Source organism: Segetibacter sp. 3557_3, assembly GCF_004354985.1.
GTDB lineage: Bacteria > Bacteroidota > Bacteroidia > Chitinophagales > Chitinophagaceae > Segetibacter.
This window is the reverse complement of sequence record NZ_SMSK01000018.1, coordinates 57,672-115,342: the sequence shown is the minus strand read 5'-3', so window position 1 is coordinate 115,342 and position 57,671 is coordinate 57,672. Positions and strand designations below refer to the sequence as shown.

Sequence of the window (57,671 nt, the reverse complement as noted above, 5' to 3'; positions counted from 1 at the left end):
AGAGATCAAGATAATCTGTTTGCAATCTTTCCAGTGCTTCGTGACAAGCCTCGAAAATGTGCTTTCGACTCAGGCCGGTTTGATTAGGCTTATTTTCTTTACCGCGCCAGCCAAAGAAAACCTTGGATGACAATACGTACGATGTACGATCCCATTGTTTCGCTTGTAAAACACGGCCCATCATTTTCTCGCTTTCCCCAAGTGCATAAGCTTCGGCATTATCGAAAAAATTAATGCCGTTGTCGTAAGCAATGCCCATCAATTCATCGGCACTGTTGTCAGCAATTTGCTTGTGAAAAGTAACCCAGCTCCCAAAACTCAGTACACTCAGTTGTATTCCTGATTTCCCCAAACGACGGTATTCCATATTATTGTCTTTAATCTGTTTTGCAACATATTGTGCTGTGTCAACAGGGTACAATAACCTTTCCACGACAATGTGTGGAAACAGGCCACGCACCCTCTTAATTAAGGGTATTGGTTAAAAGCAGGAGATTAATAACCCAACCAGGTGCTGTCGGGGATAAGAATAAAGCCTGTAGGATCGATGATGGTAAAGCCTTTAAAATCCTGGCGGGCACGCAGGCCCTTGCCATAAAGCTTTTGGGAAGGTTGTAGCAGAATAACGTTTTTATCAGTATAAAACGACTCCTGGCGTTGATCCCAATAAAGTTCTTTGCAGTGTAAGGTGTCGCCAACTTTATTAAAAACCACGACGCTATCGCGTAAAAAAACCTTGTTTTCGTTTTCGAGGTAACGACCGTAATCTGCGCTAAGCTCGCTTTCCACTTTCAAGCTGTCGTTGTAAAAGTTTACATGAAGGCTCTTCGGGAACTCCACTTTTGGGGTATCAAATTGGTAGCGCAACATACTTGGTGCAGTTAGCTTCGCTTTAAGCTTAGCATCCTGGCTCAGGTAACTTTCGATGTTTTTTGCTTCTTCAACGCCGATCTTCTTCTTCGACAATTCCTGTACGGCACTCATATCGTTCTCACACGACAAAACAAAAAAGCAGCCTGTTAATAGGGCTGCCAAAACACGTTTATGCACAATAAACCTGCTAATCATATTTACGCTTAACAAACCAGATATCGCTTAATGAAAACCCAAACGATACCCTGAAATAGTTTTCGGTGATGTTGTTTACCGAGCTGCCTCTTCTGCCATATTCAAAGGCGGCATTTAACATGGTAAACTGGTTATCGAAAGAACGCCACTTACGAACGGGTAAGGCAGCCCCAACGGTTGCACCAAATGTTTTTAATTCATTACGGTCGGCGTTGATGTAATCGCGTCCGAAGTTAACACCTGCACGGTAAGTAATTCTATTGCCATAATTGGTTACGCTGAACGGATCCGGTGTGAACTGCCCACCAATGTGCACTTCATAGCGATTTACCAACTGATCGGGTGCGTCGTAAAACCGGAACTTCGACCATTCAGATGTTTCGTACTCGATACCAAAACTAGCTTTATCTGACCTGTTGCCTAACCTGTCCTGAACGGTTCTGATAAACATGATACCTGCTGTATAAGTAGCAGGGGTAATGATTGTTCCTCTTACTTCTTTTACGTCTGCAACGCTGTCGAGCCTAACGGGATTACCGTTAACATCATAAAAGAAGGTTTCTCTTACCCTGTCCTGGCTTGCTTTAAAGCTTTGCTGAAAGTTGGCATTAACACCGAGGCGCAATGCTGAATTTGTGCCTAGCCGCTGCTCATATTGCATGCCCCCATTCAAAAACACCTTACCGAAAGTGGTAACTGTACCTGCATTGGAGTTAGAGTATGGAATATAACTGGAGCTATCGGTGTTAAAGATAAATACCCGGCTGTTGGTCTCTTTTCTTCCAAAACGATAACCGGTGTTAAAACCTATGCTCAAGCCTTTCCAGCGTTTACCCATACCAACAAACAATTCGTTTAAGCCACCGGTACCTTCATAAAGGTTAGCCGTGCTATCGATGCCTGTGAGTCGCTTTGTTTCCTGGATGGAATAGCTGATTTTAGTGACCGGCCGAAGGCCAAAAGCAAGACCGATATTATGCTTTTTAGAAAACGGAACACCAAAAGCGATGTATGATGGGGTAAAATTTATAGAGGTAAACTTTTGGACCGGCGACTGCTGGCGCAAGGTTTGGTTATCAATTCCAACACCAACGTCGAAAGTCACTACTTTTAGTCCACTATAGCTCGCAGGGTTGTAAAAGTTTATGCTTTGGGCATCCACATAAGGTGCAGAAAGCCCCCCCATACCGCGGCTGATAACGTGTTGACCAGGAAAAATATCGCCCAGACCGTATCTTGAAAAAGGAGAATTTTCTTGAGATGAAGCAGTTAAAGACCCTAATACCAGTATAAATCCAATCTTAATTGTTCTTTTGGTTGTACTCACTAATCGCATAAAGGCCTTTGTAAATTAAATAAGGGTCTGCAAATATCTTGTTTTTGAGGTGTTGTCCAAATAAGGTCGTATCACCCCCGGTTAAATGCACGTTAAAGTTAACATACCGTTGAGCATAACTATTTATTATACCATCTATCTCATTTGCCATACCCAGAATCACTCCACTTAATATATTTGTTTTTGTATCATACCCCACAAGTGGAAAGTTCCACTCTGCTTCCACCATCGGGAGCCTGGCAGTAAAGTGCTTTAGTGCCTTGAAACGCATCTCCATACCCGGGGAAATACTTCCGCCAAGAAACTGGTGGAACTTGTTGACGAAGTTATATGTAATGCAAGAGCCAAGTCCAATCACCAGATTATGTTTCCGGGGAAAAAGATCAACCGCACCAACCGACATGGCAAGCCTGTCGGAGCCGATTGTTTCGGGCTTGCCCACCGGGGTAGAAATAGGAAACTGGCTTTTATAAGAAAGCTTATGAAAACGGGTACGCTCTGCCAGCAGGTTTTCAATGGCCGGATTAGGTTCTATAACTGACGAAAGAATGCTTTTTTTGGCCCCGTGCTCGTCTATCAACCTGCTGATGGCGGCTTCTGAGTCATCTTCCAAAACCAACAACTGCTGCATTTCTTTCCTCTTAAACACTGCACATTTGAGCCGTGTATTACCAAAATCAAAACAAAGTGTGGTGGACATAATATTAAATTCAGAGATCGAGATTGAACCCCTTTAGTTGTTTAAAGTGCCCGTTTAACTGTATGCGTTCTTTTAGCTTTTCCATTTCATTTACCAGCGGGAGCACCTTTACCAAATGGCGCTTCAGGTATTCGAGTCGCTGATCTTCGCGGAATAGCCCCAGCAACTCATATTCCTCTTCCGGTGAAAGTGCCGCATGGTGAGCAAGGTCGTACGATACGAGATCGTCGTCAACCTCCTTAAAATTTTTGCTCACTTTCATAAGATTGTGCAGCTCCCGAAGGCTGTTTACTACCTTACGAAGCAGCTCAGGGTTTTTGCGTTGGTCGTTTGTGGGATAGTTTACAATTGCCCCGCTGTATAATTTGTCGGGTATGCTTCGAATTACTTCAAGAATCCTGAACACCTGTTGTCCTTTAGTTTTGATGTCCATTTTACCGTCTTCGTAAACCTGTACAATCTCGGTTACCATCACCGACGTTCCAATTTCACCGATCCCGTTTTTGAGAACAGTCGGGATACCAAAAGGCTTTGCTTCGGCATAACATTCATTCACGAGTTGCTTGTACCTCGGCTCAAACACGTGTAGGTTAAGGTCCTCACCCGGGTACACGATTATTCCCAGGGGAAATATTGGAATAAAATTCGTCATGCTAACAATCTTGAATGGAAAGATTGGGTTGTAAAAATAGTGCCAGAACAAACAACGTGATCTTATGGTGTTTTCCTGTTGAGTTCGTCTAGTCGTGCATATTTCAACATGGTGTAGTATGCAGTTACCCGGGCAATCAGATAGCCTTCGCGACCATCGAGAAAGCCAAGCTTAAAAAGATAATTACGGTAAAACGAAAATGCGGGTGAAAGATAACGCTTTATCCACCCTGCCCTTTTTCCGCTCTGGTAATAATGTTCACCACTAAGCAGGGCATATTGGGTCATCTTGGTGGTATAATCAGCAAGGTCCTTCATGGAATAATGATGAATAAATCCGTTGAGGGTTTTCCTGCTTGTGCCAGGTGGAAGCACAAGTTGCTCATGCACCGTTGCCTCATTCCACCGGATAGTGCTTCGATTAAAGAACCTTATGTGAGCGTCGGTGCCCCATTCGCCATACCTTACCAGTTTTCTGCCGAGGTAAGTTTTGAACTTTAAATTGTATACGGCATGCGTATCAGATAAGTTTACCTGGTGTAATGAGTCAATCAGGGTTTGGTCTGGTTGTTCATCGGCATCAATGCTTAAAATCCAATTATGGCGCGCAGCTGCTATACCTTTATTTTTAGTGGGGCCAAACCCTTCCCATTCCGAACGAACTAAAGTAGCACCTGCAGCCTCGATCACCGCAATGGTACCATCGGTGCTGCCACTGTCAACAACAACAACATCGTCGGTAAGTGCCTGCACCGAATGGATCGTACGGCCGATAATATCTGCTTCGTTTTTGCAAATGATAACCACAGATACCGGTAGCATGGTACGATTGATTGTTTAAAGGGTTCTAAAAGGCTAAGTTAAGCAGGTAAATTTTAGCGTTCCCGCCGGATCATTTTCGGAATGGGATGCTGCTGCCAAAACTAACTACGTTTGGCTACACGATGCTGGATGCATTCTTTACCTGTTTTTGCCCGTAATGTTTTTGTAACCGATATTCGTTGCACAGAGCATTATGTGGCAAACCCTCCTTTCAAAACTTGTTACCGGCGACATAAAGGCATTAGCGCGTACCATCTCGCTGGTGGAAAATCAATACGAAGGGTATTTTAACATGCTTCAGCAACTGCCCGCATCAAACACTCCAATTACCGGTATTACGGGTCCTCCCGGCGCGGGCAAAAGCACACTGGTCGACGGACTCATTGGTACACTGGTTGACGCGGGTAAAAATGTAGCCGTTGTGTGCGTTGATCCCTCTTCACCCTTTAACCTGGGTGCCCTCTTAGGCGACCGCATCAGGATGAGTGGCTGGTATAATCATCCGAATGTTTACATCCGTTCGCTTGCAACCCGGGGGAGCCTTGGCGGTCTTCACCCCCATATCATCGAGATAACCGACGTTTTAAAAGCTGCTCCATTTGACCAAATCATCGTAGAAACTGTTGGCGTTGGCCAAAGCGAAATTGAGATTGCTGGTCTTGCCGATACAACCGTTGTGGTTTTGGTGCCTGAGGCTGGCGACGAGATCCAAACCATGAAAGCCGGACTGATGGAGATCGGGGACATCTTCGTGGTAAATAAAGCAGACCGCGAAGGCGCCGACCAATTTGTGAAGAATCTGCGCGGCATGCTTGCACCTTTAAACCATGCACAGGAATATCAAATTCCGGTGGTAAAAACAATCGCCGATAAAAGGACAGGAATAGCTGAACTAAGCCAACACCTTTTATTGCACCCCGGGCTGCAACGATCTTCAGAAAAATATTATCATCTGCTCACGCAAAAGGCGCTGTTGCTGATCCAGCAACAGCGGATGAAGGACGTGGACCGCCAGGCTGTCTTCAACGCAATTAAGAACAAGGCAGGCGAACATGCTTTTAATCTCTATAACTTAGTTCAAACTTTCCTTTAGCAAAAATGCACCGTTCAACACCGGCTGATGACCTTGTCTCCGTGGTCATGTGTACATACAACGGCGAGCAGTATCTGTCCGCACAAATGAATTCAATACTCAGCCAGTCGTACCGCAACATTGAAGTGATCGTTTGCGATGATGCATCAACTGACAATACCCCGAACATCCTTGCGGAATACGCGGTGAAAGATCCCAGGATAAAAGTTTCGGTGAATGCTCATACAACCGGCATCAAACAGAATTTCACCAACGCCTTGAAACTTGCCGCCGGTAATTGGATAGCGGTTGCCGACCAGGACGACATATGGATGGAGCACAAATTGAAAACGTTGCTTGATTGTGTTATGCCGGGAGTTTTACTGGTGCACTCTTACAACGCGGAATTCCCTGGCAACGAACCGGAAGCCGCAGTAATCAACCGCTCACGTATCCGATTTAGTGGTAACGATACCAGGAAACTCTTCTTTTACAATACTGTTTATGGGCACACGATCATGGTATCGAAGCTTTTGTTAGAGCATGCACGACCCTTTCCCACAAAAGTTTTTTACGATTGGTGGCTTGGGCTAATCGCGTCTGTTCATGGAAAAGTTGCGCTAAGTAATGAAGTACTGGTAAAGCACCGTATACATGCTTCAAACTCTTCGCGTTACTACATCCGGAATCCCGGTAAAAAAGGACAAAGTGGGTTCTTCCAAGAACTGAATGAGATGTTGGCAGAGTGCTTGTCCATCGATGGACTTGCACCTGGGGATAAACAGCTTTTACAGCAGTACCGAAGGCTTATTGCGAGCGAATGGACAAAGTGGTTTTCGATGCCCATGTTTCTATTTTTGTTGAAACATGCACCCACGACTTTTTATTACCGCCGGAAAAAACCAATGTTTTTCTATTATCTTAAATACAGTTTTAAAAAGGCAACCATGCAAATCAAGCACTGGTCGTAAACGTTGTGTAATTTAACCACCAAACAGATTTCCTCAATTTATATTATGCCAGGTAAGCTTCAGTTGTATTCGGTTTTTCACAAAGCATTTCACCAGCCTCACGCGGCTTATGTATTGCCTATTCACGCCGGCAAGGCGCTGTCACAACTGGAATTAAATATCCTGGGCGATAATACAGGTGACCATATTTCCAGCTTAAACAGTACCTTTTGCGAACTCACTGTACTTTACTGGATATGGAAAAATGCTTCACGGGATACGGACCTGTTTGGACTGTGCCACTACCGAAGGTATTTTGCTGCTAAACCAATGCTTAATGCTTTAAAGCCGGCGCGCATACTGGCGTATGAACCTACACCAGAAAATATCGATGCAGTACTTACCCCGGCGCTTGAAGAATCAATCATCGCCGAACTAAACTCGGCCGATGTGCTGGTGCAACAGCCCATGTTGATCCACAGAAATAAACAAGGCAGTTTTAACCTGGAGCAGCACTACAAAATGGACCATATTGCAAGTGATTGGAACGCCTTAATGGAAACCATTCGTGACCTCTATCCTGATTATGCGAAAACGTTACCCGCGTTTAACCAATCAACAAAAATGAGCTTTTTCAATATGATGGTAGCGCCATGGGGAGTATGGGACGGCTACCTGCAATGGCTGTTTGATATCCTGTTCGAGGTAAAAAACCGGGTGAGCGTATCTGAAAATGCCTACCAGGCAAGGGTTTTTGGTTTTATGAGCGAGCGCCTGATGAACCTGTACATCATGCATAACCAGCTAAAGCCAACATACCTACCCGTGGCCGTGTTCGACAAAGTAAAGTAAGCCATAACCTTTGCGGCAGCCGGCAGTACAAGTTTGAACAAAAATTGCAGACGATCAAAAGGCGAACTATTCAGGGCGGTATTCATGCTTCCACCAACGATAGCCAACGTAGCCCATAACGGCAAAAGGCGCAAACATCAGGTAAATAACACCTGAGTTCATTCCCTGGGCAGGCTGTTCGCCAAGTTGCATGGCGGTTTTAGTGCAAATTGAACATTGTGCCTGAGCCGTTTGAACAGAAAATAGTACCAGGAACATGAGAAGGAAAGCAAGGCTGCACTTTTTCATATAGAACATTTGAGAGTAACAAAGTTAACGCAATCCGGGTACGAAAAACTTAGCAAGGGGTTAATTCATGCGTTTCTGCTGCTGAATAAAACGTTTCGAGGGATTAATTTTCTTTTGGTCTCCAGGCTTTGTTTTTAGCTCAACATCGTGCTACGCACACATACCCGGGTGTGAAAGCAATTTAGCGATCTTTCTGCAGGATACCAGCATTGGTTTCTATAGCATCATCCTTGCGTCGCAATCACTTTATCGGCAACGCAATGATCATCTTTGGTCTTCAACCTTAAGCGTGTCGCAATTTTTCTGGCGTTCAAGTCCCGGAGATTTGTGTATTGCCGTTTTTAACCTGAAACATGGATGTCAAGCAGTTTGCATCTCGTTAGTTTTGCTGCCATAAGTACAACAGACAAACGGAGCGTCGCAACCATCGTCGCATAAAGCGTTGCTGCTGGTAAACAAAAAAAGAGGCGCTTTTCAGCAACCTCTTTTTGTAACACTAAAAACAAATCTATTTAGAGAAGGTCTGTTGCAAGACAGTCTCCTGCACACGTACCACCAGTTTGTACAAACCGGAAGACAGGTTGCCCACTTGTATGAGGCCATTCGCAAGAGATGAGCTCGTCTTTTTATAAATGGCACGGCCATTCATATCCACGATTGAAACTTCCGCTTTTTCGTCGGCGGCAAGGCCTGTAATGGCAAATTTCACCTGAGTGCCAACAACAGGGTTTTGCATGATCGTTAATTCAGGCTGATTCTTCCTGATGTTTAATTTAACCACCGGCGAGTAACTGAACTTGCCGTCTTTATCCACCATCTTCAGCCTGTAAAATACAAACCCGGAGGCTGAAGCAAAAGGAACATCGTTCACCTGGTAACGGGTAGAAGCCGTGCCACCTTTGGCCAATGTCGTACTCTTCGTTAACCAGTCTCCATTTGCAGATTGCTGTTGCAATTCGTATTTCGAAAGATCGACTTCCTGTGCAGATTGCCAAACCAACACTGCCTGATTTTTATCTTTATAGCCATTAAAATAACTGAGCTTAACGGGCAGCACAAGGTCGCCGAGTTGACCCCTGATTTCGCCACCCGTATTTAGCGTTGTATGAATATTGATGTAGGTAAGTCCACGGATCATTGAATCGGCGAAGCTTGCACGGGGAACTGTCGCAGCGCCGGTAACCGTGCCCGACGTAGTACCTCCGAAAAACAGGTTCACGACTACCGGACCTGATGTTCCGGCTGCACCAGCATGGATGTGGGTATTGTTGATATTGCTGGTTAACCCGGTAAAGTTCGCAGTAACATATACCATCAGCGAATTACGGTCGAGCAATACGATTGAACTACCACGGCCGGTAGATGGTACCGGTGGTACAGGGAACGACTGCGCAAATTCCAGTGTATCCATAAAATAGTGAGAGTTGAAAGGAGAAGTTGGCATCAACTGAGCCCGGAGTTCACCATCCGGGTAGGTTGCGGTATGCACATTGGTATACATGTTCCCGGCAAGAAGGTCAGCCTCCTGTGTAGCATTAAGGATCGCCGAACCCATGAGCATACCAGTTGTACCGCCAGTATTTGTAAGCGGGAACAATGGGGCGGGGTTAGCAGTGCCGGGTGGTGCAACGTGGATGTGTGATGCTGTTACTGCAGTGGTGAGGTTTTGATAATCGCCGTTTAGCGTTAGCATTTTTGTTGCGGGATCATATTTTACAATCACCGTTCCTCTTCCTGTAGTTGCTGTTGGAGGAACTTCCTGTGATCCTTGTAAGCTGCCACCCAGGAACCGCTGCTGGCTCAGGCTGGTAAGCTGACCACGGATTTCGCCATCGGGAAAGGTCGGCGTATGTATATTAATGTAAGTATTTCCTGCAAGCATGCTGTCCATGTGGGCCATTGAAACCTGAATGGCGGTATCAAGACTTCCGGTTACCGCAGCTGTAAATCGAACAGGAACAATTACTGGTCCGCTAACGTGGGGAGCACCCCTGTGCACATGGGCGTTGCTTGCCGGTGCAGACAAACCCGTGAACGTTGAGGTGACGTATAGCATGCGTGTACTCTTGTCGATCAATGCCGTTGCAGCGCCGGTGGCTAACACCCCTGTTGGTGGAACCTGCTGCGCACCTTGTAACCTGGCATTCAACAGTTCGGTTTGTCCATCAGTTGCAAGGGTTAACTGTGCACGTATTTCACCGCCACCATACATTACAGAGTGAACATTGGTATACATGTTACCCGCTAAAAGGTCGGCTTCCTGTTGCGCATTCAATACCATTGATCCGTAAAGTCCACCGGCAGTTCCGCCGGTTGGAGACGCTGTTAACGGCACCGTTACAGGACCGTTTACCCCGGGTGCACCGGTATGAATGTGTTGGTTTGTGATGGGTGTTGTGAGTCCCCTGAAGTTTCCATAGTGTTCAAGCAGCTTTGTTACGGTGTTGTATTTAACGATTACCACCCCTCCGCCGGATGATACAACCGTTGGTCCCGACTGACTGGCCTGTAGAACACCTTTCAAATAGCGGATCTGCGCCTGGCTAAAGAAGGTAAATAATAAGAGTAAACAAGAGAGGGTAAACTTTGCTTTCATGTGGAATCGTTTTGAAGATAGATGATCTATAACAATACGGAATTTACAAAGTTTGGTTTACTTTAACATATTTTATTTCCTTTTTATCTGGCAAACGATCGCCTGAACATCAGAGTTTTACCGCTTAAAAGTAGGAGTTTCGGCACAAAAAAACCCGCCTACATGAGGCGGGTCGAAATGATATTCGTTATAGTTAAGCTATGCTTTCCACTTTTGATCCTTTGGAAACTTTCTTGCGATCTTCTTCGTCGAGCAATACTTTACGCATACGGATGTGTTTTGGCGTAACCTCTATACACTCATCCTGCTGGATATACTCCATACACTCCTCAAGCGTGAGCAGGGTTTTCGGAGCTATTCTCGATGCGTCGTCGCTACCGCTTGCACGGTGATTGGTTAGTTTCTTAGGTTCGGTTGCATTAACCACCAGGTCTCCTGGTTTAATGTGTTCAGCTATTATTTGACCCGTGTAAACTTCTTCCCCCGGATCAACAAAAAACTTACCCCGATCCTGTAATTTATCAATAGAATAACCGGTTGTTTTTTCCTGGTTCTTTGAAATCAATACACCGTTATTCCGGCCTGGAATGTGGCCCTTCCATGGTTTGTATTCGTTGAAACGGTGCGCCATTACAGCCTCACCAGCGGTATTTGTAAGCATGTTCGAACGCAGACCGATCAACCCTCTTGATGGAATTTCAAACTCAAGGTGTTGCATTTCTCCTTTGCTTTCCATTACCAGCATTTCGCCTTTACGTTGGGTAACCAGGTCGATTACCTTGCCGCTGAACTCCTGTGGTACATCCACCACCAGGATCTCGTAAGGCTCGTGTTTTTTGCCATCCATGGTTTTTACCAATACCTGCGGATTACCTACGGTAAGCTCATATCCCTCACGGCGCATGGTTTCTACGAGTACACCAAGGTGTAGTATCCCGCGTCCAAATACGAGGAAGCTATCAGCACTATCGGTGTCTTCTACGCGCAACGCAAGGTTTTTCTCTGTTTCTTTCATCAGGCGATCACGAAGGTGACGCGATGTAACAAACTTTCCATCTTTACCAAAAAACGGCGAGTTGTTGATGCTGAACATCATGCTCATGGTAGGCTCATCAACACTGATTACCGGAAGACCTTCAGGATTTTCAAAATCGGCGATGGTGTCGCCAATTGTAAATTCTTCAAGACCAACGACAGCACAAATGTCACCCGCTAAAACTTCAGCTACCTTTCTTTTACCAAGTGATTCAAAAATATAAAGTTCTTTTACCTTCGACTTCTTGATACCGTCAGCAGTTACCAGGCTTATATTTTGTCCTTCTTTGATGTTACCCCGGTTTACCTTTCCTATTGCCACGCGTCCAAGGAAAGCAGAATAATCAAGTGATGAAATCTGCAATTGAAGATTTCCCTCCGGAACCCTTGGTTCAGGAACGTATTCCAGGATACCATCCAGTAGTGGGGTAATATCGTCGCACTGCTCATTTTTTGAATTGAACCACCCATTTTTTCCTGATCCGTAAAAAGTAGGAAAATCAAGTTGTTCTTCTGTAGCGTCAAGGTTGAAGAATAATTCAAAAACTGCATCATGCACCTCATCAGGGCGACAATTGGGTTTATCTACCTTATTAATGATTACAATAGGTTTCAGGTTCAGGTGCAGCGCTTTTTGAAGTACAAATCTTGTTTGAGGCATCGGACCTTCAAATGCATCCACCAACAGGCAGACACCGTCTGCCATTTTAAGTACCCTTTCCACCTCACCACCAAAATCGGCGTGACCCGGAGTATCGATGACATTAATCTTTATGCCTTTATAAACGACAGAAGCGTTTTTGCTAAAGATGGTAATTCCCCTTTCTTTTTCCAGGTCATTGCTGTCCATGATTAAATCCCCGGTTTCCTGGTTAGCACGGAAAACATTTGTCTGGTGCAGTATTCTATCGACCAGCGTAGTTTTACCATGGTCAACGTGTGCAATAATGGCGATGTTTCTGATATTCATAAAACCCCGAACCCTAAACGGTTCATTATTTTTAATGATAAAATGCGTCCGATAAAAAATTCTTCTGAGAAGAAGGAAATAGACGTTTAAGCGGGCAAAGGTAGGTAATTACAGCGTCTTTGAAGCGTGATTAACAAAAGAGTAATAACTCGTGCAGGAGTCATCAATACGCCAGGCAATTGCCCCTCTTTCGGGGAGAATTGCCATCTCTCAGCGTGGCAAATTACTCCAGGATAGCGCAAGAAGGTTCATGGTTACCAGCGAGGCATAAAAGAAGAAGCGAGTCCGGCACTAATGCCAGGCTCGCTTCGATATCGCGATCTATTAATGAATAATTTGAAAACTAATTCTTATAGAACGAAGATCTTAAAGGTTCATTTCCCGCTACCTGAACGGCAATCCAATACTGCCCTGCCGGTAAGTTCTGCACGTTGATACCGGCGCTTTCTACCCGGCCTTTTTTCACGGTGGTACCTGCTGACGAAGTAATGGTGAATGTGCTTCCGTTTGCAACATTGACAAAGAGCACCGACGTTGCGGGATTGGGCTTAACGGTAAGCAATCCCGCGTTCCTCAGGTTCACAGATATCACCGGGGAATATTTCACCTTGCCATCTAAATCGTATTGGGCGAGGCGGTAGCTAGTTTTACCTTCACCAAGATTAGCATCGGTAAAGGAGTAGGTATTCGCGGCGGTCGAATTTCCCCTGCCATCTACCCTTCCTATGGCCGAAAAAGCTAACCCATCACCGCTTTTTTCAATGCTGAAGTAGTCATTATTAAGTTCTGTTGCGGTACTCCATTGTATAACGGCTTTCCTATCCTTTACTGTGGCGGTAAAAGATTTCAGGCTTACCGGAAGGTTTGTGGTGTAGGTAATGGTTAATACCGGGCGTTGTGCAGCCAGGGTACTGTTGCGGGAAATAAACCTTTTAACCGAAGCTGAAAGGTTTTCGTCGGAAGAAACCAGAGCCCAGCCGAAATTGCCTGCCGGGTTGTTAATCCAGCTTTGAACATCTGCAACCACTCCGGCACCCGTAAACGCTACGGCGGTCATCGCACGAATGTTTGCGGCTACAGGCGTGCTGCCCGATGAAGTTGCCGAATAGGTACCACCCGGCGTAGCCCAAGGGGTAGCAGGAAACAATCTCTGGAGCCATGTAGCGTCGCCTGTGGTAGCAGGTGCGCCAGAGGTTTCCAGTTCCGCGGCGTCGGAGGTGCCTTCACCCCAATCTGCAGAAACCCTTCGAAGCTCTACACTGGTAGCCCCGCCGGCGCTACGATTGGTATAAACGGTTAATGTAGCCGAGCTGATAACAGCATTTGCCGGAATAGTGCCCAGGTTAAAGTGTACTAAAGCTCTTTGAACAGAGTTGTTGTTTGCTGCAGCATTTCTGCCGACAAACAGGTATTCACCTGCGCCATTACTGTTGCCGGTGAATGCAGAAAATATGGTGTTGTCTTTATCGGCTGTAAGCACAACATTTGCCTGGCAAAAACCGGCAACAGAGAAGATCAGAGCGAGAACAGTCAGGTAACTTTTTTTCATTATTATGGGGTTGAATATTCCAATGTACTAATATTTTGGCTCTTCAAACAGCCATCAAAAGCTTTACGTTTAGGCTAATCGAAAATGCCAACTTGTTTTATTCATGTACAACAAAGGTGTGTGCCACGGCCGTGCCAACAGGTGAAACCCGCGCATGTAATAACAGAACGTAGCTTAACTAAGAAGGGTTGCTTCAATAAGCGAGATTAAATTCTCCGGATGATATTGATAATAAGGGTCAGCAGAAGGCTCAACAGGATCATGGTGGTAATTGGCATGTATAACCGAAAGTTTTCCTTTTCAATCCTGATGTCTCCCGGCAGTTTACCAAACCACCCAAGTTTATTGGCAAATAAATACACCAGGACGCCTGCAACAACAATTACCATCCCGGCGATGATCATATATTTACCTGTTTGCTGGTTCACTTTCTAAAGTTACATCAACCTTATGCCCGCGCCTTGTACATTTGTTCTTTTATTTAGACTTCTATAAAACGATTATCAATGCCACGTAGTTTCATTGCAGGAGTAGGAAGATACGTTCCCGAGCAGGTACTAACAAATGAGGACCTGAAACGGTATATGGATACCAGTGATGAATGGATCCAGGAGCGGACGGGCATCAGGGAGCGACACTTTGCAGATCGCACTTCCGAAACCACTACCACAATGGGTGTAAAAGCGGCGCAGATGGCCCTTGATCGCGCTGGTCTGACTGCGCAGGAGATCGACTTCATTGTATTTGCTACGCTGAGTCCCGACTACTATTTTCCGGGATGCGGGGTACTGGTGCAACGTGAATTGAAAATGCGGGAAGTGGGCGCACTTGATGTCAGGAACCAGTGTAGTGGCTTTCTATATGCGCTTAGTGTGGCGGATCAGTTTATAAAAACAGGGATGTACCGCAACATTCTTGTAATCGGGAGTGAAAAACACTCTTTCGGTCTTGACATGAGCACCCGGGGGAGAAATGTTAGTGTGATCTTTGGTGACGGAGCCGGTGCTGTTGTGCTGAAGCCAACAGAAGCGGATGGGCATGGTATTTTAAGTACGCACCTGCACAGCGATGGCGAAAGTGCCGAATTGTTGGCAATGTTCAACCCCGGCACGCATGCTAATCATTGGACCAGGGAGAACCCGGTAGCCGATTTCGATGAGGCGGAAATTGCCGGGATGTTTATGAGCCACGAGATGATCGATAAAGCACAAAATTTTCCCTTTATGGATGGCCAGGCAGTATTCAAGAAGGCCGTAGCGAAATTTCCGGAAGTTATAAATGAAGCGCTTGCTGCGAACGGGCTTGTTGCAAGCGATATCGATATGTTGATCCCCCACCAGGCTAACCTTCGTATCAGCCAGATGATCCAGAAACTAATGCGGTTACCCGACAATAAGGTTTACAACAATATTCAACGGTACGGCAATACAACTGCTGCAAGTATTCCGATTGCCCTTTGTGAGGCATGGGAAGAAGGCAAAATAAATAGCGGGAATCTTGTTTGCCTGGCCGCGTTTGGCAGCGGTTTCACCTGGGCAAGTTCGTTAATTCGATGGTAATTATGTAATTACAAATAACAAGGGGTAATTATTACATGATGTTTGCCATCGCTAAACCAGTACCATATGAAAAGAGTCTTTTTTATCGTTTGCTTCCTTGCCTTTGTTGCAGTTTATGCACAATCAGGAAAATACATTATCGTTTCTATTTTGAAACAAAGCATCAGTGCCCCGGTAGAAGGTGACAATGGTGCCAAAGTGCTTAATGTTCATGCAAATACCCGGTTAACCGAACATCTCAAAATACTTAATGGCAGATACCAGGATGAGAAAGAATGGAAGCGCTCTTTTGAGTTATTTGACTCCACCGATAAGGCTGTTCTTAAGATCCCCGCTGTAAACCAGTCAGCATACCAGGTTACCATCAAACAACTGCGATCGCAACTCAGAAAGGGAGCGGTGTACTCCTTATATACCATCGCGCTTCCTAAGGATCCGGATCTCGCGGCAAGGGTACGCGTACGAAGAGTCCTTGTTTGCAAGATCAATATGAAATAATCAAGCATGAAGAGAAGACTGGTTTACCTGATCAACCCTATTTCGGGTACGGTAAAAAAGGATCCGGTAAAATACCTGATTGAAACAAAGACACAGGAAGCACAACTTGAGTATGATATCATTCCTACAAACCCCGCAGGAGATTATGAGTTCTTAAAGGATATTATTCACAGCAGGAAGATTACCGATGTAGTTATGGTTGGTGGCGATGGAACAGTAAACCAGGTAGTATCGGCATTAAAGGATGAGCATGTCAAATTCGGAATTATACCGGCAGGAAGTGGTAATGGACTTGCGTATTCAGCCGGCATCCCTAAAAATCCTGCAAAGGCATTACATGTAATCTTTAGTAACCATGCCCAAAAAGTTGATGCCTTTAAGATCAACTCTTCTTTTAGTTGTATGCTGAGCGGACTTGGCTTTGACGCACAAGTGGCACATGATTTTGCAAATAAAGCATCAAGAGGATTGTTTACCTACACTCAGCAAAGCCTGTTTCAATACTTCAAAGCACAACCTTACCAGTTTGAGATTATTATTGACAATTTTTCCTTTTACAGCGATGCTTTTTTTATCAGTATTGCAAACAGCAATCAATTTGGGAACAACTTCACTATTGCCCCAAAGGCAAACCTGTCCGACGGTCTGCTGGATATTGTAGTTGTTCAGAAAATGAATAAGGCCAGACTCCCGTTTGCTATCCTTCGGCAGATCAGGGGCAATAACAAGCTTCAGCAGTTGGTAGATGATATCACCAGTAAAAACATTCTGTATTTTCAAACACCTTCCCTTACTATCAAAAATCTAAAGCTCGCACCATTCCACGTTGACGGTGAACCAAGGCCAACAGAAAATGAATTCAACGTTGAAATTATCAAGGATTGCTTTACGCTACTTCAGCCTGAATAAGCATCCATCCACCTCAGATGATCATATTAAGATCACTGAACAATGAACTGTGTTTACAAGCAAGACTTCCAGGTGACCCCTTCCGAACAGCCCACGCTTCCAGGTGGTAATCATGCTATCAACCGGTTTAAACGTCCAGGGCGCATTGCTATCGCTTATCATTTTGCAGTGCTGGTTTGAAGTGAAAGCGGTTCAGGACGTTCGGCGGCACGTGATCCTTCGGGTTGTCTTTCAGGAAAGATAATGTGAAAAGTGCTCCCAATCGTGGGTTCAGACTCGGCGTAGATGTCGCCATGGTGATTGGCAACAATTTTCTTGCAAATCGCCAGACCGATACCTGAACCGGGGTAAGCGTTTTTTCCGTAAAGCCGTTGAAACATTTCAAATATTCTTGAGGCTTGTGCCTGTTCGAAGCCGATACCATTATCACGAACAACGATATGGTAATAGTTTTCAGAATTTGGTAAGCCGTTATATAATAGTTTTTCTGCCTTGCTTACCTGTTCGCATGTGATCGTAATATGTGCTTGAATGCCGGGCTTGGAAAATTTTAGCGCATTGCCGATCAGGTTATAAAAAAGTTGGTTGAGCTGAAATCTAACTCCTTCTACTTCGGGCAGATTGTCCGCTTTAACTACTGCATTCTTTTCGATTATCATCAATTCGTAGTCGGCTTTAATATTGTCGACCAGTTCAGTCAGGCTGATTTTTTCTACCTGCTCTTCATGATGGACCAATTTCGTAAAATCAAGTAAGTCAGTAATAAACGTCTGCATCCGTTTTGAAGTTGCAACGATCTTATCAATATGGTCTTTCCCTTTGTTTTCAAGCTGGCCACTCGACTGGATCATGTTTGCGAACGTGGAGATCTTACGCAGCGGTTCGCGAAGATCATGTGAAGCAATAAATGCAAACTGTTCCATTTCGTTGGAGTACTCTGACATCTTCTTTTCCGCCTGCTTACGCTTTTTATCAATGTTGTTTAAAACGACTGCCTCGCGCCATATCAAAAGCAGGAAAATAACCGTGCTGATAAACACCTGTATACTAACGCCAAAACCGGTGTTATAAAGCCCCAATCTTTCTCCATGAAACCTGAGAAAACCAAGCGAAAAAGGAACGAGGATAACATATGGTAACAGCTTCCGCGAAGAATAGCCGCCCAGATCATTTGATGTGAACGGTCGCAGTAGCGCATTATCTGCATGCAAAAACAACATGCATAGGGTTACCAGCATAAAGCAAAAGGTTGTATGCAGTGCCATCAACGGAAACGGGCGCATGGTTAAGATGTCGTTGTTGCCAATAGAGTACCCGAATAGTGTGATGAAGGACAACATGAAAATGGTGAAAAGAGGAGCGAGGATCAGATTGTTCTTGTGGCGGGAACTGCTTCCTGAGACCAGCATAGATATTCCCAGAAGTGCAAAATTTACGGACGCAGCAGGCGACATTTTTGCAGAGAAGTTCGCGTTGATTAGCGGCGTACTTTGGTTGAAACCGAAGTACATGTTTAATACTTTGAATGTGCCAACAAATAACAGGTAGAAAGCAAGCAGGGTGAAGAGAAACTTTGGAATGCGAGCGGCAGATTGTCGCATTAGCAACCAGCAGGCTACGCAAATAAATCCGGTTGCGGTTAATGGGTTCATCGGCACCAAACGCGGGTGGATGCTCTTCAGGAAAGAAATATTGACAAGCCAGCCAATTAATACGGCAATGGCAATTGCAAGTACGGCATACGCAGCGTACCGGATGTACAGGTAGAATACTTGGTTTTTCACAGCTATGGATTATAGGTGGTTATTCATTTTCAATGAACTGCGATTTAAGGTTAATCAACGATCAGTTCACTAAAGATGTACAAGGCCGAAATTCCGCTTACGCTTAAGCTCTTCTTATCGCATTAACCATCCGGTGAAACAAGCTGCGGAGCAGTCCCAAAACTTGCCAGGACTATGCTATTAGCGGTAAAAAAAGCCCAGGTTCACATGAACTTATACCCCCGCTCAAGATAGTGCATTTCTGAAAGCTTTGTTAACGTTCTCCTTACTTTTATACGCCAAGGCAGATGTCCTGAAGTCGAACGCATGGCTGGCCAAAATGATACCCGGAAATCTTCCTGCAAACTGTAACCCAGGCTGACCTGTTCTGGCAGGCATTCTTCTTAAACATAGCTCTGCGGCAAGTCCGGGCATTGGCCAGCATCGGCTTACGGTGTTGGTGTATAAACTAATTACCGGCATGTGTGCTTTTTCCAACTTAAGCGTGCAAGCGACTTACTCCCGGTTTTAAATGTCAAACCTGGTTCGGGGTATAGTAAAGCCACAATTAAGTTATATAAGAGATGGCGCAGTTTTTACCATCATTGTAAAGTTGTACTTACAGGGGTTCCGGCAAATCGCCAGGCAGTACCCCAGACAAAAAGCAGCGGTTTACCTGCTTAAAGAATGACAAACCATAATTGTATCTTCATGATCTACAGAATACTTCTAAAAATGCCAATATGAAAAAAGTATACTCATTACTTTGTTTGCTCCTGATATGTCTCGCGGCAACCTCGCAGTCTTATACCGGGCAAACTAAAATCAACAAAATTTCCAAGATGGCGATCATAAACGAGTTGCCCTTTAATGCCGACGTTACAGAAGATGCAATCAAAAAAAGGATGAGCCAACTTGGACTATCGGCAAAAAAGGACAACGGCTACCTGGTATTCAAAAATGTAAGCTTGCCGGAACTGGGACCGGCGACTTATAACCTCTACTTTAAGTCGGAACGAAAAAGTAAGAAGGAAGATGAAAGTGCTTTGTTGTACATGTTGATCAGTGACTCATACGACTCCTTCATTAGCGAAAGCAGCGATCCTGAATTGATCAGTAATGGCAAGCGATTTCTGAACACTTTCAATACCCCTGCAGCGGGTATAGCAATTGAAAACGATATTAGAACCCAGGAAGAAGGCTTGAAGAAAGCCGAAAAGCGGTATAATAATGCTGTGGATGAAGGCCGTAGCCTGGAGGAAAAACGAAGAAAGATAGACCGGGATATTGAAGAAAACCGAAAAGACCAGGAGCAAAAGAAAGTAGAACTGGAAAGACAAAGACAGGCATTTGAAGCGGCAAGAAGTAAAAGGGCTTTATAAACCGGTTGCTTCTACTTCGTTGTTTTGCAAACCTATTACTATGAGAAAGCTTTTGTTGGTTCGTCATGCAAAAAGTAGCTGGGATGTTTCGGTACCCAAAGACTTTGACAGATCCCTAAACGACCGGGGCAACCGGGATGCACCCGAAATGGCGAAAAGAATTCTAAAGCGGGACGTTGAAATTGATGCTTTGATTTCAAGCCCGGCAAAACGGGCGTTTAGCACAGCTGTGTATTTTGCCGAGGCTTACGGCATTAAAGAGAAACAGATCATTAAAGTACCTTCTTTATACGAAGCGGGGGTTGAACAATTCTATGATACCATAAAGGACCTTGACAATGACCTGAAAACAGTTGTATTGTGCTCTCACAACCCCGGGATTACAGACTTTGTTAACCTGCTAACCGGAACGCACATAGATAACATGCCGACCTGCGGAATCTTTGCGGTAAAAGCCCCTATAAAAAAGTGGAAAGATTTCAGGGAGGCCGAAAAGGAGTTTTGGTTTTTTGACTACCCTAAACTTCATCTGTAGACCAACAAGATGGTTCCCGATCAGGACTTTGGTTGTGCTTCTCCATTTTTCTTCCTGGTGATATTTACCAGGTAAACCCCTGTAAATATCAGCACGGCAGCAGCCAGCTTTTTAAGCGTGAACTCCTCGCCAAGAAAAAATATCGCCACAAGCGCAGCAAAGAGTGGCTGGGTATAAATATAAGTTCCCGTCGCGGAGGCACCGAGCTCCTTTATACCGTAGATATTAAACAGGTAAGCAATAAAGGTGGCACCAACAACAACAAATGCCAGTGACACCCAAGCGGGCGTTGTTAGTGTGGCCCAGTTGGTTTCAAAAAACTCCGTAAAACCAAAAGGCACAATCATAAACATGCCGATGGTAAAAACCCACCTGATAACGTGTACCGGTCGATACTCCTGCATAAGGGGACGAACCAGTACCATATAGAATGCGTAGGAGATGGCATTTACTAAAATGTAAACGTCTCCCAATAATATGTTTGCCGCGTCGCCCGAACTTTCTTTAACCGCAAGTAGGAGCAATGCCCCTGCTACACCCATTAACAAACCACCGATCTTGTATATGCCAAGTCCCTCTTTTAGCAACCAGGCAGCAATAAGGGTAATGAAAATGGGAGAAGCAAGCGTTAACAGCGCCGCATGAATAGACGTGGTAAGCGACAGCCCTTTGATGAAGAGCAACTGGTTTAGCGCAACTCCCGTAATCGCACAAAGTACAAACCGGCCCACGTGCCTGCGTTGAATACCCGGCGAAGAAGGTTTCATCAGGTAAAGGCTCCACAACAAAGCAACACTAACCACAATTCGTACAACGTTTAAGGCAAATGGTTTTACGAACCCCGGCGTGACGTATTTTACGATACTGTAATTGGCGCCAAATATCAGGTTGGCGGCCAGCACTGCAGCATGTGCTTTTTGTTTCGAATTCACCCTTTTATTTTAAGCCCGCAAAGGTAACCGATGCGTACCCGTTAGCCGTGCAGATTACTTACAAATTCGTTTATTACCAATTTGTATTCCTCCATGTTGATGTCCGGCAAACAATACGGGAAAGTCTCCGCTGCTGAAAGTGCAGCCTGAAGCTTAAACTGGTGCTGAGTTGTTGTGTAACACCAGTACTGACTTTTCAAATGTTCAGCCAGGTACTCCTGTTCCGTTTGGCCGGGTGTAGGAATGAGGATGGCGCGTTTTTTCATTTTGATGATGTCCATAACTGTCGTATAGCCACTACGGCTAATGATCATCCCGCTTTGCTCAAAAGCCAGCGACAGTTCTGTTGCCGGCAGGTGATTGAAGATACTCACCTGGTTAAAAGACCCAAGTTGCGGCGCATTACCCGGCAAACCCCGAACAAACAGCACCCTGCCGCGGAACGTTTTCAGGTCTTCAAGCAACGTCGCTTCCAGGAAGGATCGCTGCGGTTCAGGGCCGGATATGATCACCATCACGTCATAAAGAACTGTTGTAGCACCGGTTAGTTGTAAGCGGCTAATCCCCCCAAGATACCGGAGTTTTATCCGGGGTAATCTTCGCGGATGCGAAAGTGAACCGGCAAGGTTGATGGGCCCGGCCACGTCGGGTATCCAACAAAAAGCATATTGGTTAATGAACATATAATTTCCAACCTGAACCAACCTTTTTACCAGCAAAGGTGTTCTTATAGACAGCTGATGGGTTATAAAAACAGAAGGGATTTTGCGGTGCCAAAAGCCATAACGATTGTCGGATATGATGGCACTAATATTGTGTTTTTTTGTTATAGATCGAAGCAGTAGGTGCTCTGAAATTATCGCCTTGATGATCTTTGGTACCTGGAACAAAATTTTAGTTGCAAACCAACGTTTGCTCTTAGTATAACGAATGTTGTAACCTTCCAGGTTAATGTATTGGTGATTTGGGAACTCGGATAGAAAAAATTGTTTCTGCATTCCACTTGTTGCAATCATCACTTCAAATCCAAGGTTTGTGAAATGTTGTATGATGGGAACACACCGGGATGCATGTCCCAAACCCCAGTCAAGCGCGGCGACCAGGACTTTACTGTTAAATTTTTCGGTCAATTCAGATTAGCTTAATAAATAGATATTAATTAATTATTTTCGGGAATACATTTTTATGAAAAGGATCAATCAGCTAACCATCTTATTGTTTTTTGTTGCCACCGTAACTTTCTCGGGCTGTAGTGTTCTTGGTAAGTCAAACGCTAAAAAAGCTTGCGGATGTCCGTCCAGAAAATCAGTAGGGTAAGTGCTTTGAACAAATAACCATTGCAAAGATTTTCGTATGAAATCATCAAAAAGAGACCTCTTAGTTCTGTCCAAAAAAGTTGCGCTTGATCCTCGTGAGCTTGAACATGAGGTTGAAATGCTACATGAGATTTTGTTCAATACAGAAACGATGACCAACTTCTGCACCGCCAACGAAATCATCGACGTAAACCGCTACCGGATCATCAGCAAGCCTCACCTGATTGAAAAGCTGATCAGGCAGCCGTCGTTAAAGCCATTTGTATTTATTTGCAACAAGAACTAGTATTTTGTTCCTCCCTTTTATTCAGATCTGACTTCTTTATACACTGGTCTTCACAAACCAGGTTCTTTCTGGGTTTTATTGAATTATCACTTTCAGGTATCAATCATTTTTAAGCCCGTCCAAGGCATTTTTCAGGTTCGAAAGCATATTATCAATCTCCTCTTTGATACAAGTGCCTACGCTGAGTCGGTACCATGTTGAGTCACGGCTTGCACCGAACGCATAAAACGGTACCACCGCAATCTTTGCTTCTCCAAGAATGTAAGAAGTTACGTCTGCCTGGGTTTCAAGCACGGCACCATCAGGCTTTCTTTGCCCCGTGAGATCTAGTTGGATGGTCAGGTAAATAGCAGCCTGTGGTGTTATCGCGTCTACTTTATAACCCATCTTCCTGAGGACCATAAATCCGTCGTAAATACGTCGTAATCTTTCCTCCACCTCTAATTTAAAATTAGCCAGGTATGCGTTGATCTCCGGGGTTTTCTTAAGGTACACAGCAGTGGCTTTCTGTTCAGCCATTGGGCTCCATGCGCCGAGGTGGCTGAGTATCGCCTTCATCTTAGCGATAATGGTTGCCGGGCCAAACGACCACCCCAGCCGCAGACCGGTAGCAGAGAATGCTTTTGAGATACCGTCGACAAATACGGTGTAATCCCGCATTTCAGGGCGCAGACTTACAGGATCATAGTGCCTGATTTCCCCATATGTAAGCACACTATAAATCTGGTCGTACAGTACATATAACTTTTTTCCGGTGCCCCGCTTTGCATTTTCTGCAATCACCAGGTCGCAAATACGTTCAAGGTCTTCTTTTTGCAGGGTAGTGCCGGTTGGGTTTTGGGGCGAGCAGAGGCATAAGAGGGTTGCACCATCCAGGTGCGGAGCGATTTGCTCTGCAGTAGGCATAAAGTTATGTTCGGGTAATGCTTCAAGGGTGCAATGAACCCCATTGTTCATGTGCACATAATGGTTGTTGTTCCAGGATGGAACAGCATAAATGACCTTATCACCCGGATCAACGATCACCCTGAATATACAATAAATCAGCGGACGTCCGCCTGCTGCGATAAGCACTTCATTTGCCTCGTATTTCAATCCATGATAGGTATCAAGAAATCCACAGACTGCAGATCTTAATTCAGCAACACCGTCAGCGGGGGGATAATTTGTTTGGTGATTCCTGTAAGCATTGATTATTTCTTCTTCAAGTTCCCTTGGTATTGGAAATATCCTGGGATCGAAGTCTCCGATTGTAAAGTTGTAAATTTTCTCACCCTGGCGTATCCGGTCGTTTATTTGGTTGCCAAGGCTTACGATCTCGGAGCCGATTAAGGTGTCGGCTAGTTTGCTCAATATCATCAAACAAATGTAGGCTTTGCAGCTGAGAAATGGGGCCTCGTACCCGGCTACGCATACAACCAGGATGTACCCTTACTTACTCCTGTTTTTCCCGTCTTTTGATCTCCCGGGTCATTCGAAGCGTAAAGAAGAGCAGGATGGCAAGCGCAGCTGCAATCATCACCCACATCCAAATCTTGCTCAACTCCTTTTTACCGGGTTGTGCAACAGGCCCAACAGATTGTAACGGCAAAATAGGGCCTGTTCCAATTTCTATAGCTCCTTGTATACTGTCCTTAAAAAATTCCAGGTCGTATTCAGGGGCGGGAAGCAGACTATCGCCAAATACCAGGCGGTAATCATCTCCTTTTTTCAGGTAAGAAACAATACTTCGATATAGCTGCAAGGCTGTTACACTATCTATTTTCACCGGGGGGTTGTCGCCGTTGTATATCGTTAAGGTTACCAATTGCTGTTTTACTTTCAGCTCGTAGCTATTGTCTTGCCTGCTGCTTAGGTAAGCGGGTTGATGATTGAAGTGTTCAGCAGGCAAATAGATACGCCTGTTATAGAACCTGGGGCCGCTAACATGCAGCCTGATCTTGTCTATTATATATGCCTGGTCGAACCGCAGTTGCACATAGGTGTTTTTGTTACTGCTATCGTACTGTATCACTTTTGGATCAGGAACGGGGATCCAACGTGTACGTTTGATAGGTGTAGCAGCTATCGGGCTTAAGATAAATGGCACCTCCTTTCCCTGCTTGTCGAGCACACGCAAATCGCCGTAATCAAAACGGGTACGGGCCGTAATCATGGGTGAAAGCACAACCTGGTAAAAGCCATCTTTATTTACCGGCGCCAGGGAGCATGTAAACCGCTGGCGGGCATTCAAAGAGTAAGGAACAAGCAAGACAATAGCGAAACCACTAACCAACAGGCTTCTCTTCATTTTGGATAATTATCTTTTTAAGCCGTTGGTACATGAACGAAACGATAAGCAACAATACGCCAAGACAGAAGAAGGCTGCTATTTTACCTGCTACCGGTATGTTCCTTATATCAAACAGGAATAATTTGCAAAGGGTCAACAGGAACAAGGTGAGCGAAAAAATCCGAAGCGGACGAACCTTATACTTCATGCCCAGCCACATAAATCCAAAGGAACATAAGCCCCACAAAATGGGCAAGATGGTTTTTACAAAAACACGTTCAATGTCAGGAAGTGATGCAGGCCCGTTGTAGAACCAGGTCCTGATCAAATGGTTTACTTCAACGCTGGCAAGAAGTACCCCTACGCCCGATAATAACCATATACCTAAGGCAGGTTCTTTGGTGCGGGTGATTGTTTTTGAAAGAAGCTGCGCAACCCTATAAAGAACCATTAAGGTTGCTGCAACCATCAGCCAGTGCGTAACGTTGAAGTGAACCGCGGGAAGCCTCCCGCCAAATACCGACAGCTGAACATTGAAGTTTGCGCTGATTAGCAGAAGGTAGATAATTATACAACCGACCAGTAGAAACCGCGAAGAATGTTGATCCGGTTTAAGCGAGCGCTCCCTTCTTTCAAGTGTTGTAAATACAAGAACAAACAAACTTGTGTAAAATTCAAGGTACAGTAGGTAAACTCCAGTACCTGGATAATAGTAATTAAAATGGTGATTGATCTCAAATAAGCCTGCAATAAATAGCAGCACTAAGGCTAAGTACCGGAAGGTGATTGCTGTAGGGATAACTCGTCCGAATCGAAGGGCTCCGGGATCGGTGATCGCGCTTGTACGCATGAGGCGGGAAATAGCAAACGTTGCTACGCTTGCAAACAGCGTTGTAATAAAACCTTTATTGAAGATAATCGGGAGGTTTTTGGTATGGGACTGATAGATGTTGATCCAATCGAGCAAGAGGCTAAAAAGCATAACCACCCAAACCAGGAGGAACGCTGTTTCTACAATCCGGATCTTCGACTTTTGAAACAGCCATAGCAACAACACTGACTCAGCAGCCCAGAACAACGTAATGAAATTTCCCTCAAGCTGAAGCGGTGCTGTTAATGATAAAAAGGTAAGCGTTATACCAATCAGCAGGTAAAGCAGGTTCGTGTCTATCTTCCTGTTTTTGAAAAATGCATACGTTACTGCAAGATTAAAAATCGCCAGCGCGATGCTAAATAGTCCTTTGTATCCCGCCGCATGCATTTGGTACAAACAGTACAAACCGGCCGAAAAGTAAACACACGTATTTGATAAAATGATCCCGAAGTCGGAAGCAATAAATTTCTTGTGTTCCCTTACGTTATGTGCAATGTTGATGACAAAATAGAACAGGTAGAAAATGGTAGCAAACAGAAAAGCATTCCGGTAAACATTTGATGTTGTGGCGTCGGCCAGGTTGGCCAGCCAGCCCCAAAATAACAGCAGCGTAAATATAAATGCAAGTAAGTTCAACAGGCGCCAGGCCTTGAAGTAGGCCATTACCAATAGGCCGGCGTTAAGAATGATGAGGTAAATAAAAAGCGTTACGTAGTTGCCACTGCCATCGCTGACCATAAAAGGAGTAGCGAAACCGCCGATCATGGCTATGATTGCAAGCTCCTGGCGGTCGTATAATAAAGAAAGTGCAACTGCAAAGCCAGTAATGATCACCATAATGATGAAAGCAGCAGTTTGGCTAAAAAGCTGAAACTGGTGAAAAGCCAGAGCGATCGTAAAGTAGAAGATGGCAATACCACCACCCACAAGTACAGAACTGAAAGCCTTATAACTGCTACGCATAGCGTGTGCCACTGCCACAAGTATCCCACCACAAAGCATCCCCACACCAACCCGTCCAACAGGTCCGATCCAATTGTTGTCTATTGCGTATTTAACGAAGTAGGCAATTGCGAGTACAAGAATTCCGATCCCGATTTTGCTCACCAGGTTTTCGCCGATAAATTTTTCAAGGTCAGGATTACGCTCAAAGAAACCAGGCTGCGGCGTTTTCGTATGGATCGATGCTGAAGGTGGGTGAAGTACCGGTTCTTCTACACGCAGCGACATTGCACTGATCCTCTCCTGGAGATCTGCCGCTTCCATTGCTGCAACCGGCTCCTGCACCGGCCCCGGAACTGAAGGAGCGTCCACAACTTTAAAACCCGACTCCCAGTATTCTTCGGGAACTGGTGCAGCCGGGCGGGCGGGCGCTGGTGTAGCAGGCGGCACAATCACGGGCGCAGGCTCTGGCTCAACGCTTACAACGGTACGCGTTTTTCTACTTTCCTGTTCACCGGCGAAATCCTGCAGTATCCGGATTTCAGCTTCAAGTTCTTCTAACTTTTTAACCAGATCTCGTTTCATCGAAAGAATGAGCAGGAGAATAACAACAAAAAGTACGAATACGAATGCCATATAAGAGTTTGGGTTGAAACTAAAGATAGAGCAGGTACACGGCGAATGCAAGCATAAAAAAAGGGAACATCTTTCGACGTTCCCTTTCGTATAAAACTACCATGGTTGATTAACCCAGTGCTACTCTTTTGAATGCCAATACCTGTAGTTCTGAGTCGATGCTTTTCAGGTACTCGGATACTGTTTTGCCATTGTCTTTTACATACAATTGGGCAGTGAGGGTGTTCTCTTTGAAGAACGAATTCAATTTACCCTCAGCGATTTTAGCGATCATTTCTGAAGGCTTGCCTGCCATCTTCGGATCAGCTGAAATCTGTTCAGTTACAATGGCCCGCTCTCTTTCAATTACATCAGACGAAATGCTTGCTGCATCCACACCAAGCGGGTTCATAGCTGCAATCTGCATGGCGATGTCTTTACCTGCATCAGGAGCAACCCTGTTAAGTGCAACCAAAACACCCATGCGGTTTGCACCATGGATATAAGAAGCTACGTAAGGCGCGTCCAGTCTTTCGAAACGGCTGATACCGATTTTCTCACCGATTGAAGCAAGTTTGTCGTTGATAAGATCAGCGATCTTGGCCCCGTTTACGGTTACGTCGTTCAGTTCTTCCGCACTTTTTACATTGTTGCCAATTGCTGCATCAGCAATGCTGTTTGCAAAAGCAACGAAGTCGGCGTTTTTACTTACAAAGTCTGTTTCGCAGCTAACGGTAAGCACAATACCTGTTTGGTTGTCGTAAGTTGTTTTTGCAATTACAACACCCTCTTTCGCATCCCTGTCACTTCTTTTTGCAGCTACTTTCTGACCTTGTTTACGCAGCCAGTCGATAGCTGACTCAAAGTCGCCGTTTGTTTCGGTAAGCGCTTTGCGACAATCCATCATTCCTGCACCTGTAGCCTGGCGTAATTTATTAATATCAGCGGCTGTAATTGTTGCTGTTGACATGTTGAACAAATTAAAAATTAAAAATTAAAAAAGTAAAAATTCACCTCTTACCCCCGGTGAGTTCCAGGGATCAAGCTCAAAAAGATGAATAAAGTTTACCCGGTACAAGAGTGCGACGCAACGATGCTGCCACTTCAATCCAATGCCGGGAGCCAAAAAATCTTAAGAAATATAACCGGAATTAGATTAAAAAAGTTGATTGATTGACTACTGAAGAATCAACCAATCAACATTTCAACCAGTCAACTGGTTATCTTGGTCCACCACCACCCGGGCGACGGCTGGCGCCACCTGGAACACGGCGCTTAGGTTGACCACCTGGTCCGCCTGGAGCGTTGGTGTTGTTGCTGCGACCTCTTCCACCACGGGCTGCTTCACCTTCTGCTTCTGCCTGCAAACGTGCTGCTCTTTTTTCAGCCTCATTGTCGGTGTCTTCTACATCGTCGTCTTTAGCTGCCTGGCGTTCTGCAAGACCTTCGGCGATTGCCGCTGCGATATAGTTTGTGATGATTGCTACAGATTTGGTAGCATCGTCGTTAGATGGAATAGAAAAGTCAACCTTGTTAGGATCACTGTTGGTATCTACCATTCCGAATGTTGTAATGCCTAAACGTTTTGCTTCTGCAAGCGCAATGTGTTCGTGGCCTATGTCGACCAGGAATAAAGCCGCCGGAGCACGACCCAGTTGGGCAATACCACCAAGCACTTTTTCCATTTTTTCTTTATCGCGTGTAAGTGTTAAACGCTCTTTTTTAGTAAGGCTCTCTGCGCTACCATCGCTAAGCATTTTTTCGATGCTCTGCATTTTCTTTACGCTCTTACGAACGGTGTTAAAGTTGGTAAGCATACCACCAAGCCAGCGCTCGGTTACAAATGGCATGTTTACGCGCTTTGCAGCTTCTGTAACGATTTCTTTTGCCTGCTTTTTTGTAGCAACAAACATGATCTTTTTACCGCTTTTTGCAATGCTTTTCATTGCAGCTGCAGCTTCCTGCAAACCTTCTACGGTTTTATTGAGATCAATGATGTGAATACCTTTTTTTTCAGCGAAGATGTAAGGCAACATCTTTGGGTTCCACTTCTTCTTCAGGTGACCAAAGTGAACACCGGCCTCCAGAAGTTGCTGTTGAAGTGAAGTATTATTTTCCATTTTATAATTTTTTGTATCGGGATTAAAGATCGGGTGTTGTGTAAGCAGGTTGCAGGTTTGCCGCCAGCATCAATCGAAGCCGGTGGAGCACCGTTGCACCATTAACGCTTACTAAACTGGAAGCTTCTTCTTGCTTTCTTTTTACCCGGTTTTTTACGTTCAACACTTCTTGGATCACGCTTAAGTAAACCTGCAGCCTTTAGAACGGGGCGCAGTTCAGGTTCAACTTCGAGCAAAGCACGGGCAATACCCAACTTGGCAGCTTCAGCTTGTCCTTTAAGTCCGCCGCCGGTTGCATTGATTTTTACGTCAAATTTATCAGCAGCTTCGATTGCCTTAAAAGGCTGTTCTACCTGGTTTTGTAAGTAAACCAGCGGAAAATATACTTTGTAGTCCTTATCGTTAACAGTGATCTGTCCGCCACCTTTGCTTAAGAAAACCCTGGTAACGGCTTCCTTACGACGACCAACCGCATTTTTTTGTTTTTCCATTTTTATCGTATTGCGTACCCTTATGGTACTTAGAAAATGATTTTACCTGTTTCCTGAAGAAACGGAAGGTTTAGAATTTTAGTTCCTTTGGTTGCTGTGCTACGTGGGGATGCTTATCGCCTGCATATACAAACAGCTTTTTGTACATTTTACGGCCAAGGCGGTTTTTTGGAAGCATTCCTTTAACAGCCCTTTCCATGATAACTTCCGGACGACGTTTGATCAGGTCCTTGGCAATCTCTTCTTTTTTTCCTCCCGGGTAACCAGAGTAATTCAGGTAAACTTTTTCATCCATTTTGTTGCCGGTAAACTTTACTTTATCGCAATTGGTTACGATTACAAAGTCTCCACAGTCAACGTGAGGGGAGTAATACGCCTTGTTCTTTCCACGAAGAACAGCAGCGATTTTTGAACTAATGCGACCAACGGTTTGATTAGTACCGTCAACAACATACCAGTTACGTTGCACGGTAGCCTCGTTCGCATGTTTGGTTGTGAAATGTAATTTGCTCATGTTGAAATTTTTAGTGTAACCGGCGCTATCCCACCGGTTTGAAAATTGGATGGCAAAGGTAGGTGGATACATGGCAAAAACACAAATTCCTGAAGTGTTATTTTTTACTACACCGTTGTAACCACTTGATAAACAATAAAAAATTTGACTTAGTTTTTAAAACATCTGAAAACCCCAGCGCTATTTGGGGCTAAAAACGCCATCCGGGGCTAAGTTGCGCGCCTTCCCCGTGGTGCCTGAGCCAAAGAAAAAGCATTTGGTGGCACAAGCTTTTAATTTCGTACTCAATGGATACCACCCCGGCGCGTCGTTCACTTCGTATTGCGCACATTACTGATTGCCATGTATACCCAAACCCAACCGTTGTTGCTGCGATCGAAGGTATTTTTCAGCGGCTGATGCAGGCGGACGACCGCGCCGAACTCATACTCAATACCGGCGATTCGATCCTCGATGCCAACTTCGAAACGCTGCAGCAAGTAATGGCCCAATGGCAGGTGTGGACAGGGCTCGTATCCGGGCTTGACATTCCTATGTATAGCGCCCTCGGGAACCACGACATCTGGATACCCTCTTTGCTTACCCTTCCGCGTCAGCTTGGCAATCCGATGACCGGCAGCAGGATGGCCCTCAACATGCTGAAAATGGAACGGGATTATTACAGCTTCAGCAAAAACGGGTGGAAGTTTATCTGTCTGAATAGTATGAAAGGCAGGTATTCCCTTGGAAAAAAACAACTCAGGTGGCTCGAAACGGAACTTGAAGGTTGTAACGAACCGGTGTGTATCTATTCGCATGTGCCCGTGCTTTCGATTGCTTCTTTTATGTACCACCTGAAGAAAAAAAGGCTGTCACCCTTTCCGGTGCGCGAGATGCACCGTGACACATTTATATTGCAGGCATTATTCAGGCGATACCCGGTTGTTAAACTTTGTCTTGCCGGGCACGTGCACTATATCGACGATATAACGTATGGTGGTGTTCGCTACCTGTGCCAGGGTGCTGTTTGTGGCAACTGGTGGAAAGCGCCTTTGGATGAATGCCCGGCCGCTTACGCAATCATCGATTTGTTTGAAGATGGTTCAATCGAAAAACAGGTGGTATACTATTGATGCACCTGCTGAAATAAAAGTGCTTACCACCTTTGGTTTGGGTTATTTTGTACGCTGAAACTGCTTATACTTCATGTTTATCTCAGTAATTATACCTACGCGAAACCGGGCGAAAACGCTGAAGCAAACCCTGGAGGCCCTTTACAGAAATCAGCCGGCATTCGGGTTCGAGGTGGTGGTGGTCGACAATGGCTCATCCGACAATACTGCTGATGTATGCGAGATTTTCAACAACCCTACATGGAATTTTAAATACGTTTTCGACGCCGAACCGGGCCTGCTTACGGGACGGCACCATGGCGCAGCAGTGGCCGGCGGCGAAATCCTCTGTTTTCTTGACGATGATGTAGAGATCAGCGAAACCTGGTTTGGAGGCGTAGCGGAAGCTTTTTCCAATGCTGATGTTCAACTTGCTACGGGCCCGTCTTTGCCAAAATTCGAGACTCCCCCGCCCGGCTGGCTGGAGTTGTTTTGGGAAAAACATCCTTCGGGTGGCAGCTATTGCACCTGGCTCAGCTTGCTTGACCTTGGCAGCAAACCCATGAAAATTGATGCAAACTTTGTTTTTGGATTGAACTTTTGTATTCGCAAAACTGCCCTATACACATTGCAGGGCTTTCACCCCGACAACATACCTGCAACACTGCAGATGTACCAGGGAGATGGCGAAACAGGGCTTACCTCAAAAGCAAATGAGCTGGGATACCTGGCGGTTTACCATCCAAACATAAAGTTGTTTCACCTTATCGGAACGGACAGGCTTACAACCGACTACTTTAAGAAAAGGGCATTTTACCAGGGTGTGTGCAACTCATTTTCTGCAATCAGGCTTAAGCATAGTGGAAAGGGGCCGGCAGTAGTGGAAAACAACCTTGGCAGAAAGCTCGCCAGACAGGTACGTGAAGTGCTGTCAAAAACAAAAACCCTTTTGTTCCCGCAAAAGGACCGGATTTTGAGAGCGATGCTTGCGGCGGAAGAAAAACGCGGCTACACCTTTCATCAAAGGGCTTTCAGGAAAAATGCAAGTGTACAAAAATGGGTACTTAAACCCGACTACTGGGACTATAAATTACCCGCATAACGGTTGCATTACCCATCCAATTACACCCGGGATCGTTTTACGTAGGCGGGCACCCGTGGCATACCATCTGTAGCATTTGCACTTTATATCGGATTACCAGTTAATTTTTGCTTTATGTTTATTCGTTTACATCCCGATAATCCACAGGTACGGCAGCTCGCAACTATAGTCGAGTGTTTGTTAGATGGTGGTATTATCATCTACCCTACGGATACCATTTATGGGCTGGGCTGCGATATCTTTCAAAAAAAAGGAATAGAGCGGATCAGCCGGATCAAAAAGGTTGATCCTGAAAAGGCCCAGCTAAGCTTTGTGTGTTCCGACCTCAGCGATTTGAGTAAATATACCCGCAGTATTTCTACTCCACTCTACCGCACACTTAAAGAATACCTTCCCGGCCCGTACACCTTTATATTGCCCGCCAGCAAAGAGGTACCAAAAATACTGCATGGTAAAAAGAGTACAATTGGTCTGCGGATACCCGACAACAGGATCGCAAATGCCATTGTTGAAAAGCTCGACCATCCTATTCTCAGCGCATCGTTGCCCGGCGAAATGGTTGAAGAATATACCGATCCCGAGCTGATCTATGAAAACTTTAAAAACCTGGTCGACATTGTAATTGATGGCGGCCCCGGCGGGATGGTCCCTTCTACTGTTGTTGATTGCACCATTGAACCGTATGAAGTCATTCGCCAGGGATTGGGCGAATGGAGAGAAGGGTGAGATAATGATGAATTTTGAATGATGAATGATAAATCAATGTCAGTTAGGTAATTACGAATAGCGACCCGTATTTACCTTCCTTTGTCACCTTGTGCTCTAACTCTTGTATTTTTTTGCGGTTTCCTTCTTTTTACCACAAAGAACAGCCGAAGAACTTCAACACCAAGCAAGAAAAAGAATTTTCAGGATCAAAGCTGGTAGCTAACTAAACGACATTGATGATAAATGGTGGTTTAGAGCTCAGAAGAAAGGGAGCGGTTGGAAACAATTATTAATTACGTTTCAACTGGGAGGTTTTTTTGGGAGCAAGCAGCAGGAAGGCTATTTAACATCGTTGTGTCACTCACTTTTACGGCATTTCCATTATTCGGCTTGTAAAATTAAGTGCTGGCCGTGGACGACTTTTAGACTTTAGCTTTCCGGCAGTAAGGAATGCAACCCTTTCGAAGGCACTCCAGCAGCGAACCCCCTAGAGATCACCAAACTGGAAAACCCATTTTGCATTTTTAATTTTGCCTTTTAAATTGTCCTCTGCACCCCATTTTTAATTTTGAATTTTTACTTTTGACCTTTTAAAATCACATCAAAATTCCTTCCTCTTCGAAGTCGAGCGATAGCTGATGGGTGTTGATGTTAAAGCTCATGCGGTGGTACTTGCATAGGCCGTGTGCTTGAATTGCAAGCCGGTGTTCTTCGGTGCCATAACCTTTATTACTGCTCCAGTTGTACAAGGGAAACTCGTTGTGGAGACTCTTCATAAAGTCGTCGCGATAGGTTTTCGCTAAAACACTGGCGGCCGCAATTGACGAGTAAAGACCGTCTCCTTTGATAATGCATTTATGCCTTACATCATTGTAGGGTGTAAACCGGTTTCCATCGATGAGCAGGTACTTTGGTTTTCGCCTGAGGTTGTCCAACGCCAGGTGCATGGCCTTAAAAGAAGCCCTGAGTATGTTGATTTTGTCGATTTCTTCATTACACACCATGGCTACACTGTAACAAACAGCTTCCTTTTCAATTACGGGGCGCAATTCGTATCGAACTGCTTCACTGATCTGTTTGCTGTCGTTAAGGAGTGGATGGTAAAAATCGCGTGGCAGAACAACTGCGGCAGCAAACACCGGCCCGGCATAACAACCTCTGCCTGCTTCGTCGCAGCCGGCCTCAAGGTATCTTTTCTGGTAAAAGGGAAGCAACATGGTTTGTGCTACGAAATAAAATAAAATGTGTTAATGATAAACAGGAAAATTATTCACATCGGATATGGGTTAATTTTGCCCGTTAACCTGCAATATTACCGCAACTAATGTTAGTGTTACCGGAATTGCCGTTGCCGATGCTCCTGCCCGGCAAAAGCGTTAAAAGTTTCGCGTGGTAAAACCAAATTCATATAAAAGGATTTTACAAAAGAGCCAAAAATTGAATCTATGTCCGACAAACCTGTCCGAATCGTTTCTAACTGGATCCTGCTTGGAATATTTATGTTGGTTGTACAGGTACTGCTCGGCGGTATCACCCGTTTAACAGGTTCGGGTCTCTCCATTACCGAATGGAAGCCGATCATGGGGGCACTACCACCCTTAAGCGAACAGGATTGGCAGAACGCTTTTACCAAATATCAGCAGATCGCGCAATACAAGTACCTGAATACCCACTTTTCACTTTCCGATTTTAAGTTTATCTTTTTCTGGGAATGGTTTCACCGGCTTTGGGCCAGGTTGATTGGCGTAGTCTTCCTGATCCCATTTATTTACTTCATTGTTAGGAAGTACATCAAGCAGTGGATGATTGCGCCACTCGTGATCCTCTTCGTTCTTGGCGCAATGCAGGGGGCTGTGGGTTGGTTAATGGTAAAAAGCGGCCTTAATGAAAACGACTTATATGTAAGTCACATCCGGCTCGCCGCACACTTTATCGCGGCAATGATCCTGATTGGTTATGCCCTCATTTTCTGGATCAAATTAAAAGTGGACCAAAGGGAGCGTGTAGCATCCGTTGGCTTAAAGAACGGGGCAATCGCAATCCTTACTTTACTGGTGATCCAATTAATCTATGGTGCATTTATGGCTGGCTTAAAAGCCGCAGCGGTTGCCTCAACCTGGCCAACCATCAACGGAGATTGGTTGCCGCCAAATGCATTTTCGGGTAACCTTAGCACCGACCTGTTTCACAATAAAATCACCATTCACTTTATTCACCGCAACCTTGCTTACCTGGTTTCCCTGTTGATTATTGGGTGGTGGTGGGCGAGCCGGAAAGCCGGTTACTCCCGGGCGTTTAGCTTCGCGAGAAACACAACAGTGGTGCTGGTGTTTGTACAGGTTTTGCTAGGTGTTCTTGCGGTCTTAAACAGCCAACATATCACACCGGGCAGGTTTGGTGTATTTGAGTGGATGGCGCAATTACACCAATTAACCGGCATGTTGCTGTTTCTGAGCCTTACTGCCGTAGTTTATCTCACGACCTGGAAAAAGGCAGCTGTTCCTGTATCACGACAGCGTGTTATGCCGCTGGCTTAACGGGGTCAACCTCCGGAAGCGGATTTGGATTACTTTTCTTTTCAAAAAATCCCCAGAAAGGTCTAGGTCGTTTCCTGATTTTGTAATTACCGGTTATATAAGTTGCAATGTGCTCCATGGCCTCGTCGATGCTATCCGTGAGTAATACGAGTTTCAGATCGTCCTCACTTATCGTTCCCTGGGTAGCAAGGAATTGCATGTAGTTCATCAGTTCGGTATAGTACGCTTTGTCAAAAAGCACCAGCGGAAACCGGGTGATCGTTTTGGTTTGAACCAGGGTCAAGGTTTCAAAAAATTCATCCATGGTACCGAACCCTCCCGGCATAATAACAAAGGCGTATGAGTATTTCACCAGCAAGGTTTTGCGAATAAAAAAGTGGCGGAACGTATAACTTTTATGCAAGTAGGGATTTTCCTTTTGCTCAAATGGCAGTTTAATATTACAACCTACTGAGTAGCCATCATTCTCAAATGCGCCCCTGTTTGCGGCTTCCATAACTCCGGGCCCTCCCCCGGTCATTGTGGTAAAGCCAAGCTGGCTGATGCGTTTTCCAAACTCTCTTGCAGCCTCGTAATATTTGTGCCCCGGCTTAAACCTGGCGGAGCCGAAGACGGTGATACAAGGCCCTACAAAATGAAGCGCCCGGATTCCGCGGATCATTTCCCAAAATACCTCGAGCGCAAAACGGAATTCATAACTACGGCTTTTAGGTCCTTCAAGGTATTCGTCGGTTCTGCTTCCAATGATTTTTGTACTTGTTGCCATTGAATAAAGTTCGGCTAATTGGTTATAAAAATATGCTTGCGTTAACTTGCACCCCACATACCCAAATACTATGCGCATCATTTCTTACAACGTTAATGGTATAAGAAGTGCCACTAAAAAGGGCTTCATCGACTGGCTGGCGACTGATCCGGCTGATATTGTATGCCTGCAGGAAATCAAGGCAAACAAAGGCGATGTTGATGTAGCTGCAATCGAGGCATTGGGTTATGAAACTTATTGGTTTTCGGCACAGAAAAAGGGTTACAGCGGGGTGGCAATACTTACAAAAATACATCCCGACCTGGTGGTATTTGGAAATGCAATTGAACAAAGCGACTTTGAGGGTCGTGTGATCAGGGCCGACTTCGGGGAGGTTTCGGTGATTAGCGTTTACTTCCCTTCGGGCACAAGTGGAGAGATCAGGCAATCGTACAAGTATGTCTGGCTGGATGAATTCCTGGATTACCTCAATAACCTGAAAAAGAACCGTAAGCAATTGGTGGTTTGCGGTGACTACAATATTGCACACAAAGAAATTGACATACATAATCCGAAGAGCAGTAAGAAAACGACCGGTTTCCTACCTGAGGAACGTGCATGGTTCGATAAGTTTCTGCAAAACGGGTTTGTTGATGGCTTCAGGCACCTCAATAAAGAACCACACCAGTATACCTGGTGGAATGTGTTGCGCCCGTCAACACGACTGGAGAATAAAGGGTGGCGGATCGATTACATCAATGTAACCGAAAACTTAAAGGACCGTATAGCTGACGTGAAAATCTTTCCTGATGTTAAGCATAGCGATCATTGCCCCATTTACCTGGAGTTGAAGTGAAAGGAACAGTAATGATGAGATATGAGATCGATAATTGGTTGTAATTGGGTTACCCGTTGTCATCCCGAGGTACGAGGGATGTTAGCAACGACAACACATTTAGCGGGATGAAAAGCGAGTGATGAAACTTGTGGATCGTTCATCCAATTCGTTAGTCGCAACCCCTTGTCATTTTACCCTTTGCATTTTTAATTGTTTTGTTACGGCCGCGCTCAGGGGAGAAACATCCGACGGAAAGAAATGGGTTAAGATACCCTGCTCGTTTACCAGGTATTTACAAAAATTCCATTTTGGTTGCTGGTTGCTCCACCCATTTAGTAAAGCGTCTGATAGCCATTTAAATACTTCGTTTTGCCCCGATCCTTTTGTAACCTTGCTCTTTTGCATCAGGGGGAACGTTACCCCATAATTGAGTTTGCAAAAAGCCGCAATTTCCTCATCCGAGCCTTTCTCCTGGTTTTTGAAGTCATTTGACGGGAAGCCGATTATTTCCAGGCTGCCCCGGTATTGTGTATATAGCTGTTGTAATTCGTCGTACTGACCGGTAAAGCCGCAATCTGAAGCCGTATTTACCAGCAACACCTTCCTGTTGGCGAGTCCGTCGAACGAATAAGTAGTCCCGGAATTAAGTATGCCGTGCAGCTTGTAAAAGCTCACCGGCGGTGCAATCATGTTTGTATTATGATCCTTTGCAGTGTCAGCATCTCGTAATTTACCCTTGAGCATGATCAGGGGGTAAATGGTTTTCATAATGGATTGTCGGAGTGTCATTGCAAAAGGCTTTAGCCAGGTTATCGTATATAAAAGTGATCATCAGGGCAAGATCGCTTCATTCGTAAAGCAACTACCCTATTGCAAAGCATTATTAGTTGTCAAAAGCAAAGCCGTACAGAGGCCATGAACAAGTCAGACACCCCCAGAACCATGTTGATTTGGAAGGAAGCTAACAGCAGCGGTCCATTTGACGGTTGCCTAAAACTTGCTAAAACGCCTTTGATGGGAATTTGTTTACCAACTGTGGTCAGGAAAATAACCAGCGCAATAATTTCAACTTTCCCTGGTAGGGTGGATATTTCAATGCCGGATCGGGCCAGTTTGCCGATGCTACCATAGCTTTTGGCCGTGTAAAACAATCAAAGCTAAACTTTCCATGGTAGGAACCCATGCCGCTGTTGCCAGTTCCGCCGAACGGAAGATATGGGTTTCCAAGGTGTACAAGGGTATTGTTTATACAACCGCCTCCATATTGAACCAATCTTTCATACTGCTGCTGCACCCGTTTATCTTTACTGAAAATATAAAGCGCCAAAGGTGAAGGATTGTGGTTAATCACCGACATCGCTTCTTCGTGCTCCTTAAAAGTAAATACCGGCAATATCGGACCGAAAATTTCCTCTTTCATCAGCGGTTGATCATGCACCACATTATCCATGATCGTTGGGGCGATGTATTTCTCTTCCCTGTTCGTCTGCCCACCGGTAATTACCCTTCCCTGTGCCAGGTACGGGGTAAGTGCATCAAAGCGCCTTTCATTAACAATACGGCCATAATTATCAGATAGCCTTGGATCAGTGCCATAGAATTCGCCGATGCACTTTGTCATCTTGTTTACCAGTTCTTCCTTTCTGCTTTCGTGCACCAACAGGTAATCCGGTGCAACACAGGTTTGACCCGCATTCGTAAATTTCCCCCACGTAATCCTGTTTGCAGCTGCGTCCATATCAACATCCTTGTCCACGATGCAGGGGCTCTTACCCCCGAGCTCCAGTGTTATCGGAATGAGTTTTTCAGCTGCTTTCATTGCCAGTTTCTTACCAACAGCGGTGCTTCCGGTAAAAAATACATTGTCGAACCGATGCTCATCCATCAAACGGTTCACCACTTGCTCACCTTCGCCATTTACTACTGCAATGTAATTACTACTAAAATGCTCACGGATCATGTCGGTAACCACATCTGCGGTATGCGGCGTTAGCTCAGAAGGTTTGAGCACGGTGCAGTTTCCAGCGGCAATTGAACCAATTAATGGGGCAAGCAACAACTGCATGGGATAGTTCCAGGGAGCAATTACCAGTGATATTCCCATTGGTACGCGTACCATGCTGCTGCGTGATGGAAATAAGGCGATTGGTGTTTTGACCGTCTCCGGGGCCATCCAATTTTGCAAATGCTTCAAAGCATGACCAATTTCGCTGAATACCAGACCGATTTCAGTCAGGTAAGCTTCTTCTTTCGACTTGTGTAAATCGGCATGAAGGGCCTCGAAAAACCTGTCTTCATATTTCTCAACTGCACTTTTGAGTAGCTTTAGCTGTTGTTTGCGAAAGTTCAGGCTGAGGGTAGCTCCGCTTATAAAAAAGTCTTGCATGAGGTGGAACTGAAAGTCAGCAGCTACATTGTTCATGGTGATAGTTTGTGAGTTGTTCAGCCCCCAATTGCTTTATCCTCGCCGTTCAGATGCAATTACCAGCCGTATATTTAGCGGACAAACACTACGGAACAAAGCATAGTGGTTCGGATCGGTGCGTAACCAAAGATACCAATCCTAAAAATTGCCAGTATGGAAAACAGAAGTGAATTGAATATGGACAACGACGAAGTATGGATGACTCATGCGTTACGCCAGGCAGAAGAGGCCTTTGACCAGGGAGAGGTTCCGGTTGGTGCGGTATTGGTCATTAACCACAAGATTGTTGCAAAGGGTCATAACCAGGTCGAGCAGCTTAAGGATCCCACAGCACATGCCGAGGTGCTTGCCATTACTTCTGCCTGCAGCTATCTTGGGGCCAAGTACCTGCCAAACGCAACCCTATTTGTAACCGTTGAACCATGCCATATGTGTGCAGGAGCACTTTACTGGAGTAAACTGAATAGGGTTGTATATGGTACAGCCGACGTTAAAAATGGTTACAGGAACTTTTGCGGCACAAACAATCCTTTTCACCCAAAAACGGCGGTGATTGGAGGTATTCTTGCCGATGAATGTGCTAAACTGATGAAAGACTTTTTTAAAGCAAGGAGATAAAACCAGTTACTTCATGATATAATTAGACTTCTCAGGGCGTTCTTTAAGCGTTTCAGCGTCCATTTCGCAGATTGTCTCAACCAACCTGCTTATCTCTTCATACTTATCGGGTTTAACTATGTAGTGGTTTGCATTGTGCTTGTAGGTATCTTCTATATCTTTCTTAGCACTCGATGTTGAATAAATAAATACCCCTACTCCATCATACTTTCTGTCGGCCCTGATGAGCTGTAAACATTCAAGACCATTTTTCACAGGCATATTCAAATCAAGAAAAACAAGGTCCGGCATAGGTTCCCGGTCCAGGTACCGGGTAAGCTCAATCCAGTTGGCTGCATGCGACACTTTTAATGGGCGGCAGGCTTTTTCTGCTGCAGATCTAAAAAACTCAAAATCATCCTCATCGTCGTCGGCCATTACGATATGGCTTATCTTATTTGTGCTCATGTGTTGATTTAAGTAGTTAGCAGATCCGTGTTTTGCAAGATAAGTAATTGATAAACAAAATCCGACTCCACCGTTCAATAAACAATTACCGCTTAGTAAGTCCCAATGCTTCCACCTTCGAAGTTCTGCGTGTTCGTTATGACGCAATACGCCTGATAGTGGTTGGCAGATTACTTAACTTCTTCCTTGTTTTAAAAAATAGTTTCAAAACGCTGGCAAGATGAGTAATTTAACGGCTTTAAAAAAATTTAAACAATTGTTATGCGTACCAACCATGAGATTGACTATAAGATTTATGGTGAAGAAATGCAATATGTTGAGGTAGAACTCGATCCAAATGAAAGTGCAATTGCTGAAAGTGGCAGCTTTATGATGATGGATGATGGTCTCCAGATGCAAACGATATTTGGCGACGGGAGTCAGAAACAAGAGAATAACAGCATTTTTGGAAAGCTGCTTGGAGCGGGGAAGCGCCTTCTTGTTGGTGAGAGCCTGTTCATGACTGCATTTACGAATATAAGCCATGGCAAAAAAAAGGTAAGCTTCGCTTCGCCATACCCCGGTAAAATCATCCCGCTTGATCTTCTGCAGCTTGGGGGTAAAGTTATTTGCCAGAAAGATGCGTTTCTGTGTGCTGCGAGGGGTGTGAGCATCGGCATCGACTTTCAAAGACGACTAGGCACCGGCATTTTTGGTGGAGAAGGATTCATTATGGAAAAACTTGAGGGCGATGGAATGGCGTTTGTTCATGCGGGCGGACACGTATTTGAGAAAACGCTGGACGCCGGGCAAACGATCAAGATTGATACGGGCTGTCTTGTTGCCTTAACCCAGCATGTACAGTACGACATACAATTTGTCGGTGGTATACGCAACAGCATATTTGGTGGCGAAGGACTTTTCTTTGCTACGCTTAGAGGGCCTGGGAAAGTATGGATACAAACCCTGCCCATCAGCAGACTGGCCAGCAGGATTCTCTCTTACGGAACCGTAAACCGTAAAGAAGAGGGCAGCATACTTGGTGGATTTGGAAACCTGCTCGATGGTGACGGTCATTAATCCGGGTTGATCCGCAACCCGGATTAATTTTCTAAAGCTGACCTTAAGATGAATAAGTGTGTATCGATTAAACTTGGACAAGAGTGCCATGCCCCACAAGAGTGCGACCCACAAACAAGTATGGGGCACGCGCAACAATGTTCAATAGAATTTGAGGCCTGATCCATAAAAGATCTGCCAAATAAATGACTTTGCAACTTGTATTAATAACAAAGAGCCGGCTCTGAAGGAACCGGCTCTTATTTTTTTAAAAACGTGAATTGATTAGTCCCTGCTGGAAAACCTACTCAACAACTTAAGCATTTCGATATAGAGCCAAACAATGGTGACCAGCAATCCAAATGCACAATACCACTCCATATATTTTGGAGCACCCTGGGCAGCACCTTGTTCGATCCGGTCGAAATCAAGGATAAGATTAAGTGCAGCTATTGCCACAACAAACAGGCTGATACCTATCCCCAAAAGACTACCATTTCCCAGCATCATAAAGTCCATTTCAACGCCAAATAACCTAAGTAACATGGTTATACCATAGAAAATAGCAATACCCACTGTGGCAGTGATGATCATGGATTTGAACTTCTCTGTTGCCCTGATCACGCGGAAATGGTACAACAGGAACATGGCAACCGCCACTCCCATGGTAAGCCCAACTGCCTGCATGACAATCCCGGGGTAATTTGCCGCAAACAGGTTGTTGACAATTGCAGATAAAGCTCCTATGAATAAACCTTCAAGCAAGCCATAAAGTGGCGCGAGGTACCCTGCCCACTTTGGTTTAAAGGTGATTACCAAAGCAAGGATAAAACCACCGAAAACACCAGTTAACATCAGTGGATACATCAATTGCATCTTTCCCTGATCGAATAAATGCCAGGTAAATCCGGCACCTGCTATAACCATCAAAAAAAGGAAACCGAACTTGTTAAGGGATCCTCTTGCGGTCATAACACCTTCCCCACGATCTGCCAGCGAAGTATCGAAGATTTTTTCTGTTAGCGTCGGGTTTCCCGACTTGAGCAATGACATATGATTAGGTTTTTAGTATTTAAATATAGACACAAATATACAATTGCAAGCTTTGATTCCCTTGTTAAATTCATTGCCTTCGTAGTGGCAGAATCTCTTAAAAAGATTAGCTTGAACATTGAAAACAAACCGTCCTCCAGCCATTTTCACAGGTGTGTCATATATTATACGGCATCAATTTGTACATTAGCATATAGTACCTTCGCACAATCGTTTTTTGATACAAAAATTTGTAATGAGTTATACAGAAGAAGTTTTACAGGATGTCGTCATCAAATTTGCAGGCGACAGTGGTGATGGTATGCAGCTCACTGGAAGCCAATTTACCAACAATACTGCCCTAATGGGTATTGATCTTGCGACATTTCCCGACTTTCCCGCCGAAATACGTGCCCCACAGGGAACGTTACCCGGGGTAAGCGGGTACCAGCTGCATTTCAGCAGTTCCAGGATATATACACCAGGTGATCATTGCGATGTGCTTGTAGCCATGAATGCCGCCGCGCTAAAGGTAAATTTGAAAAACCTGAAAAAGGGCGGACGTATCATCGCCAACACAGATGGATTTGATGCTAAGAACCTCAGGCTTGCCAACTATCCTGATGGCGTGAACCCCCTTGAAGATGACAGCCTTACTAATTACCAGGTAATTAAAATGGACGTCACCAAAATGACGCGGGAGGCTCTAAAAGATTTCGATCTTGGCATCAAAGAGAAGGATCGGGCCAAAAACATGTTTGTGTTGGGTTTTCTATACTGGATGTATAACCGGAGCATGGAAAATACCATTGGTTTCCTGACTGAAAAGTTTGGAAAGAAGGACACCATTCTTCAAAGTAATATAAAGGCGCTACAGGCCGGCTACAACTACGCGGACACGACTGAAACATTTACTACCCGGTTTACTGTCGAAAAAGCCCGAATGAACGCTGGTTACTACCGTAGCATCATGGGTAACCAGGCCCTTTCATATGGTCTTATTGCCGCTTCCAAGAAAAGTGGGCTGCAACTGTTTCTTGGCTCCTACCCGATTACCCCGGCGTCAGACATCTTGCATGAACTAAGTAAGCACAAATCTTTTGGCGTTAAAACGTTCCAGGCTGAAGATGAAATTGCAGCCATCACTTCTGCCATTGGGGCGAGCTATGGCGGATTGCTTGGATTAACCACGACTTCAGGCCCGGGGATGGCGTTAAAGGCTGAAGCGATGGGTTTGGCGGTTATGCTGGAGATTCCGTTACTGGTTATCAATATCCAGCGCGGTGGACCTTCAACCGGTTTACCCACCAAAACTGAGCAGAGCGATCTGATGCAGGCCTATTATGGTCGGAATGGCGAATGCCCGATGCCGGTAATTTCCGCTTCCACCCCAAGCGACTGTTTCAGCGCAGCTTACGAAGCGGTGCGGATTTCTGTACAACATATGACCCCGGTGATCCTGTTGAGCGATGGTTATATCGCCAATGGTGCTGAACCCTGGAAATTTCCGAAGGCTGCCGACTTACCCGAGATTGAGGTTAAATTTAAAACGGAGCTCGGACACCAGGAGGATAAGTTTCAACCCTATCTGCGCGATGAAAAGCTCGTACGCCCCTGGGCAATACCGGGAACTGCGGGACTGGAACACCGGATTGGTGGTATCGAAAAGCAGAACATCACGGGAAATGTTAGCTACGACCCGGATAATCACCAGCTAATGGTAAAGATCCGGGAGGAAAAAGTAAACAAGATTGCAGATTATATACCGGAACAGAAGCTTGACAGCGGTCCTGAAAAAGGCAAGTTGCTGGTATTGGGCTGGGGAAGTACGTATGGAGCCATCAAAAGCGCGGTGCACGAACTTTTGCAGGAGGGTTATGAGGTAGCACATGCACACCTTCGTTATGTAAGACCGTTTCCGAAAAACCTGGGCGAGATACTTAACAATTACGACCAGGTGCTGATACCGGAAATTAACAACGGTCAACTCATCAAAATTATCCGCGACAAATACCTGTTAGACGCAAAAGGATATAACAAAATCATGGGTGTTCCCATTACTAAAGGCGAGCTGATTGAAGTAATCAAGCAAATGATCCCACATTAGGTGCCGGGTTTTCTACTGGTTGAAAGCCGTTGTAAGTGAGCAATTATTTACAGCGGCTTTTCTATTACCTTGAAGCGAATACAACTTCTAGTTTACGAGTCTGCAAAAATGTTTGTTTTTAGGCAACTGACATGACACTTACAATGGCTTACACAGCTCTGCCGGGATTTTGTTCTCCATAAGTTATATGCTGTTACCTAAATAATTTGGTGCAGTGGACGGTTCAACGATCGAAAATCCATTTATTTGATCAACAATCATGTTATATGAAAAAACTTATTCTGCTATTATTCGTCCTTGTTGCCCTTGAGGCAGCCGCACAGGCACCTTTTACCAGGAACTTCAAGTATGGGGTAAAATTAGGGGCAAGTGGCTCCAATATGAACTTTAACAAGGGTGAACCCCGTCCTGCGAGCCATATCGCTTCAGCGTGGAAAACCGGGGTGATAGCAGGAGTTTTCCTCGACATACCCCTATCTCCACAACTGGCGCTACAACCTGAATACAGCTATGTTCAAATGAGTGGCGAGTTAGCCGGAACTGACAGGAGCTTTAAAACAAACTACTTATCCCTCCCTGTACTATTAAAATACCGGCCTGCGAAACCCCTGTCCGTATTCATCGGCCCGGAGTTCGACCTTTTATTAAATGCCAAAGGAACGACCATCGCAGGTGAAGCAAACATTACCCACGATACAGAAGAAAGAAATTTTGCCGCAATCGGTGGTTTTGAATACAATATTTATAAGTCACTCAGCCTGGATTTTAGATACATTCATGGGCTAAATCACGTCGGTATCGGTCAGCGCTCCAATACCATTGAATTTAAATATGAACTTATTCAGGTCACAGGAACCTTCCGGTTTTAATATCATCCCATCCTTCCTAAGGAACTTCGAGACACCTTGAGCTAATAGGTAAGCAGAGGGGTGCTGCTGTTCTCGTCGTATAATCAAATGATTTCGCAGCCTCCTGATCGTTTGATTTGCCGGAATACAGATGCAAGTTAATTTTTCAGGAACAATCGGCGCAGGCCTTGCCGCGACAAACATTCACTTATCAGCCGAATACAAAAAAGTTTAAAAAAAGTCTGGTCTTATGCAATAATCTGTTTACGTAGGCGTTCTGGAAACTGTTAATCCAAAATCATATTCTATGTTCATCACCTTAGCAAGTGCCTGGATCGCTTCACCCCTAACAGTTTTGGTTTATATGACGATAATGAACAGAAAAGCGGTTAGAAATTTGGCCAAGTATTCTTAGGGTTTTGTAGGCCAGGAAAGGATCAGAATGCTTTTTTGTCGCCGGTAATCGTTCGATACACGGTCAGTACTACTATAACGAAGTCGTACCACATACTCCAGTTCTCCAGGTAGCGTATATCGAGTTTTATCCTGCCGCTCAGCTCTTCAGGGTTGGTAATCTCGCCACGGTATCCCTGGATTTGGGCAAGCCCGGTGATACCTGGTTTGATGTAGTGACGGATCATGTACTCCCCTATTTGTTTGGAGTACTCTTCCGTATGCTTCAACATATGCGGCCGTGGTCCAACAACAGACATATCACCACGCAGTACATTAAAAAATTGCGGGAGTTCATCCAGGTTCGACTTCCTTAGAAATTTTCCCACACGGGTAAAACGTTGGTCCCCTTTTGAAACCTGTATATTGTCTGCATCTTTGTTTACGTGCAGGCTGCGGAATTTAAAACACAAAAAAGGAATATTGTTTTTGCCTGACCGGAGCTGTTTAAAAAATACCGGTCCACGGGAGTCTAGCTTAATAATCAACGCCAGTAAAGGAACGAGCCACGACAGTACCAGCAAAATTACCAGCAAACTAAACACCTTGTCAAAGCAGCTTTTCCTGATGCGGTTTCCAATTTCTTCCAGTGGCTCCCGTCGTAAGGAAACAATGGGCATATCCCTGGCGAACTCGATATAAATTTTTCTATCAACAAACATCCTGAATTCCGGGATGAACTTAAATCGAATAAAATTTCGCTCCGCTTTTAGTGCAAGATCCTGGATTATGGCGTTCTTTTCGGGAACTAAAGTCGAGTAAATTTCATCTATTTCATTCGAAATGGCATAATCCAGTGCAGCCGAAACCTCCCCAAGCCATAAATGTGGTGGGGTGTTTGAATTATCATCGAAATAACCCTGAATGCTAATATTTGGTAGTTTGGAAAGGTAATCGGCCAATCGCACACCTGATTGATTGTACCCCAGCAAAATGACCTTTTTATTAAACCTGGGCTGGCTTGATAAAAATTGGCTGCCCTGAAAAATTAGAATCCTGCTGGTCAAAATAACGATCAGTAATCCCGTAAGATTAAATAGCACAAATAGTCTTGAAAGGTCATACCCTGAAAAGAATATAACAGTCTGCATTACGGCAAAATGTATAGCAAAGCATTGTAAGGACCTCCTTAAAAAACGGTGTATTCTGGTGTATTTTTCAACGTAGAGCGCAGTAAAGTACGAACTCACCAGCCAGGCAATATTATTTGCAAACAAAAAGAATATGATTCCATAGGTTAGCTGAACACTTCCCATAAACACGATAAGCGAAAATGCAATCAGGTTAATAACTAAAACATCAAATAAGGCAAAGGAATACCTGAAAAAATTAGCATCGCGTTTCATAAACATTTTAATGGTATTTGGTGAGGAATTGCCAATATGGTCAACACCGAACCAGGATAATGCAGCGTATTGCTACAATCTATAATAAATTGAAGGGTATTGGAATTTTTTCTACAATGCGGTTTAAGCCGCTCAATAAGCTGATGAATGGCTGTACAACTTTTTCAGGAACTATTTAGACCGCTTGTTACGGAACCATTCACAGTTAAGCCGGCCAACCCTATAGACTTAGCTGTTTATTCCGGGCAGCATTGACTCAAGCTGAGTTGTATCAGCTGCAATCCTTTACGAAAGGCAATGACAATATACTCACCAGGTGTTCAAGTTGAGCAGTAACCTATACCAACCAAAACATCCTCTACATATACACGGGTATATTATTAAACTTGTTTACGTCTCCGCGCATTCTTTTCTTAAAACAAAAGTTGAAATCCGAACTGTATGACTTCAGTTAACTCGCTCCAGATAACTCGAACTTGCTTGAGTAAACGGTTTTTCGCTTCAGTCGGTCCTAATTACATGGATCTTACTAAGTATACTCTCAAAAGGTATAGACGAAACAATATGTCTATTGGCTGCAATAGCACAGCCCACAATATCAATAATCACCGGGGTAACCAATGAAACAAACGAATAAAGTTCGTGTTTAGATCGATCTTCCGGAGTTTTAAGATTCTTAGAGCTCATTAGGAAAGGTCCTTCTTTTGAACTTTTAAGTAGTTCATCCGTCATCATCGCCGGGATTGTACACGCTGTCCAACAGTTATTCGAGGGTGGATTTACTTGTGTTTACACAGGAACGCTCGCTTAAAGATCAATTAAATCGCTACCCGGGAACATGGAGTTTAATATTAATATATATATTTGGCTTTTGGAGACATAAGTTGGAATGTTTAAATGATCCCGGATAATTGTAGTGAAAGCCGATGATTAAATACACCTGATCAATTAGAGGATTTACAGGTTTCAACTTTTTACCTTCGTAATGTATTCGTTCTAAGGCTTCCCCTACAGCTTAAAATACGAATACTCTTCAGCAATACCCATCATCCTCTACTGGAAGTGGTATGAAAATCATGATGTCTTCCATAGAAAACCATTACGATTGGTCGCCAATTTCAATCTTTTGCCCTATTTTAGGTAAACCATAGGCGTCTACATTACTGATATCTCTTGAGAAAACCGGCACTTCGATTTTAATCCATCTTTTACGAAGCCAAGTTTTTACCCTTAATTAGCTTAAGTCTCTAAGTTATGAAGAGCCGGTCTCAAACCTATTTCAGGCTTTCTTTCGCAGTGCACGACCTTTTGGCCCAGAATGTTATTATCACAGGCCTGCTGCTAACCCTCGACAGGGTTGAACAATCGTATCCATACATGTTGCTCTTTGTAGCAACAAATATCAACTGGATCATCAGTAGCTACTTCTTCGGACTTTATCGCGGGAAACATCGTAGCACACATCATTTTTTTAGAAAGTCTTTTTATACTTTTTCTTTGTATTTCTTCCTCACGTTGCTATTTATCTACTTTTCCAATAACCACTACTCCCGAATATTTACCATAATTTTCTTTTCAGGATTCGGCACGATCATCTTTATTAGCCGCATGATGTATGTCGGCACCGCATTCTTCTTTTCAAACCGATACCAGCAGCAGAAAAAAATTGTCTTCATCGGTTATAACGACATCACTAAGAAATTAGCCCGCCATTTCAGCCTCAATAATGCAGCAGCGGTGCATGGCTATTTTGACGTTTACGACACACTGTCTACCCCGCACGAACAATACCTGGGTCGCCTCAACAACTGCCTTGGTTATGCCCTTGAAAATGAGATTGACGAAATTTATTGCAGTATCTCTCCCGAAGCTGATGATCGTATCTATGAGTTGGCGCAGGCGGCTGAGAACGGTTTCATTCGGTTTAAATACGTTCCTGATTTCAGAATATTCCTCCAGCGCAATTATCATGTCGATTTTGCCAGCGATGTGCCTATACTTTCATTGAGAACTGAGCCTTTGGAAGAAGTCGACAATCGTATAAAAAAACGCCTTTTTGACATTGTATTTAGCTCTGTGGTGATCTTGTTAGTGCTATCCTGGCTAGTGCCACTAATTGCCCTGTTGATCAAACTGGACTCCAGAGGACCTGTATTTTTTACGCAAATGCGCTCGGGTAAGAATAACGTTCCTTTCCTGTGTTTTAAGTTCAGAACCTTGAAAGTGAATGGTGATGCAGATAAAGTCCAGGTTACAAAGGATGACAAACGATATACACGGCTCGGTAAGTTCTTAAGGAAGACTAACATCGATGAGCTTCCCCAGTTTTTCAATGTATTGCAGGGCTGGATGTCTGTAGTGGGACCGCGCCCCCATATGCTCAGGCATACCGAGGAGTATTCAAAAATTCTGTCGGACTATATGGTTCGGCACTATGTATACCCCGGAGTTACGGGATATGCCCAAATTAATGGCTATAGGGGTGAGATACGGGAGAAGGAACAATTACTAAAAAGGATAGAGTACGACATCTATTATATGGAGCACTGGAGTATGTGGCTCGATTTAAAGATCATCGTGTTAACGGTGTTCAAAAGTTTTCTACATGATGAAAATGCCTACTGATTAGGTGTTTATTCGGGTTATATGCCCAGAGGGAAAAACAGAACTCGGATCACTGCCTAACTGTGCATAAAAGTACAGCCACCGCATGGTGCAAAAAATACAGGTCGATCAATGTCGACAGGCGATTATCGGCTAATTAAGCAAGGATTGATTATAAGGTACATGGTTCTTGTAGCTTCTTCTCAATCTCGCGTTTTGAAGACTAATGTATAGGTAAGTTATTGAGGCAGAAACGCAAAGTAATAATAAGATATAGAGGATCATAGTGGCAAGTAGTCGTTAAGGTCAAATTAGCTAATGTGTACTCCTTTTTACAAATGGGTAGTACAATATCCTCAAAACCAATGCCATATGCGAGATCAGATTTAAGCTCTTTTACATACCTTTACTAAGGCGATATTTAGTAGAAATACCAGATTTTGCTTTGTACTGACCTCGTAGAACTACGGGGTAATTAAAAGTGGGGTAATAGTTTCACATGGCGGACTCTTTTTGATGCAAATTGTCTACATGTTATGGCTTAATAATAAACACATTGCAGGCTATTTAAATCAGGAGCCAGGCGTTAAAACAGGAGATCTCCCGAAGATAATTATCCGTATTGCATCCATAAAAACCTCATCAACACGATGTTTATTAGGGCGGAGCGGGTACCTTATGTTGTTTCGAATAAAAAGAGGCCTTGAATACCCACTAAATGATCTGCTCGGGTTGATCATGCATCCTTTGAATATATAAATTCATCATAGGATAGTACAATTGAGTCTATCTTGAACAGTCTCGAGGGTTACATCCCGAGTTTTAATTAACCCTGGGCTTGAGGAGTCAGCGATAGTGCAGTTAGTTCTTCACCGTACAAAAGCATTGAACACAAGATGCCGATGTATCTAACGATTGGAATTGAAAGTCTTTGAATTGTTTATATCATGCGTGCTTAAAAACAGACTATCTTATCCCGGGTTTGGAATGATCCTGCTCTCCGGACACTATTTTTAACCGATTATCGTTCTGATAATACCTTCAAAAGTCACCGCCAAAAACGATCTGCTTTCCCTTGATTGCATATTATTGTTATGCAAAGAACAATTGATTATTCATCAGCAAGTGGGACTGAGGGTCGGCGAAGCCGTATAAAACGTTTAAGTCCGCCTACAATTATCAATAAAGAATTGGAATATAACAACTACTTATGATCCCACGTAATCCCATAAAGCATCTTATAACCACCTCATTATTCATTTGCTCCTTCCTGTTTTTCTCATGCAGGTCTTCGAAAGAAATTAACAAAGAAAGCATCTACTTTCAAAGAGGGCTTGACAGTATGGGCCAGGTAAAATTGCAGGACCTCGTGATCCAACCAAACGACGGCCTCAGCATCCAGATATACAGTAAAACACCCAACCAGGAGCAAACGGCAATGTACAACCTTGCAAATGCCGGATCCCTGGGCTATGTTGTAAACAATAATGGAATGGTTGAAATCGCGGTACTCGGTGATGTGCCGGCGGCGGGTCTTACCAGGGCTCAACTGCAACAAAGCATTGTTGATAAGCTTTCAGTTTATATTAAGTCCCCGGCAGTTCTGGTGCGCTTTGCCGACGTTAAGGTGAACGTTTTGGGAGAGGTAAGTGCTCCCGGAATAAAGAGTTTCGCAAAAGAAAGGGTCACTATAATTGATGCAATAAGTGCAGCGGGAGACCTCACGATAGCGGGAAAAAGGCACGACGTTATGATCATCAGGGAAGAAAATGGCAGGCGGAACGCCTATACAATAGACCTTCGTAGTGGAAGTCTATTTCAATCTCCGGCATACCAGTTAAGGCAAAATGATATTGTTTATGTTGGTTCAACGGATAAAAAACTCAGGCAGATGAACCGGAAAACAGATGGACAGTCAGGACTCCAGATCGCAATGACTGTCCTTTCTGTTGCGACTACACTTATTTATTTAATATCGACTTTTTTCAATTGACAATGACGGAAAATAACGCGGAAAATGTTGTAGAGACGGCTGATGGACCAACGATCCGGGATCACCTTCAGAAATATATCAGCAACTATCCTCTTTTTATTATAGCGCTGATCCTCAGCCTTGGTACGGCAGCTTTATATATCAGGTACACGATACCAAAGTATAAGGTCAACGCCCAAATGTTGGTTAAAACGGACCGGTCAGGCGCTTCAAACTCAGGTGACCTTATTGAAACTGCACTCAAAGGAGCTAACATGAACCTTGAGAATGAGTTGCAGTTACTTAAGTCTGTGGAACTGATGGAAAGAGTTGTTTCCAAAAGCGCCTTCAATATTGTGTATTACAAAGTTGGCAACGTTTTAGACCTCGACGTTTATCTTGATGTGCCCTTCAGACTTGTACCACATGAAATTAAAGACAGCAATAATGCTTTTAACATCCTCGTCAAAGATCTCACCCGCGAGGGCGGCATGATTGCACCTGCCAGTGCTGATGCAAAATTTAGAAAGTTTCAATGGAGTAGTCCTTTTACAATTGGCAATCAAACTTTCAGACTTGTACAAACAACTCGTTTACCTGGTCAATCCATAACTTACCGGGCGGTCTGGAATCCCATTGATGCCTTTGCAGACGATTTGCAGCGTCGGCTCTATGTGGGGATGTTGGATAACAAAACAAGCATTATCGAACTTAGTATGCTTGTAGAAAACCTCTATAAAGGCCAGGATCTCCTAAATTCTATATGTACTGAGTATATCCAGGCAAGTATGGAAGAAAAGGCAAAACTTGCGGATGTAACGGTGAAATTCATCGACGATCGTTTGGGCGTAGTCGCTGCCGACCTTGGCGGAGTTGAAGGAAACCTTGCAAATTACCAAAGTGCAAACCGGGTTTCAAGTCTGGAGGATCAATCGTCAGCAACGTTTTCAAATACCAACGCTGTTGATAAAGATCTTCTCGACATAAACAACCAAAAAGGAGTTGTTGACATGATTTCCCGTTACCTGAATAATCCAACATACCGCAACAAATTGGTCCCGTCTACACTTGGATTGAGCGACGGTACACTATCATCAATGATCAGCCACTATAACGAATTGCAAATAAGAAAGGAGAAGGAAGCCCCATATCTCCAGGAAGAAAACGAGATCATGAAAGATCTTAATAATCAAATAAGTAGTGTGCGCGCGAGTATCCTGGAGAGCCTGCAAAATATAGGAGAGAACCTTAGGTTAAAGGAGTCAGGCCTTCGCCAGCAAAACAACAAATATCAACAAACGCTATCAGTGCTTCCTTACAAAGAAAAAGCGCTACAGGACATCAAGAGAAAACAAAGCATTACTGAAGGACTCTACTTATACCTTCTACAAAAAAGAGAAGAGTTTGCAATCTCGAGCGCAGCAGTAAACAAGCCGGGGTATAAGCAAATGGATAAGGCCAAAGGTTATGGGCCGGTTGAGCCTAATAACAAAAAGATTTGGATAATGGGGGTTCTCGCAGGCTTGCTAATACCTATTGTTATCATCGGAGTCCGCGGTATGCTTAACGATAAAATTTTAACTAAAAACGACCTTGCCAGCCGCACTTCGATACCCATATTGGGCGAAACCAATCATGTCTCTAAAAAGCTGATTAAAGGGGTATCGCTGCTCAACCGCGACGTTATCGGTGAACAATTTAGAATCATCCGGACCAGGCTGTCCCTCTTACAACGAAATGTCGACAAGAAAGTGTTATTAATTACTTCGTCCCAAAGCAATGAAGGAAAATCATTTGTTGCGCTTCATCTCGCGGGCGTGCTCGCTATCCCTGGTAAAAAGGTAGCCCTGATAAACTTCGACATGCGCAAAGCTGCCGAAACCCAATCAACAAAGAATCTGACCGATTTTGTTTTAGGCCATACAACTGATCTCAAGGCTCTTCATGAACCATCGGGCGAAATCCCGTCTCTTCATGCCTACACAGCCAGGATAACGACAGGAAACCCATCAGACCTACTGCTTCACGAGGGTATGCCGGCACTATTGCAAAGATTAAGGCGTGAGTATGAATACATCATCATTGATTCAGCACCAATCGGGCTGGTTAGCGACGGGTATATCTTAAGTAAATATGCCGATACTATCATTTTCGTGGTTCGACAGGGTTTCACGCCTAAGAAGAAAATGGAGTTACTTAAAGATGTCGCCAAACTACGTGACATGCCCGAAATACTGCTGATCTTGAATGACGTTAGATCACCTGGCAAACAATCTTATTATGGCTACGGGGCAGACTACGGCTTTTCCGGAAATGGCACCAGTTCGTTAAAGAAATCATTTTGGAAAAAGAGTGCTGTGTCGTAAATCCTCCAGATTAGCCTAAACATCAACAATGCATGTTAACCGGAATCACTCAAACGGTGCAGGCAGAAAAACTTGACGAACTAACCTATTTGCAGGGAAATAAAGGTCCGTAACATCTTTGTTCCTATAAAAAAAATATGTAAAAGTTATCACATCCTTGTTCCCCAGTGTATACGCTGGCACAATAGCACTTAATTGGCATCTTCCAAATTCGTCCGGATATATTCGGGAGCTAAACTAAACGACAGCATAACTTAAATGCATAAAGTAGAACTTTCAATGATCAACTCAATACCTGCCGATACCCCGGCAGACGAACAGGTTTGGGATTCAGAAATTAAACCCCAAAGCAACCTTTTCGACCTGCACCTAAAAGACGTTTGGAATTACCGCGACTTACTTCTATTGCTGGTAAGAAGAGATTTTGTTTCATTTTATAAGCAAACCATTTTCGGTCCTTTGTGGTTTTTTATACAGCCGATATTTACCACGGTTCTATTTACATTTATCTTTAATAAAATGGGCGGGTTTAGCACAGATGGTAGCCCGGCACCGCTGTTTTACTTATCGGGAATTATTGCGTGGAATTATTTTGCAGACTGCTTTAGTAAAACCAGCACAGTATTTAGAGATAATGCAAGCATCTTTGGCAAGGTGTACTTTCCAAGATTGATCATGCCGATGAGCATTGTCGTTTCGAACCTTGTAAGGTTTGGAGTTCAATTCCTGTTGTTTATCGTTATATTCTGTTATTATCTATTTAAAGGAGCAGCCATCGAACCTAATATCACGCTCCTGCTTTTCCCTATAATCATGCTATTGATGGCTTTACTTGGGCTTGGTTCCGGGCTCATCATTACGGCAATGACTACAAAATATCGTGACCTGGCGTTCCTGGTAACATTTGGTATACAGCTATTAATGTATGCGACACCCGTAATATATCCCTTATCCTCCGCACCCGAAGACTACCGGTTTATACTGTCGTTAAATCCACTAAGCGGCCTGATTGAAACCTTTCGCTATGGTTTCCTGGGTAAAGGCGAGTTCTACCTGCAAGCGTTTCTATATAGTACTATTGTCTCACTTGTTGTTTTCATTTTCGGACTTGTGATTTTCAATAAAGTAGAAAAGAACTTTGTAGATACTGTATAGCGGCATTAATTGATCAGACTCCCGACGGCAAATGGGGGTAACATTAAATTACAACTTACAGCTTTTATGGGCCGGTCTAACGGCTTCGATGGTACATCGTTGCGTCGCACTCTTGTACTGCAAATCACTCCGCGGCGCTCCTGCAAATGGCCGCATTTCCCAGAAATGCAGGCTCCGGAAAATACCGATTATAGAGGCGAACAAAATAGAAGTAACATTTTAGTTAGGTTTCATCAGAACAACAAATAATTATAACTAATGGCCCTGGCAATAAAGGCAGACAATATTTCAAAGGCATACCAGCTTGGCGAATTTTCGACTGGTACAATAACCAGCGATATCCATCGGTGGTGGACACTTAAAAGGGGAAAAGAAGATCCTTACCTGAAGATCGGTGAAACAAACGACCGGAGCACCAAAGGTTCAAGCAATATTGTTTGGAGTCTCAAAGACATCAACTTCAAAATAAAAGAAGGTGATGCGGTTGGTATCATTGGCCGCAATGGTGCAGGTAAAAGTACCTTACTTAAAATACTGAGCAAAGTAACTTCCCCCACTACTGGCGGCATTAAAATCAAAGGCAGGATTGCCAGTTTACTTGAAGTAGGCACTGGGTTCCACCCGGAACTTACAGGTCGTGAAAACATCTTTCTAAATGGCGCAATTCTCGGCATGCGAAAAAAAGAGATCGTTCGCAAGTTTGATGAGATCGTCAACTTTTCAGGTGTGGAACGATACATTGACACTCCTGTAAAACGCTATTCATCCGGAATGTATGTGCGGTTGGCCTTTGCCGTTGCTGCGCACCTGGAAAGCGAAATATTAATCGTTGATGAGGTGCTTGCTGTAGGTGATGCAGAATTTCAAAAAAAGTGCCTCGGAAAAATGAACCAGGTAAGCCAGGGCGAAGGGCGCACCGTGCTTTTTGTCAGCCACAACATGTCGGCAATTAAAAATCTTTGTAACAGCGGCATCATGCTCAAACATGGAAAAGTTGTTGTTGCCGGAGATATCAACGACGTAGTGAACGAGTACTACCTTGGTGATATGTCGGACTCAGACGACCTTGACATTAGTAGCCTCAAAAGTAAAAGAGCATTTTTCAGTTCGTGGAAATTGCTTAATGGTGTTAATGACACAGCGATGTTCAGCAGGAACCAGTGCCATCTAAATTTTGATTTTACAACAAATTCGAAAATAGAAGGAGTAGAAATTGGCCTGGTATTAAGGGATAACAGGGGAGAACTGATCTATTCATGCAACAGCAGGGATAATGGGGGCACTTTCTTCGACCTGGATGAAGGAAGCTACAATATTGATTTCGACTTTCGGTTCCCGGTTA

Annotated in this window: 51 protein-coding genes (2 of these 51 cut by a window edge); 23 read left to right on the top strand and 28 right to left on the bottom strand. The window is 44.3% G+C overall.

The window, feature by feature from the left end:
* The 6 genes from EXU57_RS21085 to EXU57_RS21060 form a co-directional block, all read right to left on the bottom strand.
* Positions 1-433, bottom strand: partial view of a potassium channel beta subunit family protein gene (locus EXU57_RS21085; protein WP_243745681.1) — the beginning only. Its footprint begins 623 nt before the window's first position; 433 of the gene's 1,056 nt are visible here — the first part of the coding sequence; it begins with the start codon at positions 431-433; its stop codon lies beyond the left edge, outside the window.
* Positions 434-495: 62 nt separating this feature from the next.
* Positions 496-1,035 carry an LPS export ABC transporter periplasmic protein LptC gene (gene lptC, locus EXU57_RS21080; RefSeq protein ID WP_243745680.1) on the bottom strand — a complete coding sequence of 180 codons (540 nt, stop codon included), beginning with the start codon at positions 1,033-1,035 and terminating at the stop codon, positions 496-498.
* A gap of 25 nt (positions 1,036-1,060) precedes the next feature.
* Positions 1,061-2,404 carry a hypothetical protein gene (locus EXU57_RS21075; protein ID WP_133270240.1) on the bottom strand — a complete coding sequence of 448 codons (1,344 nt, stop codon included), beginning with the start codon at positions 2,402-2,404 and terminating at the stop codon, positions 1,061-1,063.
* Positions 2,370-3,104: a type III pantothenate kinase gene (locus EXU57_RS21070; RefSeq protein WP_133270239.1), complete on the bottom strand. Its 735-nt coding sequence runs from the start codon at positions 3,102-3,104 to the stop codon at positions 2,370-2,372. Before EXU57_RS21070 ends, EXU57_RS21075 begins: the two co-directional genes overlap by 35 nt.
* Before the next feature lie 10 nt (positions 3,105-3,114).
* The gene (locus EXU57_RS21065) at positions 3,115-3,756 is read right to left on the bottom strand and encodes an LON peptidase substrate-binding domain-containing protein (protein ID WP_133270238.1); all 642 of its coding nucleotides are present in this window, start codon (positions 3,754-3,756) and stop codon (positions 3,115-3,117) included.
* Positions 3,757-3,818: 62 nt separating this feature from the next.
* Entirely contained in the window at positions 3,819-4,577 is a 759-nt protein-coding gene (locus EXU57_RS21060; RefSeq protein ID WP_133270237.1) for a glycosyltransferase family 2 protein, read from the bottom strand.
* A gap of 193 nt (positions 4,578-4,770) precedes the next feature.
* Between EXU57_RS21060 and meaB the strand changes: the two genes are divergently transcribed.
* Genes meaB through EXU57_RS21045 form a run of 3 tightly spaced genes read left to right on the top strand, consistent with a single transcriptional unit; the run spans position 4,771 to position 7,451 of the window.
* Complete coding sequence (gene meaB, locus EXU57_RS21055; RefSeq protein WP_133270236.1) at positions 4,771-5,670, top strand: methylmalonyl Co-A mutase-associated GTPase MeaB; 900 nt, start codon at positions 4,771-4,773, stop codon at positions 5,668-5,670.
* 5 nt (positions 5,671-5,675) lie between these two features.
* Entirely contained in the window at positions 5,676-6,620 is a 945-nt protein-coding gene (locus EXU57_RS21050; protein WP_133270235.1) for a glycosyltransferase, read from the top strand.
* A 45-nt stretch (positions 6,621-6,665) separates the two neighbouring features.
* Positions 6,666-7,451, top strand: coding sequence for a DUF4422 domain-containing protein (locus EXU57_RS21045; RefSeq protein ID WP_133270234.1), 786 nt, complete (start codon positions 6,666-6,668; stop codon positions 7,449-7,451).
* A gap of 66 nt (positions 7,452-7,517) precedes the next feature.
* Here the strand turns inward: EXU57_RS21045 and EXU57_RS21040 are convergent, their stop codons facing one another.
* The 5 genes from EXU57_RS21040 to EXU57_RS21020 all read right to left on the bottom strand — a co-directional run bounded on the left by EXU57_RS21040 (position 7,518) and on the right by EXU57_RS21020 (position 14,317).
* Entirely contained in the window at positions 7,518-7,739 is a 222-nt protein-coding gene (locus EXU57_RS21040; protein ID WP_165958229.1) for a hypothetical protein, read from the bottom strand.
* Between the two features lie 508 nt (positions 7,740-8,247).
* Positions 8,248-10,335 (bottom strand): CHRD domain-containing protein, encoded by a 2,088-nt coding sequence (locus EXU57_RS21035; protein ID WP_133270232.1) that lies wholly within the window; start codon positions 10,333-10,335, stop codon positions 8,248-8,250.
* Between the two features lie 193 nt (positions 10,336-10,528).
* Positions 10,529-12,340: a translational GTPase TypA gene (gene typA / locus EXU57_RS21030; protein ID WP_133270231.1), complete on the bottom strand. Its 1,812-nt coding sequence runs from the start codon at positions 12,338-12,340 to the stop codon at positions 10,529-10,531.
* 343 nt (positions 12,341-12,683) lie between these two features.
* Complete coding sequence (locus EXU57_RS21025) at positions 12,684-13,889, bottom strand: DNRLRE domain-containing protein (protein WP_133270230.1); 1,206 nt, start codon at positions 13,887-13,889, stop codon at positions 12,684-12,686.
* 206 nt (positions 13,890-14,095) lie between these two features.
* A complete protein-coding gene (locus tag EXU57_RS21020) occupies positions 14,096-14,317 on the bottom strand; it encodes a DUF2905 domain-containing protein (protein ID WP_207955558.1) in 222 nt (73 codons plus the stop codon).
* 78 nt (positions 14,318-14,395) lie between these two features.
* Between EXU57_RS21020 and EXU57_RS21015 the strand changes: the two genes are divergently transcribed.
* From EXU57_RS21015 to EXU57_RS21005, 3 genes are all read left to right on the top strand, one after another.
* The gene (locus tag EXU57_RS21015; RefSeq protein ID WP_133270229.1) at positions 14,396-15,448 is read left to right on the top strand and encodes a 3-oxoacyl-ACP synthase III family protein; all 1,053 of its coding nucleotides are present in this window, start codon (positions 14,396-14,398) and stop codon (positions 15,446-15,448) included.
* A 66-nt stretch (positions 15,449-15,514) separates the two neighbouring features.
* Entirely contained in the window at positions 15,515-15,946 is a 432-nt protein-coding gene (locus tag EXU57_RS21010) for a hypothetical protein (protein ID WP_133270228.1), read from the top strand.
* A 6-nt stretch (positions 15,947-15,952) separates the two neighbouring features.
* Positions 15,953-16,855: a diacylglycerol/lipid kinase family protein gene (locus EXU57_RS21005; RefSeq protein WP_133270227.1), complete on the top strand. Its 903-nt coding sequence runs from the start codon at positions 15,953-15,955 to the stop codon at positions 16,853-16,855.
* Between the two features lie 158 nt (positions 16,856-17,013).
* On the opposite strand, the gene EXU57_RS21000 is transcribed toward EXU57_RS21005, so the two are convergent.
* Positions 17,014-18,639 (bottom strand): sensor histidine kinase, encoded by a 1,626-nt coding sequence (locus tag EXU57_RS21000; RefSeq protein WP_133270226.1) that lies wholly within the window; start codon positions 18,637-18,639, stop codon positions 17,014-17,016.
* Positions 18,640-19,361: 722 nt separating this feature from the next.
* Between EXU57_RS21000 and EXU57_RS20995 the strand changes: the two genes are divergently transcribed.
* The gene (locus EXU57_RS20995) at positions 19,362-20,000 is read left to right on the top strand and encodes a hypothetical protein (RefSeq protein ID WP_133270225.1); all 639 of its coding nucleotides are present in this window, start codon (positions 19,362-19,364) and stop codon (positions 19,998-20,000) included.
* A gap of 40 nt (positions 20,001-20,040) precedes the next feature.
* Positions 20,041-20,535 carry a SixA phosphatase family protein gene (locus tag EXU57_RS20990; RefSeq protein ID WP_133270224.1) on the top strand — a complete coding sequence of 165 codons (495 nt, stop codon included), beginning with the start codon at positions 20,041-20,043 and terminating at the stop codon, positions 20,533-20,535.
* Positions 20,536-20,555: 20 nt separating this feature from the next.
* On the opposite strand, the gene EXU57_RS20985 is transcribed toward EXU57_RS20990, so the two are convergent.
* On the bottom strand, positions 20,556-21,467 hold the full coding sequence (locus EXU57_RS20985) for a DMT family transporter (RefSeq protein ID WP_133270223.1): 912 nt from the start codon (positions 21,465-21,467) through the stop codon (positions 20,556-20,558).
* Between the two features lie 41 nt (positions 21,468-21,508).
* Entirely contained in the window at positions 21,509-22,597 is a 1,089-nt protein-coding gene (locus EXU57_RS20980) for a glycosyltransferase (protein WP_133270222.1), read from the bottom strand.
* A 223-nt stretch (positions 22,598-22,820) separates the two neighbouring features.
* On the opposite strand from EXU57_RS20980, the gene EXU57_RS20975 reads away from it, so the two are divergent.
* Positions 22,821-23,069 (top strand): hypothetical protein, encoded by a 249-nt coding sequence (locus EXU57_RS20975; protein ID WP_133270221.1) that lies wholly within the window; start codon positions 22,821-22,823, stop codon positions 23,067-23,069.
* Between the two features lie 99 nt (positions 23,070-23,168).
* On the opposite strand, the gene EXU57_RS20970 is transcribed toward EXU57_RS20975, so the two are convergent.
* The 7 genes from EXU57_RS20970 to rplM form a co-directional block, all read right to left on the bottom strand.
* Positions 23,169-24,428: a pyridoxal phosphate-dependent aminotransferase gene (locus tag EXU57_RS20970; protein ID WP_133270220.1), complete on the bottom strand. Its 1,260-nt coding sequence runs from the start codon at positions 24,426-24,428 to the stop codon at positions 23,169-23,171.
* 76 nt (positions 24,429-24,504) lie between these two features.
* A complete protein-coding gene (locus tag EXU57_RS20965; RefSeq protein WP_133270219.1) occupies positions 24,505-25,359 on the bottom strand; it encodes a hypothetical protein in 855 nt (284 codons plus the stop codon).
* The gene (locus EXU57_RS20960) at positions 25,337-27,793 is read right to left on the bottom strand and encodes a DUF2339 domain-containing protein (RefSeq protein ID WP_133270218.1); all 2,457 of its coding nucleotides are present in this window, start codon (positions 27,791-27,793) and stop codon (positions 25,337-25,339) included. Before EXU57_RS20960 ends, EXU57_RS20965 begins: the two co-directional genes overlap by 23 nt.
* Before the next feature lie 109 nt (positions 27,794-27,902).
* On the bottom strand, positions 27,903-28,742 hold the full coding sequence (gene tsf / locus EXU57_RS20955; protein ID WP_133270217.1) for a translation elongation factor Ts: 840 nt from the start codon (positions 28,740-28,742) through the stop codon (positions 27,903-27,905).
* 250 nt (positions 28,743-28,992) lie between these two features.
* On the bottom strand, positions 28,993-29,892 hold the full coding sequence (rpsB, locus tag EXU57_RS20950; RefSeq protein WP_133270216.1) for a 30S ribosomal protein S2: 900 nt from the start codon (positions 29,890-29,892) through the stop codon (positions 28,993-28,995).
* A 101-nt stretch (positions 29,893-29,993) separates the two neighbouring features.
* Positions 29,994-30,383, bottom strand: a complete 390-nt coding sequence (gene rpsI / locus EXU57_RS20945) for a 30S ribosomal protein S9 (RefSeq protein ID WP_133270215.1) — start codon at positions 30,381-30,383, stop codon at positions 29,994-29,996.
* Between the two features lie 70 nt (positions 30,384-30,453).
* The gene (rplM, locus tag EXU57_RS20940; protein ID WP_133270214.1) at positions 30,454-30,897 is read right to left on the bottom strand and encodes a 50S ribosomal protein L13; all 444 of its coding nucleotides are present in this window, start codon (positions 30,895-30,897) and stop codon (positions 30,454-30,456) included.
* Positions 30,898-31,184: 287 nt separating this feature from the next.
* Between rplM and EXU57_RS20935 the strand changes: the two genes are divergently transcribed.
* From EXU57_RS20935 to EXU57_RS20925, 3 genes are all read left to right on the top strand, one after another.
* A complete protein-coding gene (locus tag EXU57_RS20935; RefSeq protein ID WP_133270213.1) occupies positions 31,185-32,009 on the top strand; it encodes a metallophosphoesterase family protein in 825 nt (274 codons plus the stop codon).
* Between the two features lie 73 nt (positions 32,010-32,082).
* Positions 32,083-33,090 carry a glycosyltransferase family 2 protein gene (locus EXU57_RS20930; RefSeq protein WP_133270212.1) on the top strand — a complete coding sequence of 336 codons (1,008 nt, stop codon included), beginning with the start codon at positions 32,083-32,085 and terminating at the stop codon, positions 33,088-33,090.
* 114 nt (positions 33,091-33,204) lie between these two features.
* Positions 33,205-33,816 (top strand): L-threonylcarbamoyladenylate synthase, encoded by a 612-nt coding sequence (locus EXU57_RS20925; protein ID WP_133270211.1) that lies wholly within the window; start codon positions 33,205-33,207, stop codon positions 33,814-33,816.
* A gap of 578 nt (positions 33,817-34,394) precedes the next feature.
* Here the strand turns inward: EXU57_RS20925 and EXU57_RS20920 are convergent.
* Positions 34,395-35,015, bottom strand: a complete 621-nt coding sequence (locus EXU57_RS20920; RefSeq protein ID WP_133270210.1) for a ribonuclease HII — start codon at positions 35,013-35,015, stop codon at positions 34,395-34,397.
* Positions 35,016-35,243: 228 nt separating this feature from the next.
* Between EXU57_RS20920 and EXU57_RS20915 the strand changes: the two genes are divergently transcribed.
* Complete coding sequence (locus EXU57_RS20915) at positions 35,244-36,335, top strand: COX15/CtaA family protein (protein WP_133270209.1); 1,092 nt, start codon at positions 35,244-35,246, stop codon at positions 36,333-36,335.
* Here EXU57_RS20915 and EXU57_RS20910 read toward each other — a convergent pair.
* Complete coding sequence (locus tag EXU57_RS20910) at positions 36,319-37,101, bottom strand: TIGR00730 family Rossman fold protein (RefSeq protein ID WP_133270208.1); 783 nt, start codon at positions 37,099-37,101, stop codon at positions 36,319-36,321. The genes EXU57_RS20915 and EXU57_RS20910 overlap by 17 nt on opposite strands.
* A 70-nt stretch (positions 37,102-37,171) precedes the next feature.
* Here EXU57_RS20910 and EXU57_RS20905 point away from each other — a divergent pair, with 70 nt between their 5' ends.
* Entirely contained in the window at positions 37,172-37,936 is a 765-nt protein-coding gene (locus EXU57_RS20905; protein WP_133270207.1) for an exodeoxyribonuclease III, read from the top strand.
* A gap of 168 nt (positions 37,937-38,104) precedes the next feature.
* Here the strand turns inward: EXU57_RS20905 and EXU57_RS20900 are convergent, their stop codons facing one another.
* Positions 38,105-38,686: a glutathione peroxidase gene (locus EXU57_RS20900; RefSeq protein WP_243745679.1), complete on the bottom strand. Its 582-nt coding sequence runs from the start codon at positions 38,684-38,686 to the stop codon at positions 38,105-38,107.
* A 271-nt stretch (positions 38,687-38,957) separates the two neighbouring features.
* Positions 38,958-40,340 carry an aldehyde dehydrogenase gene (locus EXU57_RS20895; RefSeq protein WP_207955557.1) on the bottom strand — a complete coding sequence of 461 codons (1,383 nt, stop codon included), beginning with the start codon at positions 40,338-40,340 and terminating at the stop codon, positions 38,958-38,960.
* A gap of 156 nt (positions 40,341-40,496) precedes the next feature.
* Here EXU57_RS20895 and EXU57_RS20890 point away from each other — a divergent pair, with 156 nt between their 5' ends.
* Positions 40,497-40,961: a nucleoside deaminase gene (locus EXU57_RS20890; RefSeq protein WP_243745678.1), complete on the top strand. Its 465-nt coding sequence runs from the start codon at positions 40,497-40,499 to the stop codon at positions 40,959-40,961.
* 6 nt (positions 40,962-40,967) lie between these two features.
* Here EXU57_RS20890 and EXU57_RS20885 read toward each other — a convergent pair whose 3' ends face one another.
* Positions 40,968-41,408 carry a response regulator gene (locus EXU57_RS20885; RefSeq protein ID WP_133270205.1) on the bottom strand — a complete coding sequence of 147 codons (441 nt, stop codon included), beginning with the start codon at positions 41,406-41,408 and terminating at the stop codon, positions 40,968-40,970.
* Positions 41,409-41,669: 261 nt separating this feature from the next.
* Between EXU57_RS20885 and EXU57_RS20880 the strand changes: the two genes are divergently transcribed.
* Complete coding sequence (locus EXU57_RS20880) at positions 41,670-42,467, top strand: TIGR00266 family protein (protein WP_133270204.1); 798 nt, start codon at positions 41,670-41,672, stop codon at positions 42,465-42,467.
* Positions 42,468-42,731: 264 nt separating this feature from the next.
* On the opposite strand, the gene EXU57_RS20875 is transcribed toward EXU57_RS20880, so the two are convergent.
* Positions 42,732-43,499 carry a Bax inhibitor-1/YccA family protein gene (locus EXU57_RS20875; RefSeq protein WP_133270203.1) on the bottom strand — a complete coding sequence of 256 codons (768 nt, stop codon included), beginning with the start codon at positions 43,497-43,499 and terminating at the stop codon, positions 42,732-42,734.
* 235 nt (positions 43,500-43,734) lie between these two features.
* On the opposite strand from EXU57_RS20875, the gene EXU57_RS20870 reads away from it, so the two are divergent.
* Positions 43,735-45,585 (top strand): 2-oxoacid:acceptor oxidoreductase subunit alpha, encoded by a 1,851-nt coding sequence (locus EXU57_RS20870; protein ID WP_133270202.1) that lies wholly within the window; start codon positions 43,735-43,737, stop codon positions 45,583-45,585.
* A 266-nt stretch (positions 45,586-45,851) separates the two neighbouring features.
* On the top strand, positions 45,852-46,454 hold the full coding sequence (locus EXU57_RS20865; RefSeq protein ID WP_133270201.1) for a porin family protein: 603 nt from the start codon (positions 45,852-45,854) through the stop codon (positions 46,452-46,454).
* A gap of 416 nt (positions 46,455-46,870) precedes the next feature.
* On the opposite strand, the gene EXU57_RS20860 is transcribed toward EXU57_RS20865, so the two are convergent.
* Complete coding sequence (locus EXU57_RS20860; RefSeq protein ID WP_165958228.1) at positions 46,871-48,232, bottom strand: exopolysaccharide biosynthesis polyprenyl glycosylphosphotransferase; 1,362 nt, start codon at positions 48,230-48,232, stop codon at positions 46,871-46,873.
* Positions 48,233-49,486: 1,254 nt separating this feature from the next.
* Between EXU57_RS20860 and EXU57_RS20855 the strand changes: the two genes are divergently transcribed.
* The 5 genes from EXU57_RS20855 to EXU57_RS20835 form a co-directional block, all read left to right on the top strand.
* Positions 49,487-50,857, top strand: coding sequence for an undecaprenyl-phosphate glucose phosphotransferase (locus EXU57_RS20855; RefSeq protein WP_133270199.1), 1,371 nt, complete (start codon positions 49,487-49,489; stop codon positions 50,855-50,857).
* Positions 50,858-52,046: 1,189 nt separating this feature from the next.
* Positions 52,047-52,829 carry a polysaccharide biosynthesis/export family protein gene (locus EXU57_RS20850; RefSeq protein WP_133270198.1) on the top strand — a complete coding sequence of 261 codons (783 nt, stop codon included), beginning with the start codon at positions 52,047-52,049 and terminating at the stop codon, positions 52,827-52,829.
* Between the two features lie 2 nt (positions 52,830-52,831).
* Entirely contained in the window at positions 52,832-55,174 is a 2,343-nt protein-coding gene (locus EXU57_RS20845) for a GumC family protein (protein ID WP_133270197.1), read from the top strand.
* A 258-nt stretch (positions 55,175-55,432) separates the two neighbouring features.
* Positions 55,433-56,329 (top strand): ABC transporter permease, encoded by an 897-nt coding sequence (locus EXU57_RS20840; RefSeq protein ID WP_243745677.1) that lies wholly within the window; start codon positions 55,433-55,435, stop codon positions 56,327-56,329.
* Positions 56,330-56,587: 258 nt separating this feature from the next.
* Positions 56,588-57,671 carry the 5' portion of an ABC transporter ATP-binding protein gene (locus EXU57_RS20835; protein ID WP_133270196.1) on the top strand. It continues 176 nt past the right edge of the window, so the window shows 1,084 of its 1,260 coding nt (coding positions 1-1,084); its start codon is at positions 56,588-56,590; its stop codon lies off the right edge, out of view.

What these genes read in the sequence shown, in the direction of transcription:
- EXU57_RS21010 (WP_133270228.1), top strand. Translation starts at nt 15,515, where the DNA reads ATGAAAAGAGTCTTTTTTATCGTTTGCTTCCTTGCCTTTGTTGCAGTT.
- EXU57_RS21075 (WP_133270240.1), bottom strand. Translation starts at nt 2,404, where the DNA reads ATGCGATTAGTGAGTACAACCAAAAGAACAATTAAGATTGGATTTATA.
- EXU57_RS20910 (WP_133270208.1), bottom strand. Translation starts at nt 37,101, where the DNA reads ATGGCAACAAGTACAAAAATCATTGGAAGCAGAACCGACGAATACCTT.
- EXU57_RS20995 (WP_133270225.1), top strand. Translation starts at nt 19,362, where the DNA reads ATGAAAAAAGTATACTCATTACTTTGTTTGCTCCTGATATGTCTCGCG.
- EXU57_RS21015 (WP_133270229.1), top strand. Translation starts at nt 14,396, where the DNA reads ATGCCACGTAGTTTCATTGCAGGAGTAGGAAGATACGTTCCCGAGCAG.
- EXU57_RS21045 (WP_133270234.1), top strand. Translation starts at nt 6,666, where the DNA reads ATGCCAGGTAAGCTTCAGTTGTATTCGGTTTTTCACAAAGCATTTCAC.
- EXU57_RS20850 (WP_133270198.1), top strand. Translation starts at nt 52,047, where the DNA reads ATGATCCCACGTAATCCCATAAAGCATCTTATAACCACCTCATTATTC.
- rplM (WP_133270214.1), bottom strand. Translation starts at nt 30,897, where the DNA reads ATGAGCAAATTACATTTCACAACCAAACATGCGAACGAGGCTACCGTG.
- EXU57_RS20870 (WP_133270202.1), top strand. Translation starts at nt 43,735, where the DNA reads ATGAGTTATACAGAAGAAGTTTTACAGGATGTCGTCATCAAATTTGCA.
- rpsB (WP_133270216.1), bottom strand. Translation starts at nt 29,892, where the DNA reads ATGGAAAATAATACTTCACTTCAACAGCAACTTCTGGAGGCCGGTGTT.
- rpsI (WP_133270215.1), bottom strand. Translation starts at nt 30,383, where the DNA reads ATGGAAAAACAAAAAAATGCGGTTGGTCGTCGTAAGGAAGCCGTTACC.
- EXU57_RS20930 (WP_133270212.1), top strand. Translation starts at nt 32,083, where the DNA reads ATGTTTATCTCAGTAATTATACCTACGCGAAACCGGGCGAAAACGCTG.
- EXU57_RS21050 (WP_133270235.1), top strand. Translation starts at nt 5,676, where the DNA reads ATGCACCGTTCAACACCGGCTGATGACCTTGTCTCCGTGGTCATGTGT.
- EXU57_RS20970 (WP_133270220.1), bottom strand. Translation starts at nt 24,428, where the DNA reads ATGATATTGAGCAAACTAGCCGACACCTTAATCGGCTCCGAGATCGTA.
- EXU57_RS21040 (WP_165958229.1), bottom strand. Translation starts at nt 7,739, where the DNA reads ATGAAAAAGTGCAGCCTTGCTTTCCTTCTCATGTTCCTGGTACTATTT.
- EXU57_RS20855 (WP_133270199.1), top strand. Translation starts at nt 49,487, where the DNA reads ATGAAGAGCCGGTCTCAAACCTATTTCAGGCTTTCTTTCGCAGTGCAC.
- EXU57_RS20860 (WP_165958228.1), bottom strand. Translation starts at nt 48,232, where the DNA reads ATGAAACGCGATGCTAATTTTTTCAGGTATTCCTTTGCCTTATTTGAT.
- EXU57_RS20885 (WP_133270205.1), bottom strand. Translation starts at nt 41,408, where the DNA reads ATGAGCACAAATAAGATAAGCCATATCGTAATGGCCGACGACGATGAG.
- EXU57_RS20840 (WP_243745677.1), top strand. Translation starts at nt 55,433, where the DNA reads ATGCATAAAGTAGAACTTTCAATGATCAACTCAATACCTGCCGATACC.
- EXU57_RS20875 (WP_133270203.1), bottom strand. Translation starts at nt 43,499, where the DNA reads ATGTCATTGCTCAAGTCGGGAAACCCGACGCTAACAGAAAAAATCTTC.
- EXU57_RS21060 (WP_133270237.1), bottom strand. Translation starts at nt 4,577, where the DNA reads ATGCTACCGGTATCTGTGGTTATCATTTGCAAAAACGAAGCAGATATT.
- meaB (WP_133270236.1), top strand. Translation starts at nt 4,771, where the DNA reads ATGTGGCAAACCCTCCTTTCAAAACTTGTTACCGGCGACATAAAGGCA.
- EXU57_RS20920 (WP_133270210.1), bottom strand. Translation starts at nt 35,015, where the DNA reads ATGTTGCTTCCCTTTTACCAGAAAAGATACCTTGAGGCCGGCTGCGAC.
- EXU57_RS21005 (WP_133270227.1), top strand. Translation starts at nt 15,953, where the DNA reads ATGAAGAGAAGACTGGTTTACCTGATCAACCCTATTTCGGGTACGGTA.
- EXU57_RS21070 (WP_133270239.1), bottom strand. Translation starts at nt 3,104, where the DNA reads ATGTCCACCACACTTTGTTTTGATTTTGGTAATACACGGCTCAAATGT.
- EXU57_RS20865 (WP_133270201.1), top strand. Translation starts at nt 45,852, where the DNA reads ATGAAAAAACTTATTCTGCTATTATTCGTCCTTGTTGCCCTTGAGGCA.
- EXU57_RS20905 (WP_133270207.1), top strand. Translation starts at nt 37,172, where the DNA reads ATGCGCATCATTTCTTACAACGTTAATGGTATAAGAAGTGCCACTAAA.
- EXU57_RS20890 (WP_243745678.1), top strand. Translation starts at nt 40,497, where the DNA reads ATGGAAAACAGAAGTGAATTGAATATGGACAACGACGAAGTATGGATG.
- EXU57_RS20925 (WP_133270211.1), top strand. Translation starts at nt 33,205, where the DNA reads ATGTTTATTCGTTTACATCCCGATAATCCACAGGTACGGCAGCTCGCA.
- EXU57_RS20895 (WP_207955557.1), bottom strand. Translation starts at nt 40,340, where the DNA reads ATGAACAATGTAGCTGCTGACTTTCAGTTCCACCTCATGCAAGACTTT.
- EXU57_RS20845 (WP_133270197.1), top strand. Translation starts at nt 52,832, where the DNA reads ATGACGGAAAATAACGCGGAAAATGTTGTAGAGACGGCTGATGGACCA.
- EXU57_RS20965 (WP_133270219.1), bottom strand. Translation starts at nt 25,359, where the DNA reads ATGAAGAGAAGCCTGTTGGTTAGTGGTTTCGCTATTGTCTTGCTTGTT.
- EXU57_RS20960 (WP_133270218.1), bottom strand. Translation starts at nt 27,793, where the DNA reads ATGGCATTCGTATTCGTACTTTTTGTTGTTATTCTCCTGCTCATTCTT.
- tsf (WP_133270217.1), bottom strand. Translation starts at nt 28,742, where the DNA reads ATGTCAACAGCAACAATTACAGCCGCTGATATTAATAAATTACGCCAG.
- EXU57_RS20935 (WP_133270213.1), top strand. Translation starts at nt 31,185, where the DNA reads ATGGATACCACCCCGGCGCGTCGTTCACTTCGTATTGCGCACATTACT.
- EXU57_RS20975 (WP_133270221.1), top strand. Translation starts at nt 22,821, where the DNA reads ATGAAATCATCAAAAAGAGACCTCTTAGTTCTGTCCAAAAAAGTTGCG.
- EXU57_RS20900 (WP_243745679.1), bottom strand. Translation starts at nt 38,686, where the DNA reads ATGAAAACCATTTACCCCCTGATCATGCTCAAGGGTAAATTACGAGAT.
- EXU57_RS21025 (WP_133270230.1), bottom strand. Translation starts at nt 13,889, where the DNA reads ATGAAAAAAAGTTACCTGACTGTTCTCGCTCTGATCTTCTCTGTTGCC.
- EXU57_RS20880 (WP_133270204.1), top strand. Translation starts at nt 41,670, where the DNA reads ATGCGTACCAACCATGAGATTGACTATAAGATTTATGGTGAAGAAATG.
- typA (WP_133270231.1), bottom strand. Translation starts at nt 12,340, where the DNA reads ATGAATATCAGAAACATCGCCATTATTGCACACGTTGACCATGGTAAA.
- EXU57_RS20915 (WP_133270209.1), top strand. Translation starts at nt 35,244, where the DNA reads ATGTCCGACAAACCTGTCCGAATCGTTTCTAACTGGATCCTGCTTGGA.
- EXU57_RS21035 (WP_133270232.1), bottom strand. Translation starts at nt 10,335, where the DNA reads ATGAAAGCAAAGTTTACCCTCTCTTGTTTACTCTTATTATTTACCTTC.
- EXU57_RS20990 (WP_133270224.1), top strand. Translation starts at nt 20,041, where the DNA reads ATGAGAAAGCTTTTGTTGGTTCGTCATGCAAAAAGTAGCTGGGATGTT.
- EXU57_RS21065 (WP_133270238.1), bottom strand. Translation starts at nt 3,756, where the DNA reads ATGACGAATTTTATTCCAATATTTCCCCTGGGAATAATCGTGTACCCG.